Genomic DNA, 57020 nt, shown 5'->3' on the forward strand with positions numbered 1-57020 from the left:
AGACAGGCTGCGGGCTCCAACGCGGCAGTGATGGCCAGCCTTCCGCCCGGCTCCACGACCGGCATCGGCCCGGAAGGGTGGCCGGGCGGAAGGCTGGCCATCACTGCCGCGTTGGAGCCCGCAGCAGCGAACATCGCCGCGGGAAAGACCTCTTCCGCCGGTGGCGGCGGGCCGAAGTGCTCGGTGATGCCGACGTCGCCGTCGACCTCAGGGTTGATGAGTGAATCACTGGGGCTGCCCTGAGCCGGATGCGGAAATGTCACGCGAGTCCAGTCCTCGAGCGGTCCGGGCACGGGGACCGAGGCGGCGCGACTCCCGCGCGTCTCCCGCGCTGGGACACGGCCCGGCCGACCGATCCGGCGGTCCCAGCGACGGTAACTCCGCCCTTATCAAATGCAAGCCCAGTTCGGCAATAAAAGCGGAGATGCGTCCAGAACATTCGGCAACATCCCAAATGTCTGTGGGTGAAAACCGAGTCAGTACCAGCCGATCTCCACCGAGTGCGCCCACGCGGCGCACGGGGTGCCGTAGCGGCCGGAGATGTAGCCGAGACCCCACTCGATCTGCGTGGCAGGGTTCGTCAGCCAGTCGCTGCCGACGGTGGCCATCTTGGAGCCCGGGTTCGCCTGCGCGATGCCGTAGGCCTCGCTGGTGGGGTTGTCCGCGTTCCAGCGCCAGCCGCTCTCCTTCTGCCAGAGCTGGTCAAGGCAGGAGAACTCGTCGGCGCCCCAGCCGCGCTCGGCCGCCATCGCCTGGCCCAGCGCCCGGGCGGAACCCGGGTCGACGGGCGCCGTGGCCACGTCCATCGTCCCGACCACCACCACCTCGTTCACGGGTTCCCGGGTGACCTTCCGCTCCACCACGGTGCGTTCTACGACGGCGCCGCCGACGGTCTTCACCGCGTACTTCACCGTGGCCTCACCGGGCACGCCCGCCGTGCGGATCGACTCGTACCCCTTGGGCAGGCTCGAGTCCTCGACCTTCTCGGTCTCGAACGGCAGCACCTCGGTCACCGTGCGCGACGACGACGCGTCGCGGCTGACCATGATGATCATCCCGTCCACGGCCGCAGCGTCGAGCGGCACGGAGGTGACGTCGCCGTCGGCCAGCGCGATGCCCGCCTCCTTGAACAGCCCGCGCACCGTCGACTGGGTGGTGTTGAACTCGAGCACTGAGCCGTCCACGGCGATGTTCACCTTCTTGACCGTGGAGAAGCGGACCGGGTCGCGGTCCAGCCGGTCGGCACGGGAGGCCGTGGCGAGTGCGCCGTCGCCGCGCGGTCCCAGTGCGGCGAGCAGTTCCCCGACGGTGCCGGCGGTGGTGCGGAGCGTGATGGTCTGACCGTCGAGCTCGACGGTGACCTCTCGGCTGGTGCGGACCACCACGGTGCCGCCCGCGCCGACGCCGGAGCTCGCGGCCGGCTGCACGATGTCGTCCCGGCCCACCTCGATCTGCTGCGACGCGAGCGCCTCGGCGACCGTGTCGCCGTAGACACCGACCGTGCGGACGTCACCGTTGTAGTCGATGGTCAGGGTGGTCGCGTTGGCGACGTACAGGCCGCTCACGGCAACGAGAGTGCCGACGACGGCACCACGGACCACCCACCGGGCCGGTCTGCTCGCGAGCCACGGCCGTGCGTACCTCACCACGAGCACCAGACCGTAACGGAATAGACCCCGCGGGAAAAGGTATCCGGGCATGAAATGAAATGCCGTATTTCTCGCATCAAGGCGTCGTTCTTACCAATTGCCGTAGACGCGCTCCGAGTTCGCGGCGATGTCGGTGCACAGCACCGCGAGGTCCTCTTCCAGGTGAGCCGCCATGGCGCGAACGGTGTGGGCGGCGGCGAACGGGGCGTTCGGCTGCCCGCGGAAGGGGTGCGGCGTGAGGTACGGGGCGTCGGTCTCCACCAGGATCAGCTCGCGCGGCGCGACCGCCAGAGCCTCGCGCAGGTGGTGGTTGGCCCTGAACGTGACGGGCCCCGCGAACGACAGGTACCAGCCGTTCTCCGCGCAGACGCGGGCCATCTCGGCGTCGCCGCTGTAGCAGTGGAAGACAGTGAGCTCGGGGGCGCCGTCCGCCAGCAGGATTTTGATGACCTGGGCGTGCGCGTCCCGGTCGTGGATCTGCAGGGCCAGGCCCAGCTCCTTGGCCAGGGCGATGTGCGCGCGGAAGCTGCTCCGCTGGGCCTGCTCGCCGCGCGGGCCTGTGCGGAACAGGTCCATGCCGGTCTCGCCGATCGCGCGGATGCGGTCGTTGCCCTTCGCCAGGTCCGCGATCTCCGCGATCGCGTCGTCGAGGCGCACCGAATGGTGCTCCGCGAACTCGGCGGTGAGCCCGTCCGGCCCCATCTCGTCCACCCCGGCATGCAGCACGGCCTCGTTGGGATGAACGGCAAGCGCCCCCACCACCCGCCCCCCTTGTTGTGGGCGGGATCGTTGCGATGTTGTGCCCGCTGCAGGCGCAACGGTCGCGCTCACAAGCTGGGCGGTCCAGCGGGCCGAGGGGAGGTCGCAGCCCACCTGGACCACACGGTCGACGCCCGCCTGCGCCGCTCGGGCCAGGTGGTCGGCCACCGTCGGCGGCCAGGCCTGGCCCGGCGGCTCGGTCTCCGGCGCGGCGGCCGGCAGCACGGCCGCGATGTGGTCGAGGTGGGTGTGGTTGTCCACGACAGGGACGGGCAGCGGCTCCGGATCGGCCGGAAATCCGCGCTCGCGTATGCGCTTTGCCATCGTCGGGTCGCTCGGGGTCCCTCAGGCCGCCGGGTCCTCGAGGCGCGGGAACAGCGCGGCGCCCTTGGTCACCGTGGTACCCACGGGCAGGACGCCGAAGACACCCGCGCCATCGAGCGGCTGCGCGTCGAGCGCACCGAGGGACGCCTCCGCGCCGAGCAGCTCCCACAGCCCGGCCGCCGCCTTGGGCGTGACCGGGTTGAGCAGCACGGCGAGCGACCGCAGCGCCTCCGTGGCCGTGACGAGCGAGGTGGCGAGGCGTCCGCCGTCGACCCCAGCGCCCGACTCGTCGGTCTCGCCGGGCTCCTTCGCGAGCTTCCACGGCTGCGTGTCGGCGAGGTAGCCGTTCGTGGCGTCCACGAGCGTCCATACCGCCGCCACCGCGTCGTGGATGGCCAGCCGGTCGATCGCCGCCTCGGCGTCCGCCACGGCCTTGGCCGCCACCTGGGCGAGCGCGGTCTCGGCGTCCGTGAGCTCGCCCGGCGTCGGGAGGGAGCCGCCGAAGTACTTGCCGATCATCGCCGCGGTCCGGGACGCGAGGTTCCCGAACCCGTTGGCGAGCTCGCCGTTGTACCGGGCGGTGATGTCCTCCCAGGAGAACGAGCCGTCACCACCGAAGGCGATGGTCCGCATGAAGTAGTAGCGGAACGCGTCCGAGCCGAAGGTATCGATGATGTCCGACGGCGCGATGCCCGTGAGCTTCGACTTGCTCATCTTCTCGCCGCCCACCAGGAGCCAGCCGTGCGCGAAGACGGTCTTGGGCAGCGGCAGGCCCGCGGCCATGAGCATCGCCGGCCAGATCACCGCGTGGAACCGCAGGATGTCCTTGCCGATGAGGTGCACATCGGCGGGCCAGGTCCGCGCGAACTGCTCCTTGCGCTCGGGGTCGCTGCTGTCCAGGCCCACGGCCGTGGCGTAGTTGAGCAGCGCGTCGAACCACACGTAGAGCACGTGCGAGGAGTCCCACGGGATCGGGACGCCCCAGTCGAACGTGGAACGCGAGATCGACAGGTCCTGCAGGCCCTGCTTCACGAAGCCGGCGACCTCGTTGCGGGCCGACGCCGGCTGCACGAACTCGGGGTGCTCCTCGTACAGCGCGATCAGCCGGTCCGCGTACGCGCTCATCTTGAAGAAGTAGTTCTGCTCGGAGAGCATCTCGACGGGCACGCCGTGGATGGAGCAGAGCTTCAGGCCCTCGTAGTCGCCCGTCCCGTCGATGAGGTCGCCCGGGAGCTTGTACTCCTCGCAGCCCACGCAGTACGGCCCCTCGTAGGACCCCTCGTAGATCTCGCCCTTGTCGTACAGGTCCTGGAGGAACGCCTGCACCGCGGTCTCGTGCCGCTCCTGCGTGGTGCGGATGAAGTCGTCGTTGCGCACGTCGAGTGTCTCGAGCACCGGCTTCCACGCCGACTCGACCAGCCGGTCCGCCCAGACCTTCGGGGTCACGCCGTTCGCCTCGGCGGTGCGCAGCACCTTCTCGCCGTGCTCGTCCGTTCCCGTCAGGAACCAGACGTTCTCCTGGCGCTGACGGTGCCAGCGCGTCACGACGTCGGCCGCGACCGTCGTGTACGCATGCCCGATATGGGGGGCATCGTTCACGTAGTAGATCGGCGTCGTGAGGTAGAAGGTCTTCTCGGCTTCCGGCATGACGTCAATGGTAGTTGGGTCGGGGCCGAGGGCCACGCGCTTTCCACAGGCTGCCCGACGGCGCCGTCGTCGCGCCTCAGGCTCCACAAACCTAGACATCCGCCAGAATTCACCCGGCCGGCGTCAGCGTCACCCGTAGCAGCCGGTCGTCGTCCTCGGCGGGACTGCCCCTGCCGTCAGTGTTGTTCGTCAGCACGTAGAGCTCGCCGTCAGGCCCCGCATGCACCGCGCGCAGCCGGCCGAACTCCCCCTCCAGCAAAGCCTGCGGCTCACCGAACCCCGGGCTCTCGCCGGCCGCCACGGCCGAGGACTCCCCGAGCAGCGGCACGCGCCACAGCCGCTCCCCGCGCAGCGACGCCAGATAGACGGCCTCCTCGGTCACGGCCAGGCCCGAGGGCGACGCCTCCGACGTCGGCCACCACGCCACCGGGTCGGTGAACCCGGCTTCGCCCCCCGGCCCCTCGACGTCGGGCCAGCCGTAGTTGGCGCCCGGCTCGATGACGTTGAGCTCGTCGAGCTGGTCCTGCCCGAACTCGCTCGCGAACATCCGCCCGCTCGCGTCCCAGCCCAGGCCCTGCACGTTGCGGTGCCCGAGGGACCACACCGGCGAGCCGGGATCGGGGTTCCCGGGCGCCGGCTCGCCGTCCGGCGTGATGCGCAGGATCTTGCCGCCCAGCGACTCCGGGTCCTGGGCGTTGGTGGTGTCGGCGGCGTCACCCGCGGCGACGTACAGGTGCCCGTCCGGCCCGAGCGCGAGCCGTCCCCCGTTGTGGTTCGAGGCCTTCGGGATGCCGTCGAGGATCGTCGTCAGGTCCCGCAGCTCCAGGCTGTCGAGCTCCAGCTCCGCGCGCAGCACCGCGTTGTCCTGCTCGCCCGTGCGGTACAGGAAGACGGTGCGCGTCGGCCCGGTGTCCTCCGGGTCCACGGCCACGCCCAGGAGGCCGCCCTCGCCGTCGGGCGCGGTCTGGTCGGCCAGCTGCTGAGCGCCCCCGGACGGGTCCAGCGGCACGACGTCGCCCTCCGGGCTCACGACCGCCAGCCCGGCGTCGTCCCGCAACGTGACGAGGAACCGCCCGCCCGGCAGCGGGGCCATGGCCCACGGGACCGGAAGCTCCTGGGCGACCACCTCGACATCGGCTGTCGCCGGCCCGTCCCAGGGATCGTCGCCCGACGGCGCGGGAGGCGCCGACACCGTCCCGCTCGCCGAGGCGGTAGGGCTCGGCGACACGACCCCCGGGTCGGGCGAGCCGGTGCAACCGAGAAGCAGCAGGGCCAGCCCTGCCGACCCGGCGATGGCGGTACCGGAGCGCCGCGGCCCGGCGGTGATGGAGTCCACGACCCCATCCAAGCAGTGTGCGGCCGCGGTTGCTGCCATCCCCGCGGTCGCAGTGGCAGAGTGGAAGACATGAGCCTCACCGAGTCCGAACCTCTGCGCCGGGCACTCATCGTCGTCGACGTGCAGCCCACGTTCTGCGAGGGCGGCGAGCTCGCCACGGAGGGCGCAAACGAGATCGCGCACCGGGTGTCCGCCTACGCCGCCACGCACCGCGACCGGTACGCGACCGTGCTCACCACCCAGGACTGGCACATCGACCCGGGCGAGCACTTCAGCGACAACCCGGACTTCGTCGACTCGTGGCCGCCGCACGGCATCGCCGGGACCCCCAACGCCGAGCTGCACCCGGCGCTGGCCGATCTCGACCCCGACGTCCGGCTGAAGAAGGGCCAGTACTCGCACGGGTACTCCGGCTTCGACGGCGCGGACGAGCAGGGTCGCAGTCTCGCGACGATCCTGGCGGAGGCCGGCGTGACCGAGGTCGACGTCGTGGGCCTCGTGGAGTCGCACTGCGTGAAGCACACCGCGCTCGACGCGCGCCGTGCGGGCCTGGCGGCCCGGGTGCTCACCGACCTGACGATCCCCGTGTCACCGGAGCAGGGCGAGGTCGCGCACAAGGAGCTGACGGCCGCGGGCGTGGAGCTCCGCGACTCCGCGACCCTCTGACGTGTCAGAAGCACAGGTCACCCGGGTGACCTGTGTCTGACACGTGCGGTCAGATCCAGCTCGGGAACAGCATCAGCCGCTGCCAGTACTCGTACGGCACCGGCATCGCCGTCCAGATCGGGTAGTAGAGCACGCTCACGCCCACGATCAGCACCACCAGCACGGCGGCCAGCCAGCTCACGAGGCGCCGGTCCGCGCTCCTGCGCGGCGTCCGTTCGAGCCCGACCGCGAGCAGGTACACGAGCGTCAGGATCACGAACGGCGTGAACACGATCGTGTAGAAGGTGAAGATGGTCCGGTCCGCCAGGGGCCAGGAGTACAGGAACCAGGGCAGCCAGCCGGCGGCGATCCCGGTCAGGGCGGCAGCTCCGCGCCAGTCGCGGTACCGGATCGCGAGCACCAGCACCACGGGGATCGCGAGGGCGCCCAGCCACCACAGCAGCGGGTTGCCGAGCGATGTCACGGCGGTCGCGCAGTCGCCGACGGCGTCCGCGGGGCAGGGCCCCTGGCCGGGTGTGAACTTCTCCCAGAAGAACGACGTCGGCCGCCACTGCACTATCCAGCCCAGCGGGTGCGACGCGTAGCTGTGCTCCGAGTCCAGGCCGGTGTGGAAGTCCCACATCATCCGGTGGTACTCCCACAGCGACCGGCCGGCCTCCCAGCCACCCTGCGCCCAGCCCCAGTCGGGCCACCAGCCCGGTGGCGAGACGCCGTTCACGGCCGCCCAGTCCCGCAGGTACGACTTCGGGTGCGCGAACCAGGCGGACCACGAAGCGACGTACACCGCGGCGACCGTGGGCAGCATGATCAGGGCGGCCGGGACGGCGTCGACCACGAGCGCGTCCTCCCACCAGCGCTCGACGCCGGCCGTGCGGCGCGCCGTCATGTCCCATACGACGGTGAGGATGCAGAACGCCGCGACGAAGTAGAGGCCCGACCACTTGACGCCGCACGCGAGGCCCAGCGACATCGCGGCGGCGAACCGCCACCAGCGGAAGCCGAGCCGTGGCCCGTACTTGCCGATCGCCCCGCCCGCCTCGACGATCTGCGCCACCCGGTCCGCGAGCCGGCGCCTCGCCCACTCACGGTCCAGCACCAGGCAGCCGAACGCGACGAGCACCCAGAACATCAGGAACTGGTCCAGCAGGCCCGTGCGGGAGTGCACTATCGCTTCGCCGTCGACCGCGAGCAGCAGCCCGGCGACCAGGCCCAGCAGGGTGGACGAGAACAGGCGCCGGGCGATCCGCACCATGAGCAGCACGGCCAGCACGCCGATCACCGCGCTCGCGATGCGCCACGCCATCGGGTCCTGGGCCCCGCCCATGAGGCGCATGCCGATGGCGATCATCCACTTGCCGACCGGCGGGTGCACGACGTACTCGGCCTCGTCGGTCTTGTACGAGCTCACGTCGCCGGCCTCGAACGCAGGGTTGGGCTCGTCAGGCCACGCGGCCTCGAAGCCGAGGCTGGCCAGCGACCAGCCCTCCTTGACGTAGTACGTCTCGTCGAAGACCAGCTTGCCGGGGCGGCCCAGCTCCCACAGCCGCGCGCCGGCGGCCACCGCCGTCACGAGGAGCGCGCCGAACACGCCCCAGAACCGGTCCGCCACGGTCCGCCCGAGGGCGAGGCGACGCTCGCCCAGCAGGTCGCGCAGGAGGCGGTCGCGGACGGGAGGCTCGGGTCGCGGAGGCCGCCCGACGGCGGGGTACGACCCGGTGGGCGTCATCTGTCCGCCCACCGCCTCACGGCGCATGTGGGCGCCGTATGTTCCGGGCAGAGCCTGCTGCGCTCCGGTGAGATGCGCTCCTGTGGCGTCAGGCTGCTGAGACACCGGGCCAGCATAGAGCGTGGGACAGTGTGGTTCATGACCGACCCGTCCCCGGCTCCCGGGCCAGTGCCCGAGGCCGGATCCCTCGTCCTGGCCGCCACCCCGATCGGCAACACGGAGGACGCCTCACCCCGGCTGATCCGGCTGCTGGCGGAGGCCGACGTCGTGGCCGCCGAGGACACCCGGCGCCTGCACGCGCTCGCCGGGCGGCTCGGCGTCGAGGTGCGCGGCAGGGTGACCAGCTACCACGAGCACAACGAGACGGCCCGCGCGGACGAGCTGCTCGACGTCGTCGCCGGGGGCGGCACGGTCGTGGTCGTGACCGACGCCGGGATGCCGTCCGTGTCCGACCCCGGGTACCGGGTCGTCGAGCGCGCCATCGAACGCGGGCTGCGGGTCACCGTCGCCCCGGGGCCGAGCGCCGTGCTGACCGCGCTGGCGCTGTCGGGACTGCCGACCGACCGGTTCACGTTCGAGGGTTTTGTGCCGCGCAAGGCCGGCGACCGCGCGCGGACGCTCGGCGCGCTCGCCGCCGAGCCGCGCACCATGGTGTTCTTCGAGGCGCCGCACCGGATCGCGGAGACGCTGAGCGCCATGGCCGACGTCTTCGGGGAGACCCGGCCGGCCGCCGTCGCGCGGGAGCTCACGAAGACCTACGAGGAGGTGCTGCGCGGGCCCCTCGTCGATCTCGCGGAACGCGCGGCGGCCGAACAGCTGCGGGGCGAGATCTGCGTGGTCGTGAGCGGGGCGCCGGCGGTGCAGGCCAGCGTGGAGGACATCGTGGGCGAGGTCCTGGAGCGGGTGGCCCAGGGCGAGCGCCTCAAAGCAGCCGTCGCGGAGGTGGCGGAGACCGCCGGCGTCCCGAAGCGCGACCTCTACGCGGCGGCCCTGGCGGCCCGCCCCGCGAAGTAGTCACCAGTCGATCTGCGGGGTCGGGTGGTAGGTCGAACCCTCGCGGCGCCAGGTGGCCGCCTCGATCGCCACCCGGTCCCGGAACGATGCCCAGTCCTTGGCCTCCGGCCGGGACCAGGCGGTCTCCGCGACCGCGGCGAGTCGTGGCAGCAGCATCGAGAACAGATCGTCCCGGTTCAGCATCGTCTCGGTCCAGACCGCGGCCGACACGCCCTCGACGGCGGACTCGGGCAGGCCGTCGATGACCGTCGCGGGGTCCCAGTCGTAGGAGTCCCGCAGCTCGACGAAGCCGGCCCAGTGCAGGCCCAGCGGGTGCTCGGGCGTGTACTTCATGTCGAGGTAGGCCCGGTCGGCCGGCGACAGCACGAACTTGGCGCCGGCCCGCGCGGCCCGCACCAACGGCGCCGGGTCGGGCCGGGTGTCCCAGTACTGCAGCAGCGTGCCCGGCCGGACCAGGACTGGCCCTTCGCCGTCCGCCCGGTCGTCCACCGAGTCGTCCACCGAGTCGTCCACCGAGTCGTCCACCGAGTCGTCCACCGAGCCCGCCGCCTCCTGCCACGCGACCGGGGTCTTGCCTGCCTCCGCGATGAGCTCCTGGCACAGCACCACGAACCGGCCGAACTCGTCGGCCTCCATCATCAGCACCTCGTCGCCCCCGAAGTGCACCCACGGCCCCAGGGTCATGCGCGCGACGTCGGTGAACACGTCCCGCAGGAACGGCTCGGTGGCCGGCAGGTCGAAGTGCAGCTTCGAGAAGCCGACCTCGATGCCGTCGTAGGCCTCGGTGGCCTCGCCGGAGGGCATGAGCTCGCCGTAGGCGTGGGTCGCCGCGTTGACGTGCCCGGGGACGTCGATCTCGGGCACGATGACGATCTCCCGCTCGGCCGCGTACTCCTGCAGCTCGCGGTACTCGTCGGTGCTGAGGAACCCGCCCGGCGCCCCCGACACGGCGCCCTGCGACGACAGCTTCGTCAGCGCGGGCCGGGAGGGGATGTCCAGGCGCCAGCCCTGGTCGTCGGACAGGTGCAGGTGCAGGCGGTTCATCTTGTACGAACCCACGAGGTCGACGACGGCCCGCAGGTCCTCGGGCCCGAACCAGTGCCGCACGACGTCGAGCGACAACCCGCGCCACGGGTATCGCGGCGCGTCCCGCACGACGACGGCGCCGACCTCGAGCGCGCCGCCCGCCTCCCCGCGTCCCGCGTTGAGCAGCTGCCGCAGGGTCCGCACACCGTGCAGCAGGCCCGCGCGCTCGGGCGCCGCGACGGTCGCACCGTCGGCGGTCACCGTCAGCGTGTAGCGCTCAGGACTCTCGGAGCCGGCGGGGCCGGCCGCGGGGTCCTGCGTGAGGACAACGGGCACGCCGTCGCGGGGTCCCACGGCGGCTCCCGAGGCGGCGAGCAGCTCACCCGCGAGGCGCGCGGTCACGTCGTCGGGCGCGTCGATGGTGACGGCGGTGAGGTCGAGCACCCCCTCGCCCGGCTCGAGGTCGACAGGTGCGGGAATGACGGCGTCGGCGACGACGCCCGCGCCGCTGCTCACGGTGGTCACGATTGTTAGGGCCCCTTCGCTCCAATGGATGAACCGAAGTTTGGCAGGTTCAGCCGGCGGAGACCAGGCCCAGGAGCGGTTCGGTGGGCATGATGCTCGTCGGGTCCGCGGGCACCTCGCTCGGTGCGGACCAGCCGAGGAAGGTGTGCGCCGGGATGTCACCGGCGACGTCGGCCCAGACGCCGTCCGCGGTGGCCTGGCCCTCGCTGGGGGCCGCAGCCGTGAAGACCACGGCGACCTGCGGCGGGATCCGCAGGTCCGCGCGGTCCACCACGGACGCCGACGTCGACTGGTGCACCTCCAGCATCACCTGGGGCAGCCCCTGCGCGGTCGCGATCTCGGCGAGCCGGTCCACGACCGCCTGCAGCTCCGCGACGGGTACCGCACCGGTCTCCGCGCCGTTGCCGGCCATGCGGAACTCGGGATGCACCGACAGGCCAACGCCCGGCTTGGTCAGCAGGGGCTCGAGGTCGTCGAGCTGCGCGGCCAGCGGCTGGTTGCCGGGCGCGATGTCGAGCAGGACGAGCTGCCCGGCGTCGCGGATCGCGTCCACGGCCGGGGTGATCAGCTCCAGCGGCTGCTCTTCGATGTAGTCGCCGTCCTCGCCCGGCGAGCTGGACCGGACGCTCGCGACGACGGTGACCAGGGGCGCGCCGCCCAGCGTGTCGCCGTTGAGCTCGGCGGCGTCCACGGCCCGGGCGGCGTCGGCCGCCGGGTCGGCGACGCCGGCCGGCACCGCGTACGACGTCGACACGTACCGGCCGGGGAACAGCCGCAGCGTGCCGTTCGGCAGCGTCTTGCCCGACGTCGCCACCGTCACCTGCCAGCCGAGATCGTCGGCCGACCCGAAGCCGCTGCCGATCCCGACCACGCCGAGGGGATTGAGCGTGCGGATGGTGTCGACCGTCTCCGGGCTCGTGGCGATGTTGCCGCCCGGGATCTCGACCGGGACGGCCCCCGCGGCGAGCGCCGTGCCGATCGCGGCCTCGTGACCCAGCTTCGGGTCCACGACCACGAGGATCTCCTGCAGCAGCTCCGGATCGGCGACGTCGGGGATCTCCGCGCGGAGGCCGTCGACGTCGGCCTGGTCGAGGCGGTCGGCCGTGGGCATCTCGACCTTGGCCGGGTTCCGCTTCTTGTCGTCGCCGTCGCCGCGCCCGGCGGAGGCCGCGGCCTCGGCGGCGGCGCTCAGCGCTCCGGGGTCGAAGCGGACGACCTCGGCCTCGCCCGTGGCGTCGCCGACCTCCGCGACGGCCTCCTCGTCGCCGACGACGACGACGGTGTCCGCACCGAGACGTTCGAGCTCGGCGACGACGTTGGTGTCCGAGACGCCCCCGTCGGTGAGCAGCACCGGGGCGGTGACGGCGGCCCCGGTGGCCGCCGCGGTCGCGCGGGCGTCGGCGTCGTCGGCCGGAGCGAGCACGGCGACCGGGGAAGCGTGGAAGAAGGCCTGGCTCGCGGTGAGCGCGAGCTCGGCGGGGTCCGACGAGTCGAGCACCAGTGTCGGCCCGGAGGGTTCACGGACCTGGAAGTTCTCCCCCGTCCTGCCGTCGACGCCCTCGGCGGTCGGCACCGTGCAGCCGGCGAGGACGAGGGCGGTTGCCGCGAGCAGGGCCGCAGCGGACGCAGGTCGGTGGTGCGGGACGAATCGGGCGTTCCGGATGACCACGACCCACATTCTCCCCCACAGGGCGACGAAGTGGAAACCCTGAGGTGGCGACAAGCCCAACGTGGCCGGGCCGCGGGATGAACTCGCGGCCCAGGCGTTGCCGTACGCAGACGCCGTTTTCACCCGCACGATCACCCACGCCGGTCCGAGTGTCAGACACTCACGTCACCCTGGTGACCTACACACCTGACACGTCGTCCTCGTCGAGAGAGAAGCCACCCATGCCGTTCGCCGACCAGCTCATCAGTGACCAGACGGCCAGCGCGCTCACCGCCGCGGTACGCGCGGCGGCGCCGGACGCCGTCCTGCGGGCGCTGCCGGCGACCGCGGGCCGGCTCGGCGACCTCTCGCTCCGCGAGCGGGCGGACCTCTTGCGGGACGCACTCCTCGCCGACCTGCCGGGCGGGTACGAGGATCTCGCCCGCGTGGTGCGGGCCGCACGGGACGGCACGACGCCGTTCGGCGGCTGGCTGATCTGGCCCGTCACGAGCGCCGTCGCGACCAGGGCCGTCGAGGAGGACGCGGACGCCGCCTTCGACGACGCGATGTCCCTCCTGGCGGACCTCACCGGCCGCCTCACGGCGGAGTTCGCCGTCCGGACGCTCCTGCGGCACGACCTGGACCGGGCCGTCGGCGCCGTCACGGCCTGGACCCGGTCGGACGACGTCGACGTACGCCGCCTGGCCAGCGAGGGCACCCGCCCGTACCTGCCCTGGGCGGTCCGCGTGCCGGGGATCCTGGCCCGTCCCGGGGTGACGGTGCCCGTCCTCGACGCCCTGTACCGGGACGAGAGCGACTACGTGCGGCGCTCGGTCGCGAACCATCTCAACGACCTCAGCCGTGACCATCCGGAGCTCGTGGTCACCACGGCGGGGCGCTGGCTCGCCGAACCGGCCGCGACGACGCCGGGCCTCGTTCGCCACGCGCTCCGGACGCTGGTCAAGCGCGGGCACCCGGGCGCGCTGGAGCTGCTCGGCTTCGGGCCGGCGACGCTCGAGATCGACGGGCCGGTGCTCGACGCGGCCAGCGTGCCCTATGAGGGGACCGTGCGGTTCACGGCGGCGGTGCGCAACGTCGGCGCCGAGCAGGCCCGCCTGTCCATCGACTACGTGGTGCACCACGTGAAGGCCAACGGCTCGCAGACCGCCAAGACCTTCAAGCTCACGACCCGGACGCTCGCGCCGGGCGAGCAGATGGAGATCAGCCGGGAGCACTCGTTCCGGCCTATCACCACGCGGCGCTACTACCCCGGCCCCCACGCCGTCGCCCTCCAGGTCAACGGCGTGGCCACGGACCGTGCCGTCTTCGAGCTGGAGGCGCCGGCGGGTGCGGGGGCGTAGCCGGGCTCCGTGCCGGGAGGGGTCCCGGAACCCGAGATCACCACTGTTCTCCCACCTCACCCGTGCTATAGCGTCGTTCCCGCACAGCGCGCGGACGGGCGTGTCATCCAGGGGGAGAAACGACAGGTGCACACCGGGCAGATCATCGAGGGCCGCTACCGGCTCGAGGAACGTCTCGGGGCCGGGGGTCACGGCGAGGTCTGGCGTGCCGCCGACCTGAGGCTGCACGAGCGGCCCGTAGCGCTCAAGCGCACGCGGTACGACGGCGACGAGGGCGGCGCGAACCGCGTCCGCCGCGAGGCCGAGAACCTGGCGCGGATCAGCCACCCGCACGTGGTCGCCGTGCACGACGTCGTGGACGACGACGGCGAGGTCTGGGTGGTCATGGAGTTCGTGGCCGGCCGGCCACTCTCCGAGGTCGGGCGGGTGCGGGCCGAGGAGGCCGCCCGCTACGGCGCCCAGCTGGCCGGCGGCCTCGAGGCGGTGCATGCCCACCGGATCCTGCACCGGGACGTCAAGCCCGCCAACGTGCTCGTCACCGACGACGGGTTCGCGAAGCTCGCCGACTTCGGCATCTCCCGCCCCCTGCACAACGACGAGACGGTCACCGCCACCGGAGCGCTCACCGGGACCCCTGGTTATCTCGCTCCCGAGGTCGCCAAGGGCGGACGGTTCACCGAGGCCGCCGACGTGTGGTCGCTCGGCGCCACGCTGTACTACGCGCTCGAGGGCACCAGCCCGTTCGGCGACGACAACGCGCACGCCCTGCTGTGGAAGACGGTCTCCGAGGATGTCCGGCCGCCCACGAGGGCCGGCAGCGTTGCCCCGGTCATGTTGCGGATGCTCGCCAAGAAGCCCAGCGACCGGCCGCGGCTCCGGCAGGCCCGGCAGGAGCTGGCGGCCCTGGCGGGCGATCCGACGGCAGGCGTCGGGCCGGGCTCTGCCCGGCAGCGCCCGCGACCCCGCTGGGTAGTGGTCGCGGCGGCCGCGCTCGTGCTGGTGGCCGGGCTCACCACGGCCGCCTGGTCGGCCCTGGACCGCGAGGAGGCCGGCGGGACTCCGGGCACCACCGCCGATGGCGGCACGACGGACGCGCCGTTCGGGAGCGGCACCGGGACCGCGGGCATCATCGGGGTTCCCGCGACCGCCGACCCGTGCGCGCTGCTCGACGTCGAGGCGCTCGGCGCGTTCGGCCTGACGCGGCTCGACACCGACAACGGCGAGCTCAACCGCTGCGACGTCTTCGTGACGAGCGACGACGGTGCCGTGACCGAGGTCAGCATCAAGCTCTGGCACAACTCCGAGGACCCGACCGAGCCGAACCGGCGCGTCGGCCGGATCACGGTGGTGGACGACGAGAGCGACCTGCCCGACGAGTGCAGCCGCAAGCTCTTCCTGCCGGGCGGCGGCTACAACATCTCGCTGGACGCCGAGGCGGAGTCGGGCGACGTCGACGACCTGTGCGCCCTGGCCGACGCGACCCTGAACCAGGCCACCACCGTGCTCAACGACGGCCCGATCCCGCGCCGCGAGCAGGCTCCGCCGGCGGGCTCGCTCTACACGCAGAGCGCGTGCGACCTGCTCACGGGGGCGCCGCTGGAACGCCTGCCCGGCGTCGACGCCGTCCACCCCAACGTCGGCTTCGCCGAGTGGGACTGCCGGTGGGAGACCGACGACGGCAAGGACCTCCGCGTGCTGTTCCAGCACAGCGACCCGCGCAACGAGGACGACGGCGAGCGCCACGTGTTCAGCGGGCGCGAGGCGTACGACGAGGGCGACTCCTGGTCCGCGGACTCGTGTCTCGTGTCCATCGTGAACCGCGTGGCGCCCAGCGTCGACGGGGACGGGGAGACCGTCGCGGAGCTCGTCCGGCTCCAGCTCGAGGCAGGCGGTGACGAGTCGGTCGACGAGCTCTGCGGCCTGCTGCTGGATATCGCCGAGCCGGTGGCCGCGGCGCTGCCCGCCGCGTCCTGACGGGCTCGGGAGGGGTCCCCGGGCGGTCGTGCCACGCTCGCGACGGGAGTAATTGGAGGTCGCCATGACAGACATCCCGCAGATGGAGGGCACGGAACCGCTCTCCCCCAGCCACGCGAGCCTGGCGTTCGGCGTGCCGACGTCGGACCCGGGCACCATCTATGCCCTCTCCGTGTCGGGCGGCATCCGGCTCGGCGCCCGGGAGGAACGCACGGTGGTGTTCGGGCGGAACCGTCCCGAGGTGCACGTGTGCGTCGGCGAGGACGACCTGCGGATCAGCCGCAACCAGGGCACGGTGACGTTCCGGGGTGGCCAGTGGTGGCTCACCAACACCGGGCACCGGGCGCTCCAGCTGCCCCGCTCGATGACGCTCTTCCCGGAGGACGATCCGTACCCGGTCGACGCCGGGTACACGCCGGTGTTCGTCAACGGCACCGCACGGCGCCGGCACCTGCTCGAGCTGTACGTCGCCGGGGAGGACGGGCGCCTGCCCCGGCCGGCTCCCGACTCCGCGACGCTCAAGGACAAGCCCTGGAAGCTCCGCGCCGACGAACGGCTGGCCCTGGTCTCGCTCGGGCAGAAGTACCTGCTGCACGAGGCCTACCCGCAGCCCTGCACCTGGCAGCAGGTCGCCGCCGACCTCAGTGGGCTGCGGCCCGAGGAGCAGTGGAGCGGCAAGCGCGTGGAGCACCTCGTGTCCGGCGTCCGACGGCGGCTGTCGCGAGCCGGGGTGCCCGGGCTGACCCGCGAGGAGGTCGGCGAGCCGGTGGGCAACATGCTCAACCACAACCTCATCACCGAGCTGCTGCAGACTCGCACCCTGGTCCCGCCGGACGTCCTGGTCCTGGAGGACCTGGCCTGATCCTGCTGAACCGCAACCCCTGCCGAAATAGAACTCTGGCGAGGTAGAACTCTGGCGAGGTAGGACTGCAGCGAGGTAGGACTGCAGCGAGGTAGAACTCTGGCGAAGTAGAACCGTGGCCGAGCTACGGTCCTACCTCGCCAGAGTTCTACCTCGGCAGGGTCAGCTCTGGTAGACCTCGAACATTCCGCGCAGGTCGCCGGAGGTGAACGACGAGCGCTTGGTGTCCCGCGGGACGAAGATGCCCGTGTACGACTCGACCAGGATGCTCGGCGGGCAGGGCTCGCCGAACTCGTCCGAGAAGGCCGCGACCTGCCGGCCGGTCCGGACCTCGTAGAGCTTCACGTCGAACCGGCTCGCGTAGAAGTCCACGTCCGACCCGAAGGGGCCGATGTCGCTCTCGTACGCGCAGGTGTCCTGGTAGGAGCCGTCCTTGGGTCCGTCGACGCACGCGACGAGCACCATGTCCTCGAGGCTGCTCGCCCGCCAGGGGCGGGGGAAGGCGTGCGCGACCGGGTCGATCCCGTACACCCGCATCGGGTTGCCGCCGCTGCGCCGGTACGGCGCGGCGCCCCGGTACGGCTCCGGGTTGGCGCAGTACCGGTCGGCGGTCAGCAGGTCGCGCACGTGCTTGCGCTGGATCCCGGTGATCACGTCGTACAGCTCGTCGGACGCGGCGTCGGCCCTCCGGTCGTCGCGGTAGTCGTGCAGGAACGCCTCGTAGGTGTGGCGCGACGACGTCAGCTCGTCGGCGTCGGCCAGGGTTCTGGCGCACCCGAGGATCCGCCTCGGCACCTCGTCCGACGCCGCCGCGACCGGCTCGGCCAGCTCCGGCGCCTTCCAGCCCTGGCCGTCGACCCACTCGACGACGTCGCGGACCTCGCAGTGGTCCGGCTCCTCGGCGAGGTCGGTCAGGAACGCCTCCGCCACCGACTCCACCCGTCCGGACTGGCTCGGGGCCTCGTCCAGTGTCGTCTCGAGCTGCTCGAAGCCGGCCTCCAGCGCCTTCTGGTCGACGTGGCCGGAGGCGTACGTGGCCTTGAGCAGGTGCCCGGCGCGCAGGGGCCCGGCGCCATCCCACAGTGCCCTCGGGTTGTCCATGTACACCTGGAGCTCCGCGGCAGCCTCGCGCCCCTGCTCAACGGGCCCGAGCGCCTCGAGCAGGAGCCCGCAGGCCGCCAGGTCCGCCTCACCCTCCAGCGCCATCGACCCGTACACCACACGATCGGTCGGCCCGATGCGTTCCAGCAGCTCGCTCGCCCGGTCGCAGTCGCCGGCCGCGTGGGCCTCGGCGGCGGCGTCGACCGTGCGCGCCGTGTCGACCCGCAGCCCGACGACGGTGGCCGCCAGCGCCACGACGACCGTGCCCGCCACGATGCGCTGGGTGAGCGGGCGTTCCGCCGAGGCGACACGCCCTGGTCGCGCCAGCCACCACCCGTGCGCGATCATCGCCAGCCACCACACCGCGAGCACGATCAGCCAGCCGGGGACACCGGGAGCGGCCGCGAGGATGCCGACCAGCACCACCGTGCCCGCCAGAGCCGCGGCGAAGAGTCCGAACCGCCGCAGGAACGCGTAGCCGAGGCCCAGCAGGGTCGCGTTGCCCAGCAGGACCGCGAGCAGGTCGGCCGTGGGCCGTTCGGGCCAGACGATGTACGGCGAGCTCGCCTCGCCACCAGTGGGGGGCGTGCCGCTCTCGGGATCCATGGGGTGCTCCTTTTGTCGGGTCCGCGCTCAGTGAAGCGCAGCCCGCCGGGGACCCCTCCCGAGCCGACGAAGTCGGCGACGTCACAGGTCAGCTCAACGAACGGCCAGCGGTCAACTGCGCGCGAGCGACACCCTCACGACCACTACGGCGACGGTGCGGACCCGGGCTCAGCACTGCTCGTACGCGTACGCTGCGTCGTCCGGGCCCACCAGATCGCGATCGCGCAGGATCGTCAGCGGCGCGCGGTCCGGGTCGGCGCAGGCGGCGTCGAACCCGTCCGGGAGGTTGTCCGTGTACTCGATCTGCAGCACCTGCTCTCCGTATACGCCGCTGTAGGAGCCGCACTCGTCGTAGGCCGCGCACTCCTCGGTGACGGCGAAGTCGAACCCGAGCTCGCGGCCCTCCGTCGTCGCCTCCGCGGCATTCTTCTGCCCGATGGCGAGGCCTGCCTCGTGGGCGAGGTCGATGTAGGCGCCGGCGAGCGCCAGGGCGTCCGCCTGCTCGATCAGGCCCGTGCTCCGGTCGGTGAACCGCGTCCAGGTGTCGAGGTTGTCGATCTCGACACCGTCGAACCCCGCGTCGGCGCATCCCGTGAGCACCGGGCCGAGGATGGCGAGGATGCGGTCGCGCCGCGCCTGCGTCGACGGGTCCAGGACGTACTCGTCGGGCCAGTCGGAGTCGACGACGAGGTCGCCGGCTGCATCGTGGAGCAGGAGATCCTCGTTGCCGTCGAGCCACAGGTCCGCCTCGCCGGGCTGGGTCTGGAAGCCGTTGACGTAGCAGATGTTGTAGGCCCTGGCGGCGGGATCGGCGGTCGCGTCCCGCACGACGACGTCGAGCCCGCCCTCCAGCTCGTAGGCGGTGCCGAGCTGATAGTCGAACCGGCCGTTCGTCGGAGGGAGGGTCACGTCGGTGACCTCGACGGACGCGCTGTCCTGCCCGGCACCCTGCCCGGGCCCGGGCAGGGATCCCGACCCATCCTGGCAAGCCGTGAGCGTGAGAACGACGAGCGCGATGGCGACCAGCTGGGGCATGCGCTGATCGTAGGGGCGCCCTCCCGGCGGCAATACGCGAGGCAGCCAACTGCTCACCCGGAGTGATCGGGCCACCGGACCCGAGGTCACCGGAACCGCCGACCCACCAGCCTCACGGGGCAGCAGCGGCAACCGCCTCCGCGATCGGCGTCCCGCCGTTGCCGAACGGGATGGTGCGCCCAATGGTGCTGTCGTCCGCCAGGACCGCGGCGATCACACCGGCGACGTCGGCCCGCGAGACCCGGCCCCGGCCGGGGTTCGCCACCTCGATGAGCCCGGTGGGCTCGTCCAGCGTGAGCGGGCCCGGCTGGAGGATCGTGTAGTCGAGCGTCGAGGCACGCAGGTGCTCGTCGGCAGCGGTCTTGGCCTCGGCGTAGGCGAAGAACGAGTTGTCCTCGGGCACACCGTGGCCGGGCCCCGCCCCTAGGTACGACACCATGACGTAGCGCATGACGCCCTCCGCGTTCGCGGCGTCCATCGAGCGGATGGCGGCGTCGCGGTCGACGGCGTAGGTGCGCGCCGGGTTCCCGCCGCCCGCGCCCGCCGACCAAACCACGGCGTCATGTCCCTGGACGACGTCGCCGAGGCCGGCGGTGTCGAGGTGCTCGACGTCCGCGACCAGCGGGACGCCTCCCGTGGCCGCGACCTCGTCCGCGTGGTCGGGATTGCGGATCACGCTCGTCACGACGTCGCCACGCTCCACCAGCAGTGGGGCGAGCCGGAGCGCGATCTTTCCGTGGCCGCCGATGATCAGGACGCGGGGCATGGTGCTTCCTTCCGTGAGGTTCGGCTCCAGGCTATGCCGGAAGGTGGTATCGACGAGTCCTGGTTGTGTCTGCGTGCCGGAACAATACTGGCGACATGGAACGGACCGATCTCGCAGGCTTCCTCCGACGCCGACGGGCGCTGCTCCAGCCAGCAGCTGTCGGCCTTCCGGCCGGGGGACGACGTCGGACGCCCGGGCTTCGCCGCTCCGAGGTCGCCCAGCTCGCCAGCATGTCACCGGACTACTACGCCCGACTCGAACAGGGCCGCAGCCCCCAACCATCGGCCCTGATGCTCGCATCGCTGGCCCGCGCCCTGCGGCTGACGGTCGACGAACGTGACCATCTCTTCCATCTCGCCGGTCATCACGCCCCACCTCGCATCGGTGGCGACGAGCACGTCAGCCGCGGACTCTTCCGGCTGTTGGACGGGTTACGGGACATGCCCGCCCTGATCGCCTCCGACCTGAACGTCGTGCTCGCACAGAACCCGATGGCGGACGCGCTGCTGGGAGAGCAGACCTCCTTCAGCGGCCTCGCCCGCAGCTGCACCTACCGGTGGTTCACCGACTCGGAGATGCGCGGGCGCTATCCCGTCGAGGACCACGAGCACGAGAGCCGTGCGCTGGTTGACGACCTGCGGGCGGCCCTCGCAGCTCGCCCGGCGGATCCCGTGGCGGACGAGCTGGTCGGGGCGTTGCGCGCCCGGAGCGCGGAGTTTGCCGAGCTCTGGGCCCAGCACGACGTCGCAGTCCGGCGCAGCGACCGCAAGCGCATCCTGCACCCGGCGCTCGGGCTCATCGAGCTGGACTTCGACGTCCTGGCGACGGACCGGCATGACCAGCGCCTGATCGTGTACTCACCCGCGCCGGGCAGCGCCGCGGTCTCGCAGCTGGAGCTGCTGGCCGTGCTGGGCCCGGAACTCTTCACCTCGTAAGGAATACCTGTGTACTCCCACCACAGCAACGGGCTGCGGCGTTATGCCGCCGCGCTCGGCCTCGCCGTCCTGCTCACCACGGTTGCGCCGGTCACTACGGCCATCACCGCCCAGGCCCCGATGGCGGACCCGGGCACCACGTGGACGCCCCCGGACCACGCTGCCGACACCTGCCTGGGCGACGTGCGCGTCCTCGCCCACTTCGACCGGGCCGCGGGGCAGGCTGCCGAGAGCATCGCCCCGGAGCCTGGCGGTGGCGCGGTCATCGGCATGATCCCGGGCCGCCAGGTGGTGCGGGTCGCGCACGACGGCGCTGTCCAGGTACTCGCCACCATGCCGCCCCCACCAGGAGGCGGTGGCACCACCCCGGTTGTCGGGAGTCCTGTGGTCACCGGGACCGCCCGGTCGGACAGCGGTGCCGTGTACTTCCTCTACTCCTCCGGGGAAGGTGGGCTGACCGGGATCTGGCAGCTCCGCCGATCCGGCGAGCCTCGGCTCGTCGTGCCGCTGCCTGCCGACACCATGCCGAACGCCCTGGTCATCGACGACAGGCGGGACCGCTTCCTGGTCACCGACTCCAGCGGCGGACGCATCTGGCAGGCGCCGCTGCGCGGGGGCGAGGCCACCGTGTGGTCGGCGGACCCGGCGTTGGCGCCCAGTGGGTTCTTCGGTGCCAACGGCCTGAAAATCCGCGACGGAGCGGTGTGGGCGAGCAACTCCGACCACGGCACAATAGTCCGCATCCCGGTGACCGAGGACGGCGGCTCCGGCCGCGCCGAGGTCCGGGCCACGGGGCTGGAGGGCATCGACGACTTCGACTTCACCGGCCGGGGCACCGAGATCCTCTCCGCGATCAACCAGACCAGCAAGCTCGTGCGGGTGGGCCCGGACGGCTCCCACGCAACCCTGCTGGATACCGAGGACGGGATGCAGGGGACCACGGCCGTCGTCGTTCGAGGACATCGGGCCTACGTGACCAACGGCGCCAACCTGGCCGGGAACGACCCGAACCTGATGGTTGCCGAGCTGCGGCGGTGCTGACACGCCTCCGAAGGAGGCACCGCCCTCCCGCTCACGCATCCCGCCGCCGCAGGACCCAGACCGCCGCTGCGACCGCCGCTCCCGCCCACCCGAGGAGCGCGAGCCCATCGGCCCACTGCCCCTCCATCAGCCGCCATCCGATCGGGCTCGGCGTCCAGTCCCCGACGGTGTTGACCCACGGCGCCTCGATCCGCACGGACAGCATCCGCAGCAGCTCGGGAACCATGAGGAGCAGAAGGAGCACGACGGAGAGCGCCCCGGCGGTGCGGCGGACGAGCGTCGCCAACCCCAGCGAGAACACGGCGAGCAGCGCCAGGTAGACGGACGCGGCGAGCACGGTCTCTGCTTGCGCCCCGTCGAGAAGCGGGAGCTCGCCGAACCTTACAGCCGTGAGCAGGAGTCCGCCCCCGGTCACCAGGAGCGACGTAACGAGCACTACACCGCCCACGACCAGCGCCTTGGCGATCATGATCCGGGTGCGCCGCGGCGTGCACGCCATGGTGACCGTGATCGACCGGGTCGCGATCTCGCCGGTGATCGCCACGATCCCGAACGCCGCCAGGACGTATTGCACGAAGTACGACACCGCCCCCAGCACGGGAGCCACGGAGTTCGGTGTGGTGGGGTCGCCGTCGCCGGGCTCGAGGAGGCTCGTCAGCACGACGATCGCGGCGGCCCCACCGAGGTACCACCAGGTGGAGCGCAGGCTCCACAGCTTGATCCACTCCGAGCCGATCGCGTCGCCGAGCCCGGTCCGGGCGGCGGCCGTCGGCGGCTGGGCGGCGGGCGCGGTGCGCACCGCCTGCGCGGTGGTCGCACTCATGCCTCACCTCCTGCGGTGTACTCCACGGCATCCGCGGTCAGGCTCATGTATGACTCCTCCAGGGTCGGTTCGGTCGCCTCCAGCCGGTGCAGCAAGAGGCCGAGCTGGTGCGCGAGCGCGCCGACCTCTTCGGGCCGCACGCCGGGGACGGTCAGCTCGCCGTCGCCGGTCCATCGCGCGCCGTCGAGCCGCTCCGCGAGCGCCTCCAACGCGGGCCCCCGCACGCGTGAGCCGGTGGCGGTGAGCAGGTTCGCCATGGGCTCGTCGGCGATCACACGCCCTTTGCCGAGCACGACCAGCCTGTCGGCGGTCTGTTGCATCTCACTCATCAGGTGTGAGGACACGAACACGGTGCGGCCCTCGGCGGCGAGGCCGCGCAACAGGGTGCGGATCCAAGTGACCCCGTCGGGGTCCAGGCCGTTGACGGGCTCGTCGAGCATGAGCACCCGCGGGTCGCCGAGAAGGGCTCCGGCGATGCCGAGCCGCTGGCTCATGCCGAGCGAGTAAGTGCCGGTGCGACGTCGTGCGGCGGCGGTCATGCCGGTGCGTTCGAGGACCTCGTCGACGCGGCGCGCGGGGATGCGCTGGCTGCGTGCCATGGCGCGCAGATGGTCGCGTCCGGTGCGGCCGGGGTGCACCGCCTTGGCGTCGAGCAGGGCGCCGATCGTGGTCAGCGGGCGGTCCAGGTCGGCGTACCGGCGCCCGTCGACCAGCGCGGTGCCCGACGTCGGCGCGTCCAGCCCCAGGATCAGGCGCATCGTGGTGGACTTGCCGGCCCCGTTCGGACCGAGGAACCCGGTGACGGTGCCGGGTTCGAGGTGCAGGGTGAGGTCGTCGACAGCGGTCTTGTCGCCGTACCGCTTGGTCAGGTTCTTCAGCTCGATCACCCAGTGAACCTATGGCGGCCGCCCGACGTGGGGATCCCGTCGATCGGCACTCGCACTACTGTCGTTCGTCAGGTCTTCTCCACAGGCGGCCCCACGGCCGCCGGGCGCGGCCCTCGCCCGGGTACCGTCGATCCGTGAGCGAGATCCGCGTCCTCCTGGCCGACGACGAAGCCATGATCCGAGCGGGCCTGCGCACCATCCTCACGTCCGCCGACGACGTGGACGTGGTCGCCGAGGCCCCTGATGGTCTTGCCGCCGTCACACTCGCCCGCACGCACCAGCCCGACGTCGCCGTCCTCGACATTCGTATGCCGCAGCTGGACGGGCTGGCCGCCGCCGAGGAGATCCGGCGCGCGGTTCCGAAGACCAGAGTGCTGATGCTGACCACGTTCGGCGAGGACGAGTACATCGCCGCGGCGCTCGCCGCCGGCGTGAGCGGGTTCCTGCTCAAGTCGGGCGACCCGGCCGAGCTGATCGCCGCGGTCCGGGCGGTGCACGACGGTGCCGCGTACCTCTCGCCACGCGTCGCCGCACGCGTGATCCGGCTCCTGGACGACGGCGGCCGAGGCCCTGCCGGATCGGCCGCGGACCGCCGTCGGGCTCGCGCCGGAGAGCTGGTGGCCGGCCTGTCGCCGCGTGAACGCGACGTGCTGTCGCTGCTGGGCGCCGGCCTGTCGAACGCGGAGATCGGGTCCCGCCTGTTCCTCGTGGAGGGCACGGTCAAGGCGTATGTCAGCTCCGCGCTGGCCCGGCTCGGCGTACGAAATCGCGTGCAGGCCGCCGTGCTGGCCCACGAGGCCGGGCTGGTCGACGAGACGCGTGTCGATCACGAGGTCGACGGGCGAACCGGTGCGTAGCCAGTTCTCCCCAGGACCGCCGCCGGGCCGGTCCGGCCCACCTGACCGCCGGCCCTGGTCGATCCGGCTCGCCGTCGATGCCGGCCTGCTCGCGGTCCTGGTCGCGTTCGCGCTGGTCAGCGACAACGAATCAGAGGGAGCTGCCAGGTGGGGCGCCACAACCCTGCTCGTGGCCGCCGTCCCGCTGCTGGTCGTGGCCGTGGCCGTCGCCCGCCGGTGGCCCGTCGTGGCCGCTGTCCTGCCAGGCACGCTGTCCATCGTCGCGAGCGGAAATCTCTACACCGGCCAGCTCGTCGTCGCGCAGTTCGTGTTCTCGTTCCTGCTCGGCCGCCGGACCGACGGACGGCGGGCGCTGGTGGGTCTAGGCGCCGTCGTGGTCGTCCTGATCGGTGTGTTCGCGCTGGTCGTGGCAACCGGCGGGACGCCGGGGACTGCGGACGACTGGTTCGAGATGCTCACCGGGCTCGTGCTCCAGGTGCTCGTGCCGTGGGCGGCCGGGCAGTACGTGTACCAGTACGGCGAGCTCGTCCGCGCGGGCTGGGCCCTGGCGGAACGGCTGGAGCACGAGCAGGAACGCGCCGTCGGGCAGGCTCGCCTGCGCGAGCGCGCCCGCATCGCGGGCGACATGCATGACTCGCTCGGCCACGACCTCAGCCTGGTCGCCGTCCAGGCCGGAGCGCTCGAGGCGAGCACCACCGACCCTCGGCAACGGGCAACCGCCGCGCAGCTGCGCGAGTCCGCGGCCGCCGTCACCGGGCGGCTGCACGAGGTCGTGACCATGCTGCGGGACGACGCCGAGCCCGCCCCCCGCGACGCGCCACCCGGCCTCGCCGCGACCGACGGCGACGAGATAGCGGCGCTCGTGGAGCGGGCCGCCGCCTCGGGAATGCGGGTGACCCTGACTCCGTGGGATGAGCAGGGCCGCGGCCGGCCGGGCGAGATCACCCCGCCCACTGCTCGTGCCGCCTATCGGGTGGTGCAGGAGTCCCTGACGAACGCCGCCAAGCACGCACCAGGTGCCGCCGTCCGGGTCGCGCTCGCCCAAGAGGCCGCCGCGGGCCGCGACCTCCTGGTCGTCACCGTGACGAACGACGCCCCACCCCATAGACCGACGAGTGACGGCACGGGGTACGGGCTGATCGGGCTGGACGAACGAGTCCGCATCGCCGGGGGCAGCCTGTCTGCGGCGGCAACGCCCGACAGCGGCTTCGAGGTCACCGCCCGCCTCCCGCTCCGAGGCAGGGACGCCGGAGACACCGCCTCACCCAACCCCGCGCACACGATCTTTCCCGCGCGTCCGCCCGGGACGGCACATGCCGAGCTCGTCACTGCCCAGGCCCGGCTCCGCCGCGGCATGCTCGTGACGTTCTGGACGCCGACGCTCGCCGGCGTCGCGCTCCTCGCGGCGTACCTGTTGGGCGGCGGGCGGCTGTGAGGCCGCTCTGAGGTGTGGTTCGGGGTTCACTCCAACTCTCCAGTCCGTCGCCTTTCTCCCGAGCGCCGACGAGTTCCGAGACACGGCCTGGGCCGGTGTTTCAACGGCCGGTGCTTCGACGCATCAGCCTCAACTACTCGGCGGCGGCACCAACGCATCCAGGATCTCAACCCAGGGGAAATCTGCCGCAGCATCTGTCCCGGACTGCTCGATCTTCGTCGGCACGGCCTGGACGTCGAGGGCGTCGACTCCTCCGCGGACATGCTGGCGCGCTGCCGGCGTCGGGCAGACGAGGAGGGTATCGCCGTCACCCTCCACGACCAGCGGATGGAGGCGCTGGACCTGCCGCGCAGGTTCCGGGCGATCTTCCTGGCCGGGCCGACGTTCAACCTGCTTCCGGATGAGGCCCTGCCGAAGCGGCCCTCCGCGGTATCCGCAACCACCTGGCCGACGCGGTTCCGCAATGATCCCGTTGCCCGTCCCGTCCAGGACCACCGTGTCGGTCACCGACGCCGACGGGGGCGCCGCACGCGAGGACGCGACCTCCATGTCGTTCCGGCTCCAGGCCGCCCGGTAGACCACAGCTCAGGCCCGCTGCCGCTCCTCGCGCTCCCGCACGAGTTCCTCGACAGCGCTCGGCAGCGTCGTCTCGAAGTCGATCAGCTTCGCCCACGTCGGCGTCACCACGATGCGGACCATGCCGTCGTAGAGGGAGCGGACCTCCTTCTCCCACTCGACCCGTTGCTCAGCGGTCATCTCGTAGGACGTGTTCATCGACAGGTACTCCTCCGGGATCCCGTCCACGACGTCCAACTCCGCCCGCCCGCGGATCAGCAGGATCTTGGGCGGGTGCACCTCGGTGTCGATAGTCAGGGCGACCATCGGGTTCGCGCGCAGGCTCGCCAGCTTCGGGGCGTTCTTCGACGTGCACATGACGACCGTCGAGCCGTTCCAGACGAATGCGATCGGGATGGTGCGGGGCGTGCCGTCCTGGGCGACGTAGGCCAGGCGGGTGATGTCGCGGCCCAGCAGCTCCTGGCTGGACGGCCGGTTCAGGATCTCGGTGATCTCGTGCTGTTCCATCGGTCTCACTCCCTGTGTCGGACGGCCCTCGTGGCCGCTTCCGAACCTGGGACGGAGCCGCTACCAGATTCTCGACATCCCAGAACCACTGAATGCGGAATGACATCTTTCGCGCCTCCGTGGTCGGATGTCCTCTCGTCCCCGACGCCACAGCACCGCCGCCGTGAGGAAGCAGATGACCGACCGCGTCCTGCCCGACGCCGACACCGTCGCCGCCGCCCTCGCCTCCCACGAGGGCCCATGGGGAGCCGGAGCGCACGTGCTGTCGGTGCGAGACCTGTCCACGGGCCTGGGGCAGGCGGCGGTCCTCCGGGCGAGCATCGCGACGCCGTATGCCTGTCCGTCCCTGTGGATCGTCAAGATCCTGGGCTGGGGGCACCAGACCCTGCTCGACTCGCGCGATCGCCTGCTCGACCGCCGCGAGGCTCATTTCTACGGCAGCAGCGTTCCCGACCTGCTCCCCCGCGGCCTGACGACGCCGTCGGGCGCGACCGTGTTCCGCCACCACGACCGCACCTGGATCGTCATGCGTGACGTCGCCGCCGTCCTGCAGCAGAGCTGGACCCCCGACGCCGCCATGACCGCGGCCCGGCGGACCGCGCTGCTGTGCCTCCCGGCGGCCCTGCGCCCCAGCCTGCTCGACGCGCCATGGCTGGAGCAGGACGGCTACGCGGCGTACGCCCATCATGTGCCGGCCGGCCACGACAACCTCGACGCTCTGGCCGACGACCCCCGGCTCCGCACGCTGTTCACCCCCGAGCAGACCAAGGCTCTGCACGCCTGTCTGGACGCGTCCGACGAGCTGAGCGCCCGCGCCAAGGGACTGCCCGCCACCCTGGTCCACGGCGACCTCACCCCGCGCAATGCCGGGCTGGACCCGCACGGCGCCCTCGCCCTCATCGACTGGGAGCACGTCGGTGTCGGGCCCGTGGGGTACGACCTGGGCACCTTCGTCTCCCTCTACCGCGCCTTCGGCGGTCACGGGGAGCTCGACGAGCCGGCTCTGCTCGAGGTCTACGGCCGGGCCGTCAGCGAGCTGGCGGGCACCGACCTCCGCCCGGCCGCGGCCCTGGGCTTCGCCACCGCCCACCTCACCTGGGGCATCCACCTCCGCCTGGGCCCCGGCCTGACGGCGGTGCGCCAGGGCCTCAACCGCGACGCCCCGGCGGCGCTCGCCGCGCACCTCGACGACATTCGCTCTGGATGCCTGCGCGCCCTGTCCTGGGCGGCCGCGGCCTGACCTGTGGGACGCCCGTCACTCCTCGGCGTCGAACCGCGCCCGCGCCCGCTCGACGTCGGCCATGTTCTCGGCGCTCCAGTAGAACAGGGCGTCGATCAGGTCCTGGATCGACCGGCCGAGCTGCGAGATGCGGTACTCGACGGCGATCGGGCGGGAGCTGACGACCACCCGGTCGACCATCCCGTTGCGTTCGAGGCGCCGCAGCGTCGCCGTCAGCGATTTCTGCGTCACCACCGGGATCGCACGGCGCAGCTCGTTGAACCGCAGCGGCCGCTCGCACAGCTCGTCGAGCACCTGGAGCGACCACTTGTCGAGCACCTGGTCGAGCAGCTCGCGGTGGTGCGCGGAGATCTGGATCCGCTCGGCGGGTTGGGTGGTATCCGGCATGAAACCTGGTCTCGTTGAAGTTCCCTTTGGGCACCTAGTACACATTGGATACCGAGTTCGCCGCAAGGCGACCAACAGACGAAGGGACCCGTCCATGGCCGTCCAGCTCCTCACCCCCGAGGGCATGTTCCAGCCCGTTCCGTACCACCACGTCTCCGTCGGCACGGGCAGCCGTCAGGTGCACGTGGCGGGCCAGATCGCGCGCGACGCCGAGGGGAACCGCATAGCGACCGACGACCTCGCCGGCCAGGTGGCGCAAGCCCTCCGCAACACGGCGCGCGGCCTCGCCGGCGCCGGCGCGAGGTTCTCCGACGTCGTGCGCCTGAGGTTCTTCGTCACGCACTGGAGCCCCGAGAAGATGGACGACTTCACGGCGGGCTTCAACAGCGTCGTCGACGAGCTCGGGATCCCGCAGCCGATGCCGCCCGTCTCGCTGATCGGCGTCGACTACCTGTTCGAGCCCGACGTGCTGGTCGAGGTCGAGGCGTTCGCCGTCCTGGACTGACGCGGGCCCTAGCGCAGCGCGCGCTCCGCCGCGACGAGTACCTGCGCGACGTTCGGGGTGCCGCCGGCGCGGAACGTCTCGGCGCCGTCGGCATCCCGGACGATGACGGTGGGCGTCGAGCGGATGTCGAGCGACTCGGCCAAGTCTGTCTCGTGCGCGACGTCGTGCTCGACCATCGTCGCGCCGGGAATGAGCCGCACGGCCTCCGTGACGACTGCGCGCGTGTGGTGACACGGGCCGCAGAAGGCCGAGGTGAACAGCTCGAACTGCACAGTGGACATCTTTCAGCTCATCCCGTCGCTGCCGGTTCTTCCAGTCGTCTCAGTCGTTCCAGGTCATCTTGACGCACCATTCAACTTATCCTAGGGTTCTTGACCATGACGTCAAGTAACGCGATCTCGGAGCCGGCCCCAGTGGTCGACGTCCCGGCAGAACCCACCCCCGTGGCAGTCGGCGGCGGCCCGGCCACCGGGTCCAACAACTCACCGTTCGAATTTCTGCCCGCCGGCGAGGCGTTCGGCGTCTGCGACCTGGACGGAGAGTGCCGCTGATGGCCGGCGAGGCATTCGGCCAGGCCACCGACCGGCTCGTCGTGGACGTGTGGAGCGACGTCATGTGCCCGTTCTGCTACATGGGCGACACACTGCTCGACCAGGCGCTCGAGAAGTTCCCGCACGCCTCCGGCGTCGAGGTGCGGTACCACGGCTTCCTCCTGATGCCGCAGCTCTCCGAGAGCGACGCCCCCGTCGACACGGCCGAGATGCTGGCGGCCAAGTACGGCATCCCGCTCGAGCAGGCGCAGGAGATGAACGCGCAGGTCACCGAACGCGCCCGGCAGATCGGGCTGGACTACCACTTCGAGCGCGCCCAGACCGTGGGCACGCGCACCGCACACCAGCTCAGCCACTTCGCCGCCACGCAGGGCAAGCAGCACGAGATGATGCGGAGGCTGTTCAAGGCGTACTTCACCGACGGGCTCAACGTCGCCGACCACGAGGTCCTGGCGGACCTGGCCGCAGAGGTCGGGCTCGACCGCGACGCCGCCCTCGCCGCCCTGACCAGCGGCGAGTTCGCCGACGAGGTCGCGAAGGATCTCGAGCAGGCCCGGCAGTACGGCATCAGCGGCGTACCGTTCTTCGTCTTCGCCGGCAAGTACGCGATCTCCGGCGCACAGCCGGTCGACGCGTTCCTGCAGGCCCTGGACACGAGCTGGAACGAGACGGTCGGCACGCCCGACGGCACTGCGCAGGCCGCGGCGGCCGGAGCCGGTCGATGAGCTCCGACGGCCCTCGGCTACGCGCCGATGCGCGGCGCAATGTCGAGGGCATCCGCACCGCCGCCCTCGACGTTTTCCGGGCGCACGGGCTGAACAGCCCCCTGGACGAGGTGGCGCGCGCCGCGGGCGTCAGCAAGGGCACCATCTACCACCGCTTCGGGGGCCGGCAAGGGCTGATCGACGCGGTGGTCGAGGAGCTCGTGGCCGAGCGCATCCTGGGCATCATCACCGCCGTCCGCGCGATCGAGGACCCGGTCGAACGGTTCGAGAGCTACCTGCGCCAGATCTGGCTGCTCCAGTACGACGAGCCCGCGGCCAACGACGTCCTGCTGCGCGCCCTGCCGGGCTCCGAGCCGATCGCCGCCCTGTGCGAGCACGCCAGCAAGGTAGCGGGTGGTTTCCTCGGCGACGCCCAGGCCACCGGCGCGATCCGGGACGATCTCACGGAGGAGGACGTCTACCTTCTCATCTGGGAGCGCGGCATCATCGCCCGGGCCTGCGATCAGCAGCATCGCGACGGCTTCGTCCGCAGCTTCGAACACACGCTGCGCGGCCTGCGCGCCGGCTCCTGACTGGCCGCTGGGCCTGCCGCCGGGCACCCGCTGCTCCGCTCGGCGGCCCTGCCGCGCAGCGTGCTCAGCCGCGCTCGGCAGCCACGGCCTCGCGGACGGCGGGCGCGATCTCCTGACCAATCAGCTGCAGGCCGGCCGGCTCGTCGCCGTCGAGGACGAAGGTCGAGAACCCCTGCGTCAGGGCGAGCGCCGTGAGCTGATCGACCCACTGCGGCACGACCTGCGGTGTCAGCGGACCTGACACGTTGGCGATCCGCACGACGTCGGCGGGATCACGGCCCGCTGCCGCTGCGGCGTCGTCGATGCGCGCGTTCGCCGCGGACATCTCCTGCGTGCTCATCCGTCCGATGGACGGCAGCCAGCCGTCGGCGAGAGACCCGGTCAGCTCGAGCATGCGGGGTTTGTAGGCGCCGATCCAGATCCCGATGTCGTGGGCCGGGCGGGTACCAGGCTTGGAACCTCGCGCCCAGTAGAACTCGCCCTCGACCCGCGCGGGTCCGCGCCCCCACGCGGAGTGGATGACGCCGATCGCCTCGCGCGTGGCTTGGACAGCCCGCCTCGGAGCCAGGCGCTTGCCGCCCATCGCCTCGATCGCGTCCCAGAAGGCGCCGGCGCCCAGGCCCAGCTCCACGCGACCACCGGTCAGGGCGTCGAGCGAGGCGGCCGATCGGGCCAGGACGGCGGGCGGGCGCAACGGCAGGTTGGCCACGTTCGGAGCCAGGGACACCCGTTCGGTACGCGCGGCGACGTACGACAGGAGCGTCCAGGTATCGAGAAACCTTCGCTGGTACGGGTGATCCTGGAACGTCACCAGGTCGAGCCCGGCCCGCTCGGACTCGACGGCGAGCTCCACCGTGTGTTGCGGATCCTGGTTCGCCGGCGTGATGAAGGACCCGAACTTCAGCTCATTGCGGTAGTCCACGATCTCCTCCAGATTGTCCGTGTCCCCACTCTGCCTCGAACCAGGCGTCCGGGGCGCGATCCCTGACGTCGAGATCCCTTGACCTCGACACCGGTCGAGGTTGCACGCTGGCGTGATGACCACGATCAAGTGATGACCACGATCAAGATCGGCACCAGCCTGCCGATGGCCATGGAGGCGCTGGAGGCCCCCGAGACCCCGCCGGTCGCCGAGGCGGCGCGCCAGATCGAGGAGCTCGGGTTGGAATCCCTGTGGCCTTCCGACCTGGTCCTCGGGGACGGCACGCCCACTCTGGAGGCGGCGCTCACGCTGGCGACGGCGGCCGCGGTCACCACGCGGGTCAGGATCGGCTTCAGCGTTCTCGCCGTTCCCCTCCGGCCGGCCCCGTGGCTAGCCTTGCAGACCGCCACCCTCCAGCACCTGTCGAACGATCGGCTGCTGCTCGGCGTCGGCTCGGGCGGGTTCCCGGGCGCCCCGTTCTGGCAGGCGCTCGGCGTATCCGGCCGCGAACGAGGCCGCACCACCGATGCCACGCTCCGGCTGCTCCCCCGGCTGCTGTCCGGCGAACCGGTCCGGATCTCGGAGGAGGCGCCGCCGCTCACGATGGCGCCGAGCGCCACCATGCCGCCCGTGCTCGTCGCGCCCTACTGGGCTGACCCACGCTGGGTTGACCCACGCTGGGTTGACCCACGCTGGGCTGACCCACGCTGGGCTGACCCACGCTGGGCTGACCGCCGCGGAACGCCAGGCGGCGGGCTCAGCGACGCACGAGCTTGAAGAACGTGCTGCCGCCGCCTCCCGACCGCTCCGCCTGGTAGAGGAACGCGAGGCCGGCGTCGTCGAACTTCTCGAACCAGCTCTCCCAGCTGATCCGCTCGAGCTCGTCCTCACCGGCGCCTCCCGGAAAGTCGATCCGCAGGACGCCTGCCTCACCGCCGTCGTCGGTACCGCGGACGCTCGCCGGCGTCCCGCCGTTCTGCTCCACCCAGCCCCGGATCTCGTCGTGGTCGGTGGTGGTTCTGCTCTCGGACTTGTCAGCCATGTCCCCTCCCGAATGACGAAGACCTGGATTCCACGGTAGGGAGAACGCCCCCACTGGCAACCGCGGCCAAGCCCGACGGCAAGGGCACCCGGGGTTCGATTACGGTGGAAGCATGGAACCTGCGACGGAGGGGACAGCCCGGCCGACCGTCGTCTTCGACGTTCTCGGCACGCTGGTCGATCAGACCGGGAGCCTGGAGCGGCACGTGACGGCGATGGCCGGGATCGACAGCGGTGCCGCGGCGGAGGTGGCCCGCCGATGGCTGGGGCACGTCGCCGAGCAGGAACGCGCGATCGTCGAGGGCCGCCGTGCGTTCGCGCCCAGCCATGAGCTGGACCTCGAAGCCCTGACCTGGCTGGTTGGTGAGCGCTTCTTGCTGCCCGACGCCGCCGGCCGCCTCGCGGACGCATCGGAGTGGCTGCAGCCCTGGCCGGACACCGTCGCCGGCCTCGACCTGCTCACCGCCGACGTCGCGGTGCTCGGCCTCTCGAACGCGAGCCGCCGGGTGCTGGCCGGGCTGAGCGCCAACGCCGGGCTGCGGTGGCACCAGGTGCTCTCCGCCGAGGACGCGGAGATCTACAAGCCGCACCCCGCCATCTATGAGCTGGCGTTGAACAGCGTGCCCAGCGGTTCGGGGACGCCGTACCTGGTCGCTGCGCACGCCTGGGACCTGCGTGCGGCCGCAGCCGCGGGCATGCGCACGGCATACGTGCCGCGGTCCGACGGCGACCCGCCAGGCCCGGGCGACACGTTCGACCTGCACGCGACGAGCCTCCTGGACCTGCACGCCCAGCTGCTCGACCTGATGGATCAGACCCCGGACAACACGTCCCGGGACGAGGGGGCGGAGCACCCGGCGTACGAGGACGCGATCCCCGGCGAGTATCCCGAGGACAACCCCGACAAGGAGGGCGAGGAGCGGTTCGACGCGGGCTGAGGCCCGACGATCCCTCGGCCGAGGACGAAGGGGAAAGCCTCGCCGCTGGCCGCGGTGCTCGACGCCTCGACCACGTCGGCTCGCAGGTCGCCGAGCTCGTGGAGCATTCCCACGTCGCCCGACGGCGGGCCGTGATCGACGCCAGCGCCGAGCTCCAGGAACGGGAACAAACCAAGTCCCCCGCGGTCGCCGCCGCGGTCGACGAGACCCTGCGGGAGCGCGGGACCCTGCGGGAGCGCGGGACCGAGCCTCGGACCGCCACACTCGTGGCCAAGGTCGCCGCCGTGGCCTTCGGCCTGGCCTTCCATCGCTGGAGCGAGGCGGACAGCGCGAGCTTCACCGACGGCTGCACGGCCTCTTCGACACGCTGCGGACGTCGTTGGCGGACGCCGCCGGGACGCAACCGAACCGGCCTGCCCCCTAGCGCCTGGAGAAGGTCGACGTGGGTTTTTGAACTCTGCGGATCGTCGAAGGAGCGACCTCAGGCATCACGCCAGGTGAAGCCTCACCAAGTCCTGGCGCGGGCCCTCAGAAACGCCTCGAGGGTGCCTTGAAGAGTTATCCACAGATTTGAACTAGGCCATGCAGGGCGTACGAATGTTCGAGACAATGGAGGCAGCGAACAACCATGATCTAGGTGGATGACCGGGCGGGGGTGGGAACGAGTGGAGTCGACGAACGACACGCCTGGTGGCCTGCCCCCTGCCCGGTCTGTGGAGGAGGCGTTGGCGCGGATCGAGGCCGCGATCGGTGACCTGGCCGGCCTGACCGGTGCGGAGGTGTTGGACGGGTGGGGTGCGCCGAGCATCGGTCGCCTGGTCGAGGCGCACACCCGCATCCGCCGGTTGACGGGCCGCCTGGACGGGGTGCGGTACACGTTGTTGCCGCGGATCGAGGACGAGGGTTCCTGGCGTTCGGGTGGCATGGCCCGCACGTTCAAGACCTGGCTACGGCAGCGTGAGGGTGTGTCGGCGTCCACGGCGGACAAGGACCTGAGAATGGCGCACCGCCTGGACACCGCACTCCCGGTCACGCGCGAGCGCCTGGTGTCCGGCGTGCTGGGCGCGGACCACGCGAGGGTGATGGCCGAGGTCGCGCCCACGAGCGAGACTCGCACGGACGCGCTGGGGTGGTTGATCGATACCCGTACTGGGGAGACGACGACGCCGGAACGGTTCGTGCAGACGGTGCCGGTGGACTTCCCCGACCCCGCCGACGACCCGGACGGGACCCGGACGCGCGAGCTGATCACGGGGGTGCTGGAGGGTGCGGTCGCGGACGGGACCCTGGCCACCGGAGAAGGCGTGGTACTACGCGAGGCCCGGTTGTTGGACGCGGACCGGTTCCGGAGGGTGGCTAAGGCGTTCGCGTCGGTGACCGACCCGGATACCGACGATCGTGAGGACGACAAGGCCGCTCAGGGCGAGTTCCTGGATCTGGCCAAGACGTTCGGCGGCTACCACGTGGCAGGGTTCCTGACCGACGAGCACGGCCTGCTGGTGCAGACCGCGATCACCGCCGTCATGGGCGCACCCGCCGCGGACGACACCAGGGCGACCTCCCAGCGCAGGGCGCAGGGCCTGGCCGACGTCGCCCGGGTGGTGCTGGACACCAACCAGGCCTCTCCGGGGGCCGCGGTCGCGCCGCACCTGAACGTGACCGTGTCCTGGAACGAGCTGGTCACCCAGGTCACCCGGACACGGGACGGCCTGTGCCTGACCTGCGGGCAGGCCACGCCCGCACGCGGCACCCGCGGAGGCACCGCGGGCCTGGCGGGCGCGACCGGTGCAACCGGCACCGCAAGCGTGACGGGCACGGCGGCCGGCACCACGGGCATCGCTGACGGTGGCTCGGCGGGCGCACCGGGCTGGGATGCCGCCGGCTGGGGTGCGGTCGGCACCACGACGTTGTCCGGTCTGTTGTCCACGCCGGATCCGGTGTTCACCGAGACCGGCGGCCGGGTCCCGCGGGCGTTGCTGCGCCGGTTGGCGTGTGACAGCAGGATCACCCGGGTCGTGTTCGGCCCCGACGGCGCCGTCCTGGACGTCGGACGCGCCCAACGCACCGTGACCGGACAGATGCGCCGCGCCGTCATCGCCCGAGACCAGCACTGCGTCTATCCCGGGTGTGATCAGCCGCCGTCACGCTGCGAGGTCCACCACGCCGTCCGGCACTGGGCCGACGGCGGAAACACCTCCGTGACCAACAGCGCGCTGTTGTGCTGGCATCACCATGCCCTGGTCGACGCGCGTGAAATCAGCATGCACTGGACCGGCAAACCCACCGACGCCGGTGCTCCCGGAGCCCTGGTCGAGACCGGCTGGGAGTTCACTGACGCCCGCGGGCACCGCATCCGCCTACCCGACGCCATCGACACCTCACCCGCGGACCGACCACGGAGCCACCGGCCGCCGAGGCCGCCTGACCAAGAGGCCGCCTGACCAAGAGGCCGCCTGACCAAGAGGCAGGCTGGCCGGAGCGGCTGGATCACCTGACCGGCAGAGCCCTGCCCGGCCGACCGAACCGGGCCGCCGGGCCAACCCCCGCAGAGGACTACGACGCATGCCCCCTCCGACTTGGCGGACCGGGTCGTGCCGGACCGCGCCGGCGTCGCCGCGAGATGGGCCTGATCCTGGGTCACGGGCACGCCGGTGCACGCCGCCCCTCGGTGCCGTCCTCGGCTCCACGTCAGACGTACCCGGCGAGCGACTCGGGTCGTCTGCGGTGCAACCTGGGAAGGGTGTCCGCGACCAGAAGGGTGAACCGATGAGTGTGCCGACGACGATGCGCGCCGCACGAATTACCGGGCACGGCGGTCCGGAGATGCTCGAGCTGGCGGAGGTGCCCGTGCCCTCTCCGCAACCAGGAGAGGCGCTCGTGCAGGTCAGCGCGGTTGCGCTGAACAACACCGACCTGTGGACCCGAGAGGGCGCGTACGGCCGGCCGGAGGATCCCGACGCGCTGTCGGGCTGGCGCGGCACTGTCGACTTCCCGCGCGTCCAGGGCGCGGACGTCGCCGGCCGGATCGTCGCGGCCGGCTCCGCCGCGGACGCGGGTCTCGTGGGTCGCCGGGTGGTCGTCGACCCGGCGATCTACGACGCCGAAGGTCCCGACGCGAACCCGGTGGGCCTGATGGGCAGTGAACGCGACGGCGGGTACGCCGAGTACGTGACGGCGCCCACCGAGCGTGTGCACGACGTGACGGGGTCGCCGCTCACGGACGACCAGCTCGCAAGCCTGCCGACCGCCTACGGCACGGCGCTGGGGATGATCGAACGCGGCCGGCTGCGGCAGGACGAGACCGTCCTGGTCTCCGGAGCGTCCGGGGGTGTCGGCCTGGCACTGGTACAGATCGCCCGGGCGCGTGGGGCACGGGTGGTCGCCATCAGCAGCGGGTCCAAGGTCGACGCGGTGCGCGAGGCGGGCGCGCACGACGTCGTCGACCGCGCGCAGGACGTCGTGGGACAGGTTCGTGCCGCCGTGCCGGAGGGTGTCGACGTCGGGCTCGACGTCGTCGCGGGGAAGCTCGTGGGCGAGGGCTTGCCGCTGCTGCGCGAAGGTGGCCGGTGGGTGATCGCCGGCGCGCTCGGCGGATACGACGTGAGCTTCGACGTGCGGCGCCTCTACCTGCACAACGCGCAGGTGATCGGTTCGGCGATGCACACGCCCACCCATTTCGGGCTGCTCATGGACCTGGCGCGGCGGGGCGAGATCCGGCCGGTCATCGCCGCGACGTTCCCGCTGGACCAGGCCGCTCGCGCACAGGAGGAGCTCGCGCGCCGGCGGCACGTGGGCAAGATCGTCCTGCACCCCTGACCGGGTCGGGACCTCCTCAGGACGGCCCTCCTCAAGCCGGGTCCTCCTCAGCCGGGTCCGCGTAGTGAGCGACCAGCGCGGCGGCCCGACGGCGCAGGGCGTCGCGCAGCGACTGCGGAACCAGAACCTCCGCATCCGTGCCGAGCTGCCAGAGCGCCCACTCGGCATGGCGGGCGTCCTGGAAGGTCACCTCGAGCTGGAGGTCGCCGTCGCCGTCGGGTGCTTCGGAAAGGACGGCCACCGCGGTGCCCACCAGCTCCTCCCGGCGGCCCGGAGCCAGCCGGACCCGCACGGTGACCTGGTCTCCGCCGGTCCGGAACCGTGTGCTGCGTTCCTGCCAGACCTGATCCAGGTCGACGCGGTCCGGCCGCTGCGCGGGTTCGGCGAGCTCCTCGGCGGCCAGGATCCGGGACAGCCGGTAGGTCCGGTCCGCGCCGGACGTCGTGGCCAGCAGGTAGCCCTTGTCACGCACGGTGACCAGGCCTATCGGGTCCACCGTGCGCCATCTCGGAGGCTGGTCTATCGCCGAGTAGTAAATCCGCAGCCTGTGCCCAGCGAGCACCGCGCTGCGGACCGCGACCAGTGCAGCGCCTGGCACCTCGTCGGAGGTCAGCCTGCGAGAGAGCAGGTCGGCCTCCGGGTCGACGAGAAAGCGCTGGGCCGCGTCGCTCACGGTGGCCCGGTGGCCCTCGGGCATGGCGTCGACCACCTTGCGCATGGCGGCAGCGAGCGCCGAGCCGAGGCCGAACACCTGCTCGCCGCGCGCCGACGCGGCGGTCAGGAGGGCGAGGGCCTCGTCGTGGTTCAGCCCGGTGAGCTCGGTCCGGAAGCCCGGCAGCAGTGCGAACCCGCCGTGGCGGCCCCGTTCGGCGTAGACCGGGACGCCGGCGGCGGACAGCGCCTCTATGTCGCGCAGCACCGTGCGGGTGGACACCTCCAGCTCGCGAGCCAGCGTGGCCGCGGACAGCCGGCCGCGCTGCCGGAGCAGCAGCACCAGCGATACCAGCCGATCCGCGCGCACCCCAACATGCTACGAGATACCTGACACAGGGTGTCGTGATTGGTGGACAGACTCGTGCATGCGACGTCCCGGATGGCAGCCACAGCGCCGACGGACGCGCGTGGTTCCCCTGAGTCGAACGGAGAAGCGATGGAACGCACGGCAGTCAACCCGGTGGCCTGGTCGGTGGAGCTGGGATTCAACCAGGGCGAGATCGTCTCCGGGACCACCCGGACCCTGTACTGCTCGGGGCAGACCGCGATGAGCGCGGACGGCAAGCCCCTGCACGACGGCGACATGGCGGCGCAGCTCGCCCTGAGCCTCGACAACCTGGAGGACGTGCTGGGCGCGGCCGGCATGTCGCTGCCGGACCTGGTCCGGCTCAACGTCTACACCACCGACGTCGATCTGCTCCTCCAGCACTACGGAGTGCTGGCGTCGCGGCTGGGCGCGGCGCGGGTGGCGCCGGCCACCACGATGCTCGGCGTGGTGCGGCTGGCGATTCCGGGCCAGCTCGTCGAGCTCGAGGGGACCGCCGTGGCGTGACCGGGGCCCGATCGAGAGCTCTGCCCACAGCCGCTGGTGCGGCCGTGGGCAGGGCTCTCGATCTCAGGACGAACTGCGGTTCTACCTCGGCTGCGGACGTCAGCCGACGTCGCGGCCGTGACGGCGCGCGATGACGATCGCGAGCGCGCCGAGCAGGATCAGGAGTGCACCTCCCCCGGCGAGCCAGCCGATGTCGGCGCCCGTCGTCGCAAGGGGCGGCTGCGGTCCGCTCGGCGTGCCCGGGTCCCCGGGGTTGCCCGGCGTGCCGGTGTCCACGGGCTTGGTGACGTCTGCCGACGTCACCGGAGCACAGTCCGTGTCGGTCTGCGTACCGCCGGTCTCGTCGGTCAGGGTCGCGGCGTTGTTCAGGCCCTGCTCGATGAGGTTCGACCCCGCGGGCACGGTGCAGGCCGGCGAACCGGTCCCGTCCGCGCCTACGTCGTCGAAGCTCGGCGGCACGTCCGCCAGCACGGTGACCCGGTAGACGTGCGGGGTGTACCCCTTGTCGTCCAGGCCTGCGAGCGCTACGTCGGTGGCGATCCGCTGGTCGGAGTCACCGTCGAAACCCTTGTTGAGGGTCACGCCCTCGGGGCCGGTGACGGCGACCGACTCGGCGGTGATGACCGGGGCGAAGAGCAGCTCGTCGTCCAGGTCGTAGGTGGTGGCCTCGGTGCCGGCGTTGCCGACGGTCAGGTCGTAGACCACCTTCCAGGTGCCCTTGCCCACGGACTTGGCAGAGACCAGGGACTTGTCCAGGGTCGGCCTGCCCGGGCGCACGCACTCGCTGTCGGAGTCCGTGATCCCGTTCCAGGACACGCCGGCGACGTTGTTCAGCGCCCCGTCGGCGGTTCCACCGACGCCGGTGCACGTGTCGGTGTCCGGGAACACTATGCCGCTCAGGTCCGCCTCGTACCGGACGGTCACCGTGTAGGTGTGCACCACGGCTGCCGCATCGGCGCCGGCGATCGGCTGGTCCTCCACGATCAGGACGTCGTCCACGCCGTCGAAGCCGGGGTTGATCCCGACCGGTTCCGGCGCGTCGGTGCTCACGTCCTGGATGCCGACCACGGTGATGCCCTCGCCGGGTGCGAGGGTGTCGTCCAGGTCGTAGGTCCCGGCGCCGGGACCGCTGTTGGTGACCGCGATCTCGTAGACCACGTCGTAGACGCCGTCCTCGCCGTCGACCGGTGTCACGGCGCCCGAGAGGGTCTTGGTGACGTCGATCAGCGGTAGGTCGGCGCATGCGGCGTCGTCCCGGACCTCACCGTTGTGCGTGAGCTGGGTCGAGTTGGCCAGGCCGCCGCTGTCCCCCGAGCCGGGCTCCGGGCAGGCCAGGGTGTCCGACGTGGCCTCCGACCCGTCGAGGGAGACCACCACCTCGGCCTGGTAGGTGTGCTCGCCGCCCGCGTCGAGCGTGACGCCGGTGGCGATCACGTTCTCCGCGGCGCCGAGGTCCGCGCCCTGACCGGTCCACCCCTCCGGGTCGGCGACCCCGCCCGGCGTCGTGACGACGTCGGCCGACTCGACGACTACGCCCTCGCCGTACCGGAGCTGGTCGGTGAGGTCGTAGTCACCCGCGGCCGCTCCCGTGTTGGTCGCCACCAGGTCGTAGGTGATCGTCCAGGTCCCGTCGCCGTTCGGCGTCGGGCCGTCGCTGATGGACTTGTCGACGCCGATCAGCGGGAGGGTCGGGCAGACCTCGTCGGCGCCCACTATCCCGTTGTGGTCCAGGGTCGTGGAGTTCGCCAGACCCCCGTTCTCCCCGGTGCCCGGGGGCGGGCAGGTGAGCGCCGCCGGGTCGATCGTGGCCTCGTCCAGCTCGACCACCACCTCCACCTGGTAGGTGTGCGTGCCGCTCGCGGCCAGCTCGACGCCGGAGGCGACGACGTTCTCCGCGTCCCCCTCGGCGCCGAGGCCGGTCCAGTCGGCGCTCGTCCCGACGCCGTCCGGAGCCGTGCTGACCTCGGCCGAGACGATGGTGATGCCGTCACCGAAGTGCAGGCGGTCGGTCACCTCGTACTCGCCGGCTGCGCCTCCGGTGTTCTCGGCGACGATGTCATACACGACCGTCCAGGTCCCGTCGCCGTTCGGCGTCGGGCCCGAGCTCACGGTCTTGTCGACAGTGATGTAGGCGATGGTCACGCAGGCCTCGGCGTCGTCGGTCAGGTCGTTGTGCTCGATGCCCGCCGCGTTCGACAGGCCGCCGGGCCCACCCTCGCCGAGCTCGGAGCACGGGGTGACGATCGGGCTACCCCCGGCGTCGCCAAAGATCCCGATGACCACCTCGACCTGGTACGTGTGACTCTCCCCCGTGGGCAGGCTCACACCCGCGGCGATGAGGTTCTCCGGCGAGGTCCGATCGGCCCCCAGGCCGGTCCAGTCCGGTGACGCCGTGACGCCGTCGGGCGTCGTGATGACGCTGCCCGACTCGACGACGAGGTCGCCGTCCACCGTCATCGTGTCGGTGACGTCGTACTCGCCGTCCGCCGTGCCGGAGTTGGAGGCGACGATGTCGTAGGTGACCGTCCAGGTGCCGTCCCCGTTCGGGACGGGACCCGCGCTGACGGACTTGGCGATGTCGATCGAGGGGATCGGCGCGCACGCCTGGTCGTCCTCGGTCTCGCCGAGCGCGTCCGTCATCGACGAGGTGTTGTTGAACGCCGTGTCGGCGTCCGGCTCGTCGTCCGCGGAACCGCACTCGGTCGGGTCGTCGCCCGATCCAGCGCCCGGGATGTTCAGCGGCACGTCCGCGATCACCGTCAGCTCGTAGCGGTGCGCGGTGTAGCCGTCGTCGTCAGTGCCCGCCAGCGGGACGCCCGAGGCGATCAGGTCCTCCCCCTGGCCGTCCCACGCGGGGTCGGCCAGGGTGACGCCGTCGGGCGACGCCGTCACCTCGGCCGAGACGATGTCTGCCTCGTCGGTGAAGTGCAGTGTGTCCGCCAGCGAGTAGGACGTCGACGCGGTCGACGTGTTGCTCACGTCGATCCCGTACACGACCTCCCACTGACCGTTGCCGATCGGGGTGGCCGAGACCAGCTCCTTGGTGTGCGTCGGGTCGCCCTCCACCTCGAGACCGGCCGGGTCGCAGTTGATCGTCGGCGGAACCTCGGAGTCCTCGGGGACGTCCGCGGCGCCGCACGCCGTGTTCACCACCGTGTCCGGGCCGTCCTCCGCCAGGTCGATCTCGAACTCGTGCACCTCCTGCTCACCGGGGGCGAGCTCGTCCACCGTGAAGGAACCCTCGGGGAACAGGTCGTCGGTGATCACGAGGCCGGTCAGGGTGCCCTGGCCGGTGTTCTCCACGACGATCCGGTACGGGACGGTGTCACCCGGGCGGTAGGTCGGGTAGTCCTCCACCGTGTTCGCGTCGCGCCAGGCGCCGTCGGCGTCCTGCACGTACTTCTTCAGCGAGGCCGAGTAGTAGTTCGCGACCTCGATCGGCGCGGACGTGCGCATCACGAGCTCCGTGTGGCCGTCCCGCGCCTGGGCGCGGTTGACGAGCGTGTCCCCGCCCTCGACGCCGTCGGTCTCGATCTCGACCGTGAAGGCCTGCGTCGCGCCCGGCGCCAGCTCCGGACCGATCACCCGGACCGCCGTCGCGTCCGGGCTGAACGTCGTGGTCCAGCCGACCGTGTTCCCGGCGACGTCACCGGCGGCGCCGTTGGATCCGTCCCCCGGGTCGTCGCTGAGCGAGGCCGGGTCCGCCGTCGTGTAGTAGACGGTGGCGCCCGCCACAGCACCCACGCCGGTCAGCGCGTGGTCGCCGGCGAACTCCGTACCGCGCTCGTCACCGTTGAAGGGCAGGATGTCGATCGTGTCCGTGAACGACTGCGGCAGCGGGTCGAACGATCGCAGCGTCACGGTCCACGAGCCCGCGCCCACGCCGTCTCCGGCGAGGTTCGGGATGTACGGCGTGTCCGCGGACTTCCCGATCGTCGTCCAGCCGGACGACGAGACGGTCACCTGCGCGCTGGCCGAGCGGGTCTGCCCGCCGTACGACGCCGTCGCCGTGTTCGTGAGAACGGCCCCCGGGGTCACGCTCTGGTCGGCGACCGCCTGGTAGGTCTGCACGTTCTGCGTGTTGGTGGCGACTCCGTCGAGGCTCCAGGTCAGCACCTGGCGGCCCTCGCCGTCGGTGGTGACGGCCGGCTCGGGCGACGCCGAACCAGGCACGTATGTCAGACCGAGCGGCAGCGTGTCCACGAGCTCGTAGTTGTCGACCGTCGGCGGAACCTGCCCCGCGCCGTTGGCGGCGTAGGTCAGCGTAAACGTCGCCGGGACGCCCGGAGTCACGGCGCTGCGGTCGGCCGACTTCACGATCGCCGGCACGGCGTCGATGATGCGGAGCACGTCCCGGAAACCGGTCGTGCACGGGTACCGCCAGCCGGGCGTGTTCGTGATGCACCCGGCGTAGTCCGGGCCGGTCCACGAGTCGGGGACCGGGGCGTCGTGGATCCCGGAGAAGAAGGTCCACACCTCCGTGCCCGGCGGGGTCTCCGGCCGGATCCGGACGAACGCGACCGGGGTGATGCTCGGGTCGTCGGCGTGCGCCTCGGCCTGCCCCTGGGTCATGACGACGCGTACGGCCTTGACGTCGGCGAGGTTCGCCGGCGGGGTGGTGCTCCATCCGTCGTCGGGCCCGCAGTCGAACGTGTTCGGGTCGTAGCCGCCGCTCGCCGGGTCCAGGTTCGGGCTGGTGCCTGTGTAGTACTCGAAGGGAGCGCCGTCGACACCGCCCGGCGGAGTGCCCCAGACGAACGACTCGAGGGTCACGTGCCGCGTGTCGAAGGGCGCACACATGCCGACGAGGCGCTCGTCGGCGCGGTGCGACCAGCGCTGCCAGCCCGTGTCGAGGTACTGCCCCACGACGGTGCCCGCCGAGACGCGGTAGGTGTCGTCCCACGTCGTGCCGCCGCTTCCCGTGTACCCGCGGCCCCAGCCGGAGGAGTACGTGCCGAGCGGCTGCCACGACTTGGTCTCGCTGTTGTTCGACGGGTCGTCCTGCGCGGTCAGCCCGGTCGTCGAGGTGTAGGTCGGCGCGTTCGAGGTGAGCGTCGCGGATCCACCCGGCACGTTCAGTACACGCACATACACCGAGCCGGAGGCCAGCGCCACCTCGTCGGTGGGCAGCAGGTTGCCCGCCGAGTCGCGCGTGGGAACGTTCGCCGGGTCGTAGTCGATGCCGGTCAGCGTCATCTGGAACGTGTTGGCACCGGTCTGCGTGACCGTGCAGCTGTCGACGAACGACGTCATGTGGGTGGCCGGGTGGTCACCACCCGACCACGGGTGGCCGTCGGCCGCCGTGCCCAGGTCGAAGGCGGTACAGCCCTTCGGCGCGATCTGGATCGTGCCGCCCTGCGGGGACGCGATGTTCAGCTCGTAGGTGACCGTCTGCGGGCCGGCGTCGCTCGCCTTCGCCTTGCTCAGGGTCCACTCGTAGCTGACCTCGAAGTAGTCGGCGCCGCTGGAGACGTACGCGGCGCCCGTGACCCACCGGATGTCCATCCCGAACTCGTTGACGATGTCGATCGGGTCCAGGTCGGCCGTCTGCCCCGCGATCGTGCCCGACGCCGAGAGCTGGCTCCCGGTCGGCCCGTCCGCCTCGACCGGCGTCTGGATCACGACGGCGGTGCCCTGGTCCTTGGTGCCCAGGTTGCAGGTGAGGGTCGCACCGTCCGCGGAGATCGCTGAGACCGGGTCGACGCCGTCGGTGAGACACGCGTCCGGCAGCTCGCCGAACACGCCGTTCTCGAGCGTGACGCTGAAGGTCACGTTGTCCACCGGCTCGTTCGACGGCGCCGCCGCGTCGTCGTTGACGTTGACGCGCCACACGCCGGTGACGACGTCGCCGGACGTCACGACGGCGGGCGTGCCCGTCTCCCACTCGCCGGTGATCTCGTAGACGGGGTCGGCGTACGCCGGAGGCGCGGCTGCCACGACGAGCCCGGTGCAGGCCGTCACGGTGGCCATCGCGCCACCGATCCAGCGCGTCAGCAGACGGTGTCCGGCTCTCCTGGCGTCCGGCGCCCACGCACGACGCCTTCTTCCTGTCCGACCAGTTCGGCGACCCTCTGACGGACTGTGCATGGGCGGTCCTTTCTTCCTCGCACGCGCCCCTCGCGTGCCCAATGCACTTCCCATAGGACGTTGAGGTGTTGGCGCTTTATCCGCCGAGGAGGCAAAGATCATCAGCTGCGTCATCAGTTCCGGGGCAAAGTTCACCCTCCCTCCCAGCGCGTGCATATCGTTGCAAAGGCATGATCCGAGAGTGCCCATTTCACCTGCTGGACCGGACTCGCCACGCGACGCGATGATCCGTGCAGGGCTGGCATCCGGCGATCTCGACCGGATCGAGGACCTCTTCGACACCCTCTGGTACGACCTGGCGAACAGGTTCGCGCCCGAGGTCCTGCGGGCGGTCGAGGGAGTACCGGCCGCGGCGTTCGAGAGCCGCCCCCGACTGCTGCACGCGGCCCTGCTCGCGCAGGTGCGCACGAGCCACGCGGAGGGAGACCACCGGCGGCTGCACCGGGCGCACCAGTTCTACGTCGTGGCAGGCCAGCGCTACACCAAGCGGCTCGGCGCCTTCGCCCGGCCCGGCGACCTGATCACCGCCAGCGCGGCCGCCGTCGTCTCGGGCCGAGTCCGCGGCGACTACGGAAAGGCCGAGCAGGTGGGCGCGTGGACGGACGCACAGATCACGCTGGGAACGACGCAGCTGGCACTGCCGTGGACGGCGGCCCGGGCAGCGGTCCGGCCCGGCTGGCTGTCGGCGGAACGCGGCCTCACCGCGATGCTCGGGGGTTCCCTCGACCAGGCGACGCAGCTGTTCACGCGGGCGCACGCCGAAGCCGGCGAGCCGCCGCACGCCCACTACGCCGGCGCGAGCGCCGCGGCGAACCTCGCCCTCCTCGCCGCCTGGCGCGGCCACCTCGACCTCGCCCGCACGTGGCTCGAGACGTTCGAGAGCCACGACCCTCTCCCCGACTGGATCGAGCACCAGAACGGCGTGGGCGCGGCGACGGCCCGCACACTCATCGCCATCGACGAGGGCGATGCCGCCACGGCGGCCGATCTGCTGGGCAGGATCGGGCCGGCGACACGGGCCATGGAGCTCTGGCCCTTCGTGGCCTTCGCCGACGCGAGCTACGAGGAGCACTTCGGGGACCCGCACACGGGTCTGCGCGTGCTCGACTCAGCACGTCAGAGGCACGGGGCCCTCAGCCCCGACCCGACCACCATGGCCGGAGAGCTCGTCCTGCGCGCCGAGGCGAAGCTCCTCCTCCGGGTCGGGGCAGGCACGCGCGTACTCCATCTCGCCGACCAGCACGCCGAGGTCGACTCGCTGACGCTGTACGTCGCCTGGGCACACCTCCTGGCCGGGGAGCACCACGAGGCGATGCGCCTGGCCGCGGAGGCGATCCGGTACAACGAGCTGCCCCTGAACGATCAGCTGGGTCTCCACCTCGTCCAGGCCACCGCGAACCTGCGGACCGGGCATCCCGAACGCGCAGGGGCTTCGTTCCTGTCCGCGATCCGCCTGCGCTCCACTCCCGCGCACGTCTCGCCCTTCCTCGCTCTGCACGACAGGGAGCTGGACGAGCTGGCTCGGCTCGCCCGCGTGGCCAACCCGCTGCACGGCGGCAGAGTCACGGCCCGGCACAACACCCCGCCGTCGGGCCCGCTGGTCCACCTCACGCCCCGCGAGCGGGAGGTGCTGCGCGCCCTGAGCACCGGGCAGACCGCCGAGCAGACGGCTGCCCAGTTCGGGGTCTCGGTGAACACCGTGCGCACCCAGATCCGCCGGATCTACCAGAAGCTACGGGTCTCGCACCGCAAGGAGGCCCTGGCGAAGGCCGAGCACCTCGGCCTGCTCCGGGCTCCGCGATTCGCCTCGCACGACCGGGCCGGCTGAGCTCGCCACATCCCCTCTTTGCGGCGAGCCAGTTTGTGGCGGGCAGTTGGCGTCGAGCATGGACGAAAGTGGGCGTATCACACCTAAATTTCGATGAATCGTCATCCAAAGTGAAACTAGTACCAGCCGGTCACGACCGGACGATGTACGCACAGGGGGCAGGTTCGCGTGACAGCCACGGATGATCTGCGATTCGACGACTTGAGGGCGGTGTTCGACGGCGAGGACGAGGACGACATATCCATGCTTCGCTTCCTCCTGCCCGACCCGCGCGCGACGGACGCCGTAGGGGACGACGTACCGGACGGCGTGGGCGACATCGAGGGGGTCGGCGTCGTTCACGAGGTCGAGTGCCGCCTCACCCGCGCCGCCATGCACGACTACGTCAACCGGAACCTCCAGCCGCGCCGCCAGCGCCGCCTGGAGACCCATCTGTACGGCTGCGACCGCTGCATCCGGGCCTTCATCGACATCCGCGAGGTGTCCTGGAAGCGCCGCGCCGCCGGCCTCACCACACCGATCGGCAGATCGATCGGCACATCGAACGGCACGGACGACGACGCCCCACGCCTCAAGGGCACGTCGTGATCACGCGGGCTCTGTGATCATGCAGGCTCCCGGGATCCCACCTGCGCCCGGACCGCGGCGACCGACCGGCGAGAACCCTTCCCGTTGCCCCTGTTGCCCCTGATCCCCGCGACGGCGACTGCAAGCACCGAGGTCAGGATCAGCGCCACGGCGGGTGCGACCGTCGTCCAGGGGGCGCGTTCCACGTAGTCGATGCCCTCCGCGAGCAGCAGGCCCCACTCGGGCAGCGGCGGCTGCGCGCCCAGGCCGAGGAACCCGAGCGCCGCGAGCGCGAGCGCGACACCGGGCAGGCGGAGCATGCCGTGGCGCAGCAGCGGCGGGATCGTGGCGGGCAGCACGTGCCGCACCCAGATCTCGAAGCGGGAGACCCCGGCGAGCGGGAGCCATCTGATGTGCGGCATGGCGCTCGCCTCGTCGATGAGTGCGGCGGCGTGGGCCGTGAGCGGGGGCCACGTGACCCAGAGCACCGCGAGCGCCGCGCCGCCGACGGACGGGCCGAGCAGCGCCGCGATGATGACACCGGCGAGGATCGGGGGTGTCGCGTTGGCGATCTCGGCCGGGCCGCGCGCGATCTCGCCGAGCACGGCCAGGAGCAGCGCCACGACGACGGCGAGCAGGACGATCCCCACCGACGGCAGGAGCGTGCCGAGCGTTCCGTGCGCGACTCGCGCGAGGAGGTCGCGTCCGCTGGCGTCCGCCCCGAAGGGCAGCTCGCCGCTGGGCGGCGCGAGCCGTTCGTGGGCGAGCGTGTACGGGTCGCGGGGCAGGCCGAGGGCGAGGATGAGGAGCAGCAGGCTCAGCGCGATCCCGACGGTCCAGCGGGCGGCCCGGTCGTCGCCGCGCCGCTCGGGCGGGGGCGGGAGCGCCCCGGGCGGGAGCGGTCCCCCGCGCAGTGCCCGGCGGGCGAGACCGGCGACCACTCCGACGAGCACCGCCGCGAGCGCCATGAGCAGCACGCCCGCCTGGAGGGCGGGCAGGTCCTGCGCGTTGGCCGCCCCGAGCAGGTAGCGGCCGAGCCCGGGGATGGCGAAGACCTGCTCGACGGCGACGGCGCCCCCGAGCAGGCCGATCAGCACGAGCCCCAGCTGGTCGACGACGGCGGCCGCCGCGCGGCGCAGCACCCCGACGAGGAGCACGCCGTGCCGGGCGCCGGCGAGCAGCCACACGTTGACCCAGCGTTCCTCGGTGACGCCGGCGACGGCGTCGGCCAGGAGGCGGCCGAGGAGTCCGCCCGCGGGGATGCCGAGGGAGAGCGCCGGCAGGATCGCCGTGTGCAGGCCGGTCCACCCGTAGGGCGGGAGCAGCTGCAGCTGCACCGCGACCACGACGAGCAGGGTGCTCGCGAGGAGGAACTCGGGCAGCGCGGTGAGCGCGACCCCGACGGGTCCGGAGCCGCGCTGCGGGCGGTCGCGCAGCACCCGCAGCACGGCCGGCGTGACGATGGCTGCCGCGATGGCGAGCGCGACGACACCCGCGAACGCGGTGAGCGTCACGGACACACCGAGCGCGCTCCACGCGCCCGGCCCGATCTCGGCGCCGCTCACCCACGAGGTGCCGAGGTCGCCGCGGAGCACGCCGGACCACCAGCGGATGCTGGTGACCACCGGCCCGCCGTCGAGCCCGAGCTCGGCGCGGATCGCCGCGAGCGCCTCCGGGGTCGGTTCGAGCTCCGCGTACCGGGCGCGGAGCACCGAGGCGGCGGGATCGCGCTGCGAGAGCCAGGGCAGCGCCCCGGCGACGAGCAGCAGCGCGATCCCGCTGCCGAGCCGGGAGGCGATCCCGAGGACGCTACGGTGCCGCATCGAGGCGGGTGCTCGCGGTGACGAGGATGCGTTCGCGGGGGTCCCGGGCGGCGTCGGCCACGCGTGCCGACTCGCCCTGGATGACGCGCTCGTGCAGCAGCGGGATCGCGGCGTCGGTGGCGAGCACCTCGGCTTCCGCCATCATGCTGGCGCGCTGCCGGTCCTCGCCCGGCTCCGTCTGCGCCGCGCGGCTGATGGCCGCGTCGACGTCGCTGCTGCAGAGCTGGGCGATCGAGAAGCCGCCCGCGCAGGTGAAGTCGGAGGCGAAGTACGCGACCGGGTCGCCGGAGTCGAGCACGGTCGCGCGGGACAGGATGAACGCGTCGAACTTGCCGTCCAGGGCGTCCGCCTCGATGAACTGGTACTCGCGGACGTCCTGCTGCACGTCGAAGCCGACGGCCTCGAGCTGCTGCTCGATCATGACGGCGACCTCGGGCAGCTCTGCCCGGTCGGTGAAGGTACCGAGCGTGATCTTCGCGCCGTCGACGTCCGCCGGTTCGGCGCGCGTCTCGAGCATCTCCTGGTAGGCGGGCTCGTCGCGGTAGGCGGCCGCCCAGGGCAGGGCCGGGCCGAGCAGGCCCTCGGCGACGTCGGCCCGCCCTTCGTAGACCGACTCGACGATCGCGGCGCGGTCGATGGCCTCGCGCGCGGCGGCGCGCACGCCGGGATCGGCGAACGGGCCGGTCTCGGCGTTCAGGTAGAGGGTGTTCGTGCGCGGCATGGGCACCTCGACGATGAGGTCGTCGGAGATCGACGCGGCCTGCCCGGCGGGGATCGCCTCGACGATGTCCGCCTCACCCGTGCGCAACGCCGCCGCGCGGGCTGTGCCGTCGGGGACGAACTTCACGTCGATCCCGGCCGCGTGCGCGGCCTCGCCCCAGTAGCCGTCGTAACGGTCGAGCGTCGCCCCGACGACGCCGTCGACGGCGGTGAGCTCGAACGGCCCGGTGCCCGTCCCGGCGGGGTCGACCCCGCTGTCGGTGTAGGCCTCCGCGTCGAGGACGGCGAGCTGCGGGCTCGACAGGCGGTGCGGCAGCAGCGGGTCGGGCTCGGCGGTCGTGATGACGACGTCGTCGCGATCGGCCTCGACCGTCATCTCGACGCCGTCGAGAATGCGCGGGACCGGTGTCGCGTCGATCGCGTGCTGGAGCGAGTTGACCACCGAGTCGGCGGTCAGCTCGTTGCCGTTGTGGAACCGCACGTCCTGCCGGACGGCGAACCGCCAGGTGGTGTCGTCGACCTGCGCCCACTCGGTGGCGAGCGCGGGGACCGCCTCCCCCGCTTCGTCGAGGACGACGAGCGTCTCGGCCGTGGCCCAGCGGGAGAGCTTGAAGGCGTCGTCGCTCAGGGGGCTGAGACCCGACCGCGGCGGTTGCAGCATCGCAACGGAGACGCGCTCGTCGGTTCCGGTGCCGCCGGCCGGACCGGACTCCGCGAAGCACGCGGTGAGCAGAGAGAGCGAGAGGGGGATCGTCGTGAGCGCGAGGAGCCGTCTGGGGGCACGGCGCTTTCGGGTGGTCATCAGGTGGTTTCCGTTCATCGGTCGGAGGGGGTCGAGCGGGGAGGCGCCGGCGGATCGAGCCGGGCCGGGCGGGCTACCGGGGCGCGGTGATCGTGAGGGTGCGGGTGCAGCGCTCGGCGACCGACGGGTCATGGGTGACCAGGAGGAGGGAAATGTCCAGCTCCTGGGTGACGGACAGCAGCGCCGCCGAGACGGCGTCCGCCGTACCGGCGTCGAGGGCGCTCGTCGGCTCGTCGGCGACGAGTACTGCAGGGCCCGGCGCGATCGCGCGGACGATCGCCGCGCGCTGGGCCTGCCCGCCGGAGACCTCCGTGGGCCTGCGGTCGAGCAGCCCGAGGTCGAGCTGCGCCAGCTCAGCGGCCCGGCGCACGCGGGACTCGGTGTCGTGCTCGCCGGTGAGCCTGCGCACGGCCTGCTCGATCGACCGGCGGAGCGTCCACCGGGGCACGAAGGCGGCGAGCGGATCCTGCGGGACGCCCTGGACGAGGTGGCGCCTGGCCCGGGAAGGTCGGCCCGACGGCGTGCACCACTCCGTGCCGCCGACCAGGACCCGGCCCGCGGCCGGGGTCCGTAGGCCCAGGGTGATGTCGGCGAGCGTCGACTTGCCGGCACCGGACCGGCCCACCACCGCCACGGACTCCCCGGGCCGGATGTCGAGGCTCGTCGCGGCGAGCGTCGCACGGGCCTGCGCGCCACGGCCGTGCACGGCGGTCACGCCGGCGATGGTGAGGGTCGGAGAAGCGCTCATCGCCTGCCGCTCTCCCGCTCGCCTCGCGGGGAGAGCTCGGTGACGACGCCGTCGGACACCGCGAGGTGACGGGCCGCGAGCGCCCGGACGACCGCGGTGTCGTGGGTGGCGACGACGAGCGTCTGCCGCGGACCGATGACCTCCTCCAGAAGACGCAGCGTCTGGTCGCGGGACTCGTGGTCGAGCGCGCTGGTCGGCTCGTCGGCGAGCACCAGCGGCGCGTTCGTCAGCGCGGCGAGCGCGACACCCGCGCGCTGCGCCTGGCCGCCGGAGAGCTCGGCCGGACGACGCCGGTGGAGCGCCGGATCGTCGAGCCCCACCGATACGAGCACGCCGACGATCCGGTCCGGGGCCGCACCGGTGACCAGGCGCAGCTGGCGGGCGAGCGGGATGAGCGGATGCAGCGCGTCCAGGCCGCGCTGCGGGACGAACCCGATGCGGCCGACCGCCGTCGTACGCTCCCCGGTGAAGCGGAGGCCAGCGGGCCACCGCCCCGTGAGCGTGCTGAGCAGGAGCGACTTGCCACTCCCGGACGGTCCCGTGACGGCTATCCGCTGCCCGGCGAGGACATCGAGGGAGGCGACGTGGAGCAGCCGCCTGCCGTCGGCGGCGCGCACCTCGGCGTCACGCAGGGACAGGATGGGCCGGCTTCCCGAGCCCCGTACTTCGGCAGCGACCAGATGCTCGCGCGCGGGCTTGATGACGTCGCTCCTCATAATGAGAATCATTGTCGTCGGAGCGGGGCACCGTTGGCAAATAAGGCCACGTGGCAGCCCGTTCACCCCCGTGGTGCCATGGGAACCGTGGGCGGAGATCCGCTCGTCCACCCGGAGCAGAAAGAGTCAGCATGGCTAGCACCGACCTGCACGCCGAGCACACGACGACGGAGCACCTGCACGGCGCGGGCTGCGGCCACGACGAGCACTGACACCACGCGAGCACTGAGCGAGAGCCGCGCGCCGACAAATACCGGTGACGTCGCCGGTCCGTCCCCGCGATGATGGCCGGCATGGAGCTGACCGGCATCGAAGAGGTCAAGGTCGTCGTCGCTCATCAGGGGTGCGCGACCCTGCGCGTCGGTGACGTGTTCCTCAAGGTCGACGGCGACCAGGCACGTACCAACGTCGAGGTCGAGGCGATGGCGATGGCGCCGGTCCCGACCCCCGAGGTCCTGTGGCGCAAACCGCCGGTGCTCGCGCTCGCGGCTCTCCCCGGGACTGCGCTCGGCCGCCTCGGGGAGCCGTCGACCGCGTCGCCGGCGGCCTGGGCCGCGGCAGGCGCGGCCGTGCGCAAGCTGCACGACGCCCCGCTGCCGCCCTGGCCCGGACGGAGTCTCGACGAGCTCGCGTCGGAGCTCGATCGCGAGTGCGAGTGGCTCGTCACCACCGGCATGCTCCCCGCTGACCTGGTCGCGCGCAACCGTGAGGTCGCCGAGGCCGCACTCCGCCCGTGGACACCGGTGTTCACGCACGGCGACCTGCAGGTCGCTCACGTGTTCGTCGACGGCGACGAGGTCACCGGCGTGCTCGACTGGACCGAGGCGAGCCAGGGTGACGCCCTGTTCGACCTCGCCATCCTGACGCTCGGGCACGAGGAGCATCTTGGCGACGTCGCCGCCGGCTACGGCGCCGACGTCGACCTCGACGTGATCCGCGGGTGGTGGTCGTTGCGCGGTCTGCTAGCGATCCGCTGGCTGGTCGAGCACGGCTTCGACCCGGCCGCGCCGGGCTGCGAGATCGACGTGCTGCGCGCCCGCATGTGAGGGGGGCCACCGGTCCGGCGGTGGTCAACTGGCCCATGGTGCGCGGATCTCTTTCCAGTCGACCACGTTCAGCGGGACCGTCAGGACCGGCCGGTGCTGGTGGTGGGCCAGGTGCACGGCCACCGACCCCTCGAAGAACTCGCGCATCCGGGCACCGCCGCCGGGCACTCGCGTGCCGACCACGATGAGCGCGGCGTCCACCGCGCGGGCCAGGTGCGTCAACGCCCGGTCGGGGCGGCCGGCCAGGTACCGGAACTCCCACGGCACCGGCGACCCCCGCAGCGCGCGCGCCAGCTGCCCCCGCAGGACGGTCTCGGTGTCGTGCCAGGCATCATCAATGGTGTCCGGGTCGATCGGCGCATGACGCACCGAGCCGTCAGGAAGCTCCTCGACCGTGTAGCGCGCGGTGTCTGCGAAGGCGAAGAACACTCCCGAACCCGCGGCACGCGCCCAGTCCACCGCGGTCAGCGCCACCAGCTCGGGCTGACCGGGCACCACCCCGACCACGACCGGATGCCCCGCGAACGGCGTCATCCGATCGACAGCTGGCTGCGGAACAGATCGGCTGCTCATCACGCACCACCCCTTCAACGGGCAGCACATTCCTGCCCGTCGACCGACGAGTCAGGAACCATCAGCCGGCACGGCGGTTCGGACACACGTGGCGCCCCGGCGGGATCCATCGCCGATACCAGGCTACTCAACTGCTACCGGGCGGCTGCGGGCGGGCTATCTCTCGAGCTCGAAGAAGGCGTTGTCGCCGTCGTGGCGGTGCCGCGTGAAGGGCGGGCGCGGTGCCCGCCCCTCACGCAGGGTGATCAGCCGACCCGCAGGACGACCGGGTTGGACTGCCAGACCTGGGTGTACCGGACGGTCTTGCCCGGGACCGGCGCCTCGATCTGCATGCCGTCGCCCGCGTAGATCGCGATGTGGCCGGGCGACCAGAGCAGGTCACCGGGCTGCGCCTGGGACCAGGGCACCTCGGTTCCCGCGTACCGCTGCTCGGACGAGGTCCGGGGAAGGTTGATCCCCACCTGCGCGAACACGTACGACGTGAACCCGGAGCAGTCGAAGCCCGCCGGCGTCGAGCCGCCCCAGAGGTATGGCACCCCGAGGTAGCGCATCCCGACCGACACGACGGCGGAACCCGACGCCGAGGCCGGGATGTCGACCGCGGCCGCCGCAGCCGCGGCTTCGGCGGCTTCCGCCGCGGCCTCGGCCTCCGCCTCGGCGGTGAGCTGCGCCTGGTACTCCTCGTTCTCCTCGGCCGACACGACCGAGACGGCGGCCTTCTCGACCTTCAGCTCGGCGTCGGGAGCGACCGCCACGACGGGCGCCGCGGCGACCGTCTGGCGCGCCTGCGCGGTCAGGGCGTTCAGGTCGGCCGCGTTGAGCGCGCCCTGGACGGGCTTGCCGGCGAGCGACGTGACGGAAGCGGGGGCCGGTGCCGCCTGGGCAGGTGCGGCGACCAGGGACAGCAGCACGCCGGAACCGGCGGCTGCGACCACGGCGGTGCGCCCGGCAAAGGCGCTGAACTGTGTGGACGTGGCTCGGGCGACGTCGGCCAGGACAGGGCGGCGCGCCGCCCGATGACGACCACGACCGGAGGTGGCGGCGGCCGGGTTGAAGCTGGGCTCCATGAAAGCGGGGACCTTTCTGATCGGAGTAGAACCACACGCGCTGCCGGGGTTCGGGCGCGCTGGACCGGTCGGCACCCATGGGGTGGTGCCGACGGGATGTGGTGGTCTACGTCCGGGAGATCCCCAGGGCGTGCAGTGACGGCGCGGTCGCCGCGGCCAGGCCCGATGGCGTCCGCGTGCCGTGGTCCGCGACGGCGGGCACCAGCCACTGCACGGCGAGGGCCGGAACCCCGGCCAGGTCCGTGGAGGGCGACACCGTCCGGTCGGACCGGGCGGTGATCGGGCGGTCCTCGGCGCAGTCGTACGGGTCCTGGCCCGGACGCTCGGGAGCCGCATGCGCGGCCTCGTCCGGAACAGCCTCGTCCGGAACAGCCTGCGCGGCGACCGCCGCGTACTGCTGCCCGACGGCGCCGTCCGCGGACGTGCCGCTGTGGTCGGCCGCGTGCCGGTGGACGCCGCACACGGCCTGCACGGCCAGGACGGCGAACACGAGGAACATGACCGTCAGGACGCCCGCGAGGCCACGCCGAGGATCGGCGAGCGACGGGCGAGCGACACGGGTCACATTCATGGCGAGCCCAAGAGTAACGGAACGGACACGGTGCCAGGCAACACCACGCGGTGATCTGTCCGCCAGGCATCGCTCGGGTGGGAACGTAATGACCGTGCAGGTCAGGGACGACGGGATACGCTGCCCGCAGCACACCTGGAGGACCAATGGGCACCAGCCACGACGCCGCCGGACCACTCGTCGGACGACGCCGGGAGCGTCAGCTGCTCGATGGCCTGGTCGCTGACGTGCGGCGCGGCCGGTCGCGCTCCCTGCTCGTGCGGGGCCCCGCCGGCGTCGGCAAGACCGCACTCCTCGACGCCGCCGCGAGCGCGCCGGGCATGCAGGTCCTACGGGTCGACGGCGTGGAGTCGGAGCTGGAGCTCGCGTTCGCCGGGGTGCATCAGGCCTGTGCGCCGATCTTCGAGCTGATGGACCGGGTGCCGGTCCCGCAGCGGGACGCGCTGTCGATAGCACTCGGCCTCCAGCCGGGCGAGGCGCCGGACCGGTTCCTGATCGGGCTCGCCGTGCTGTCGCTGCTGCACGAGGCGTCGGCGCACCAGCCGGTACTGCTCGTGGTGGACGACCTGCAGTGGCTGGACGCCGCCTCGGCACACACGCTGGTGTTCGTCGCACGGCGGCTGCCGCCGGCGGCCGCGGTAGGCATCGTGTTCGGACGGCGGGACGACGGCGCCTCGTGGCCCGACCAGGGCGTCGTGCCCGAGCTGACCGTCGCACGGCTCACGGACACAGAGGCGCGCATCCTCTTCGACGAGCTGTTCACGGGGCCCGTCGACGACGCCGTACGGGACCGGGTCGTCGCCGAGACGGAGGGCAACCCGCTCGCGATGGTCCAGCTCGCGCGACAGGTCACGCCCGAGGAGCTGGCCGGTGGGTACGGGCTGCCCGGCACGGGGTCTCCGGCCAACAGGGTGGAGATACGCTTCGCCGCCCAGGTGGCCGCCCTGCCCGCCGCGACACAGACGTTCCTGCAGGTGGCGGCAGCCGAACCGGGGAAGGACACCGGACTGGTCCTCAAGGCCGCGGCAGCGTGCGGCGTCGGGCCGACGGACGCGGAACCCGCGGTCGCGGCAGGCCTGATGGACGTATGGGGCCCGGTGCGGTTCCGGCACCCGCTGGCGCGTTCCGCCGTCTACCGGGCGG

50 protein-coding genes, 1 pseudogene and 1 riboswitch (1 of these 52 running past the window's edge) are annotated in these 57020 nt (G+C 72.0%); of the genes and pseudogenes, 24 read left to right on the forward strand and 27 right to left on the reverse strand.

Annotated elements, in window-relative coordinates; all coding sequences use genetic code 11:
* From EW117_RS17030 to EW117_RS17050, 5 genes are all read right to left on the reverse strand, one after another.
* Positions 1 to 263: hypothetical protein (locus EW117_RS17030; protein ID WP_207211908.1), on the reverse strand; the 263-nt coding region annotated here is incomplete at its 3' end.
* 213 nt (positions 264 to 476) lie between these two features.
* On the reverse strand, positions 477 to 1646 hold the full coding sequence (locus tag EW117_RS17035) for an aggregation-promoting factor C-terminal-like domain-containing protein (RefSeq protein ID WP_242504345.1): 1170 nt from the start codon (positions 1644 to 1646) through the stop codon (positions 477 to 479).
* A 93-nt stretch (positions 1647 to 1739) separates the two neighbouring features.
* Positions 1740 to 2732 carry a TatD family hydrolase gene (locus EW117_RS17040; protein ID WP_129787913.1) on the reverse strand — a complete coding sequence of 331 codons (993 nt, stop codon included), beginning with the start codon at positions 2730 to 2732 and terminating at the stop codon, positions 1740 to 1742.
* A gap of 21 nt (positions 2733 to 2753) precedes the next feature.
* A complete protein-coding gene (gene metG / locus EW117_RS17045) occupies positions 2754 to 4379 on the reverse strand; it encodes a methionine--tRNA ligase (protein WP_129787914.1) in 1626 nt (541 codons plus the stop codon).
* A 109-nt stretch (positions 4380 to 4488) separates the two neighbouring features.
* Complete coding sequence (locus tag EW117_RS17050; protein ID WP_242504346.1) at positions 4489 to 5715, reverse strand: PQQ-dependent sugar dehydrogenase; 1227 nt, start codon at positions 5713 to 5715, stop codon at positions 4489 to 4491.
* A 69-nt stretch (positions 5716 to 5784) separates the two neighbouring features.
* On the opposite strand from EW117_RS17050, the gene EW117_RS17055 reads away from it, so the two are divergent.
* Positions 5785 to 6381 carry an isochorismatase family protein gene (locus EW117_RS17055; RefSeq protein ID WP_129787916.1) on the forward strand — a complete coding sequence of 199 codons (597 nt, stop codon included), beginning with the start codon at positions 5785 to 5787 and terminating at the stop codon, positions 6379 to 6381.
* A gap of 49 nt (positions 6382 to 6430) precedes the next feature.
* Here EW117_RS17055 and EW117_RS17060 read toward each other — a convergent pair whose 3' ends face one another.
* Positions 6431 to 8212 carry a dolichyl-phosphate-mannose--protein mannosyltransferase gene (locus tag EW117_RS17060; RefSeq protein ID WP_242504347.1) on the reverse strand — a complete coding sequence of 594 codons (1782 nt, stop codon included), beginning with the start codon at positions 8210 to 8212 and terminating at the stop codon, positions 6431 to 6433.
* Between the two features lie 33 nt (positions 8213 to 8245).
* Between EW117_RS17060 and rsmI the strand changes: the two genes are divergently transcribed.
* Complete coding sequence (rsmI, locus tag EW117_RS17065) at positions 8246 to 9121, forward strand: 16S rRNA (cytidine(1402)-2'-O)-methyltransferase (protein ID WP_129787917.1); 876 nt, start codon at positions 8246 to 8248, stop codon at positions 9119 to 9121.
* Here rsmI and EW117_RS17070 read toward each other — a convergent pair whose 3' ends face one another.
* Both EW117_RS17070 and EW117_RS17075 read right to left on the reverse strand, forming a co-directional pair.
* Complete coding sequence (locus EW117_RS17070; RefSeq protein WP_129787918.1) at positions 9122 to 10672, reverse strand: family 20 glycosylhydrolase; 1551 nt, start codon at positions 10670 to 10672, stop codon at positions 9122 to 9124.
* A 49-nt stretch (positions 10673 to 10721) separates the two neighbouring features.
* The gene (locus tag EW117_RS17075) at positions 10722 to 12341 is read right to left on the reverse strand and encodes a hypothetical protein (protein ID WP_129787919.1); all 1620 of its coding nucleotides are present in this window, start codon (positions 12339 to 12341) and stop codon (positions 10722 to 10724) included.
* Positions 12342 to 12562: 221 nt separating this feature from the next.
* Between EW117_RS17075 and EW117_RS17080 the strand changes: the two genes are divergently transcribed.
* The 3 genes from EW117_RS17080 to EW117_RS17090 all read left to right on the forward strand — a co-directional run bounded on the left by EW117_RS17080 (position 12563) and on the right by EW117_RS17090 (position 16517).
* Positions 12563 to 13681: a DNA alkylation repair protein gene (locus EW117_RS17080; RefSeq protein WP_129787920.1), complete on the forward strand. Its 1119-nt coding sequence runs from the start codon at positions 12563 to 12565 to the stop codon at positions 13679 to 13681.
* Positions 13682 to 13807: 126 nt separating this feature from the next.
* Positions 13808 to 15655, forward strand: coding sequence for a serine/threonine-protein kinase (locus EW117_RS17085; protein ID WP_165362731.1), 1848 nt, complete (start codon positions 13808 to 13810; stop codon positions 15653 to 15655).
* Positions 15656 to 15719: 64 nt separating this feature from the next.
* Complete coding sequence (locus tag EW117_RS17090; RefSeq protein WP_207211909.1) at positions 15720 to 16517, forward strand: FHA domain-containing protein; 798 nt, start codon at positions 15720 to 15722, stop codon at positions 16515 to 16517.
* A gap of 162 nt (positions 16518 to 16679) precedes the next feature.
* On the opposite strand, the gene EW117_RS17095 is transcribed toward EW117_RS17090, so the two are convergent.
* From EW117_RS17095 to EW117_RS17105, 3 genes are all read right to left on the reverse strand, one after another.
* On the reverse strand, positions 16680 to 18224 hold the full coding sequence (locus EW117_RS17095) for a hypothetical protein (protein WP_129787922.1): 1545 nt from the start codon (positions 18222 to 18224) through the stop codon (positions 16680 to 16682).
* A 168-nt stretch (positions 18225 to 18392) separates the two neighbouring features.
* On the reverse strand, positions 18393 to 19259 hold the full coding sequence (locus EW117_RS17100; protein ID WP_129787923.1) for an endo alpha-1,4 polygalactosaminidase: 867 nt from the start codon (positions 19257 to 19259) through the stop codon (positions 18393 to 18395).
* Between the two features lie 112 nt (positions 19260 to 19371).
* Positions 19372 to 20025, reverse strand: a complete 654-nt coding sequence (locus tag EW117_RS17105) for an SDR family oxidoreductase (protein WP_129787924.1) — start codon at positions 20023 to 20025, stop codon at positions 19372 to 19374.
* Between the two features lie 95 nt (positions 20026 to 20120).
* On the opposite strand from EW117_RS17105, the gene EW117_RS17110 reads away from it, so the two are divergent.
* Together EW117_RS17110 and EW117_RS17115 are read left to right on the forward strand one after the other, a co-directional pair.
* Positions 20121 to 20960, forward strand: a complete 840-nt coding sequence (locus tag EW117_RS17110; protein ID WP_129787925.1) for a helix-turn-helix transcriptional regulator — start codon at positions 20121 to 20123, stop codon at positions 20958 to 20960.
* 9 nt (positions 20961 to 20969) lie between these two features.
* Positions 20970 to 22001, forward strand: coding sequence for an SMP-30/gluconolactonase/LRE family protein (locus tag EW117_RS17115; RefSeq protein WP_129787926.1), 1032 nt, complete (start codon positions 20970 to 20972; stop codon positions 21999 to 22001).
* 31 nt (positions 22002 to 22032) lie between these two features.
* On the opposite strand, the gene EW117_RS17120 is transcribed toward EW117_RS17115, so the two are convergent.
* The gene (locus EW117_RS17120) at positions 22033 to 22824 is read right to left on the reverse strand and encodes an ABC transporter permease subunit (RefSeq protein ID WP_129787927.1); all 792 of its coding nucleotides are present in this window, start codon (positions 22822 to 22824) and stop codon (positions 22033 to 22035) included.
* Positions 22821 to 23711, reverse strand: coding sequence for an ABC transporter ATP-binding protein (locus tag EW117_RS17125; RefSeq protein ID WP_129787928.1), 891 nt, complete (start codon positions 23709 to 23711; stop codon positions 22821 to 22823). The genes EW117_RS17120 and EW117_RS17125 overlap by 4 nt, the downstream gene beginning before the upstream one ends.
* A 134-nt stretch (positions 23712 to 23845) precedes the next feature.
* Here EW117_RS17125 and EW117_RS17130 point away from each other — a divergent pair, with 134 nt between their 5' ends.
* The 3 genes and pseudogenes from EW117_RS17130 to EW117_RS30820 all read left to right on the forward strand — a co-directional run.
* On the forward strand, positions 23846 to 24568 hold the full coding sequence (locus EW117_RS17130; RefSeq protein WP_277986474.1) for a response regulator transcription factor: 723 nt from the start codon (positions 23846 to 23848) through the stop codon (positions 24566 to 24568).
* Entirely contained in the window at positions 24531 to 26003 is a 1473-nt protein-coding gene (locus EW117_RS17135; RefSeq protein WP_129787930.1) for a sensor histidine kinase, read from the forward strand. The genes EW117_RS17130 and EW117_RS17135 overlap by 38 nt, the downstream gene beginning before the upstream one ends.
* Positions 26004 to 26015: 12 nt before the next feature.
* Positions 26016 to 26405, forward strand: a pseudogene (locus EW117_RS30820) (class I SAM-dependent methyltransferase); the annotation flags it as partial.
* A 183-nt stretch (positions 26406 to 26588) separates the two neighbouring features.
* Here the strand turns inward: EW117_RS30820 and EW117_RS17145 are convergent.
* Complete coding sequence (locus EW117_RS17145) at positions 26589 to 27086, reverse strand: pyridoxamine 5'-phosphate oxidase family protein (protein ID WP_129787931.1); 498 nt, start codon at positions 27084 to 27086, stop codon at positions 26589 to 26591.
* Between the two features lie 175 nt (positions 27087 to 27261).
* Here EW117_RS17145 and EW117_RS17150 point away from each other — a divergent pair, with 175 nt between their 5' ends.
* Positions 27262 to 28326 carry a phosphotransferase family protein gene (locus tag EW117_RS17150; protein ID WP_165362732.1) on the forward strand — a complete coding sequence of 355 codons (1065 nt, stop codon included), beginning with the start codon at positions 27262 to 27264 and terminating at the stop codon, positions 28324 to 28326.
* 15 nt (positions 28327 to 28341) lie between these two features.
* On the opposite strand, the gene EW117_RS17155 is transcribed toward EW117_RS17150, so the two are convergent.
* Positions 28342 to 28713 carry a winged helix-turn-helix transcriptional regulator gene (locus tag EW117_RS17155; protein ID WP_129787933.1) on the reverse strand — a complete coding sequence of 124 codons (372 nt, stop codon included), beginning with the start codon at positions 28711 to 28713 and terminating at the stop codon, positions 28342 to 28344.
* 94 nt (positions 28714 to 28807) lie between these two features.
* Between EW117_RS17155 and EW117_RS17160 the strand changes: the two genes are divergently transcribed.
* Positions 28808 to 29218, forward strand: a complete 411-nt coding sequence (locus EW117_RS17160; protein ID WP_129787934.1) for a RidA family protein — start codon at positions 28808 to 28810, stop codon at positions 29216 to 29218.
* 8 nt (positions 29219 to 29226) lie between these two features.
* Here the strand turns inward: EW117_RS17160 and EW117_RS17165 are convergent, their stop codons facing one another.
* Positions 29227 to 29499, reverse strand: a complete 273-nt coding sequence (locus tag EW117_RS17165) for a thioredoxin family protein (protein ID WP_129787935.1) — start codon at positions 29497 to 29499, stop codon at positions 29227 to 29229.
* A gap of 96 nt (positions 29500 to 29595) precedes the next feature.
* On the opposite strand from EW117_RS17165, the gene EW117_RS29470 reads away from it, so the two are divergent.
* Genes EW117_RS29470 through EW117_RS17175 form a run of 3 tightly spaced genes read left to right on the forward strand, consistent with a single transcriptional unit; the run spans position 29596 to position 31066 of the window.
* Positions 29596 to 29769 (forward strand): hypothetical protein, encoded by a 174-nt coding sequence (locus EW117_RS29470; protein ID WP_165362733.1) that lies wholly within the window; start codon positions 29596 to 29598, stop codon positions 29767 to 29769.
* Positions 29769 to 30494: a DsbA family oxidoreductase gene (locus tag EW117_RS17170; RefSeq protein ID WP_129787936.1), complete on the forward strand. Its 726-nt coding sequence runs from the start codon at positions 29769 to 29771 to the stop codon at positions 30492 to 30494. The genes EW117_RS29470 and EW117_RS17170 overlap by 1 nt, the downstream gene beginning before the upstream one ends.
* Entirely contained in the window at positions 30491 to 31066 is a 576-nt protein-coding gene (locus EW117_RS17175; protein ID WP_129787937.1) for a TetR/AcrR family transcriptional regulator, read from the forward strand. Before EW117_RS17170 ends, EW117_RS17175 begins: the two co-directional genes overlap by 4 nt.
* 64 nt (positions 31067 to 31130) lie before the next feature.
* Here EW117_RS17175 and EW117_RS17180 read toward each other — a convergent pair whose 3' ends face one another.
* A complete protein-coding gene (locus EW117_RS17180; RefSeq protein WP_242504348.1) occupies positions 31131 to 31988 on the reverse strand; it encodes an LLM class flavin-dependent oxidoreductase in 858 nt (285 codons plus the stop codon).
* 132 nt (positions 31989 to 32120) lie between these two features.
* On the opposite strand from EW117_RS17180, the gene EW117_RS17185 reads away from it, so the two are divergent.
* On the forward strand, positions 32121 to 32765 hold the full coding sequence (locus EW117_RS17185) for an LLM class flavin-dependent oxidoreductase (RefSeq protein WP_207211910.1): 645 nt from the start codon (positions 32121 to 32123) through the stop codon (positions 32763 to 32765).
* On the opposite strand, the gene EW117_RS17190 is transcribed toward EW117_RS17185, so the two are convergent.
* Positions 32746 to 33030: a hypothetical protein gene (locus tag EW117_RS17190; RefSeq protein WP_129787938.1), complete on the reverse strand. Its 285-nt coding sequence runs from the start codon at positions 33028 to 33030 to the stop codon at positions 32746 to 32748. The genes EW117_RS17185 and EW117_RS17190 overlap by 20 nt on opposite strands.
* A gap of 112 nt (positions 33031 to 33142) precedes the next feature.
* Here EW117_RS17190 and EW117_RS17195 point away from each other — a divergent pair, with 112 nt between their 5' ends.
* From EW117_RS17195 to EW117_RS17205, 3 genes are all read left to right on the forward strand, one after another.
* On the forward strand, positions 33143 to 33967 hold the full coding sequence (locus EW117_RS17195) for a haloacid dehalogenase type II (RefSeq protein ID WP_129787939.1): 825 nt from the start codon (positions 33143 to 33145) through the stop codon (positions 33965 to 33967).
* A 665-nt stretch (positions 33968 to 34632) separates the two neighbouring features.
* Positions 34633 to 36408, forward strand: a complete 1776-nt coding sequence (locus EW117_RS17200) for an HNH endonuclease signature motif containing protein (protein WP_165362734.1) — start codon at positions 34633 to 34635, stop codon at positions 36406 to 36408.
* A gap of 325 nt (positions 36409 to 36733) precedes the next feature.
* Positions 36734 to 37783, forward strand: a complete 1050-nt coding sequence (locus EW117_RS17205) for a zinc-binding dehydrogenase (RefSeq protein WP_129787941.1) — start codon at positions 36734 to 36736, stop codon at positions 37781 to 37783.
* 31 nt (positions 37784 to 37814) lie between these two features.
* Here EW117_RS17205 and EW117_RS17210 read toward each other — a convergent pair whose 3' ends face one another.
* Positions 37815 to 38804 (reverse strand): helix-turn-helix transcriptional regulator, encoded by a 990-nt coding sequence (locus EW117_RS17210; RefSeq protein ID WP_129787942.1) that lies wholly within the window; start codon positions 38802 to 38804, stop codon positions 37815 to 37817.
* 129 nt (positions 38805 to 38933) lie between these two features.
* On the opposite strand from EW117_RS17210, the gene EW117_RS17215 reads away from it, so the two are divergent.
* Positions 38934 to 39329: a RidA family protein gene (locus tag EW117_RS17215; protein ID WP_129787943.1), complete on the forward strand. Its 396-nt coding sequence runs from the start codon at positions 38934 to 38936 to the stop codon at positions 39327 to 39329.
* A 99-nt stretch (positions 39330 to 39428) separates the two neighbouring features.
* Here the strand turns inward: EW117_RS17215 and EW117_RS30225 are convergent, their stop codons facing one another.
* Positions 39429 to 45299: a DUF11 domain-containing protein gene (locus tag EW117_RS30225; protein WP_242504349.1), complete on the reverse strand. Its 5871-nt coding sequence runs from the start codon at positions 45297 to 45299 to the stop codon at positions 39429 to 39431.
* 298 nt (positions 45300 to 45597) lie between these two features.
* Between EW117_RS30225 and EW117_RS17225 the strand changes: the two genes are divergently transcribed.
* Complete coding sequence (locus EW117_RS17225; RefSeq protein WP_129787944.1) at positions 45598 to 47244, forward strand: helix-turn-helix transcriptional regulator; 1647 nt, start codon at positions 45598 to 45600, stop codon at positions 47242 to 47244.
* Between the two features lie 168 nt (positions 47245 to 47412).
* Positions 47413 to 47832 (forward strand): zf-HC2 domain-containing protein, encoded by a 420-nt coding sequence (locus EW117_RS17230; RefSeq protein WP_129787945.1) that lies wholly within the window; start codon positions 47413 to 47415, stop codon positions 47830 to 47832.
* Between the two features lie 17 nt (positions 47833 to 47849).
* Here the strand turns inward: EW117_RS17230 and EW117_RS17235 are convergent, their stop codons facing one another.
* The 4 genes from EW117_RS17235 to EW117_RS17250 all read right to left on the reverse strand — a co-directional run bounded on the left by EW117_RS17235 (position 47850) and on the right by EW117_RS17250 (position 52620).
* Positions 47850 to 49634, reverse strand: coding sequence for an ABC transporter permease subunit (locus EW117_RS17235; RefSeq protein WP_129787946.1), 1785 nt, complete (start codon positions 49632 to 49634; stop codon positions 47850 to 47852).
* A complete protein-coding gene (locus EW117_RS17240) occupies positions 49621 to 51156 on the reverse strand; it encodes an ABC transporter substrate-binding protein (protein ID WP_129787947.1) in 1536 nt (511 codons plus the stop codon). The genes EW117_RS17235 and EW117_RS17240 overlap by 14 nt, the downstream gene beginning before the upstream one ends.
* A 73-nt stretch (positions 51157 to 51229) precedes the next feature.
* On the reverse strand, positions 51230 to 51904 hold the full coding sequence (locus tag EW117_RS17245) for an ABC transporter ATP-binding protein (protein WP_129787948.1): 675 nt from the start codon (positions 51902 to 51904) through the stop codon (positions 51230 to 51232).
* The gene (locus EW117_RS17250) at positions 51901 to 52620 is read right to left on the reverse strand and encodes an ATP-binding cassette domain-containing protein (RefSeq protein WP_129787949.1); all 720 of its coding nucleotides are present in this window, start codon (positions 52618 to 52620) and stop codon (positions 51901 to 51903) included. The genes EW117_RS17245 and EW117_RS17250 overlap by 4 nt, the downstream gene beginning before the upstream one ends.
* Positions 52621 to 52913: 293 nt before the next feature.
* Between EW117_RS17250 and EW117_RS17255 the strand changes: the two genes are divergently transcribed.
* The gene (locus tag EW117_RS17255) at positions 52914 to 53666 is read left to right on the forward strand and encodes a phosphotransferase family protein (RefSeq protein WP_242504350.1); all 753 of its coding nucleotides are present in this window, start codon (positions 52914 to 52916) and stop codon (positions 53664 to 53666) included.
* Between the two features lie 24 nt (positions 53667 to 53690).
* On the opposite strand, the gene EW117_RS17260 is transcribed toward EW117_RS17255, so the two are convergent.
* The 3 genes from EW117_RS17260 to EW117_RS17270 all read right to left on the reverse strand — a co-directional run bounded on the left by EW117_RS17260 (position 53691) and on the right by EW117_RS17270 (position 55877).
* Complete coding sequence (locus EW117_RS17260) at positions 53691 to 54239, reverse strand: universal stress protein (RefSeq protein ID WP_129787950.1); 549 nt, start codon at positions 54237 to 54239, stop codon at positions 53691 to 53693.
* Positions 54240 to 54284: 45 nt separating this feature from the next.
* Positions 54285 to 54362, reverse strand: a riboswitch (Fluoride riboswitch).
* Between the two features lie 122 nt (positions 54363 to 54484).
* Positions 54485 to 55306, reverse strand: coding sequence for a C40 family peptidase (locus EW117_RS17265; protein WP_129787951.1), 822 nt, complete (start codon positions 55304 to 55306; stop codon positions 54485 to 54487).
* Between the two features lie 106 nt (positions 55307 to 55412).
* Positions 55413 to 55877 (reverse strand): hypothetical protein, encoded by a 465-nt coding sequence (locus EW117_RS17270; RefSeq protein ID WP_129787952.1) that lies wholly within the window; start codon positions 55875 to 55877, stop codon positions 55413 to 55415.
* Between the two features lie 146 nt (positions 55878 to 56023).
* Between EW117_RS17270 and EW117_RS30530 the strand changes: the two genes are divergently transcribed.
* On the forward strand, positions 56024 to 57020 hold the 5' portion of the coding sequence (locus EW117_RS30530) for an AAA family ATPase (protein WP_207211911.1). Its footprint extends 611 nt past the window's final position; 997 of the gene's 1608 nt are visible here — the first part of the coding sequence; the start codon lies at positions 56024 to 56026; its stop codon lies beyond the right edge, outside the window.

Source organism: Promicromonospora panici (genome assembly GCF_900608595.1).
GTDB lineage: Bacteria > Actinomycetota > Actinomycetes > Actinomycetales > Cellulomonadaceae > Promicromonospora > Promicromonospora panici.

Coding starts and splice junctions, on each gene's coding strand:
- EW117_RS17145 (WP_129787931.1), bottom strand. CDS start 27,086: ATGGAACAGCACGAGATCACCGAGATCCTGAACCGGCCGTCCAGCCAG.
- EW117_RS17160 (WP_129787934.1), top strand. CDS start 28,808: ATGGCCGTCCAGCTCCTCACCCCCGAGGGCATGTTCCAGCCCGTTCCG.
- EW117_RS17040 (WP_129787913.1), bottom strand. CDS start 2,732: ATGGCAAAGCGCATACGCGAGCGCGGATTTCCGGCCGATCCGGAGCCG.
- EW117_RS17245 (WP_129787948.1), bottom strand. CDS start 51,904: ATGAGCGCTTCTCCGACCCTCACCATCGCCGGCGTGACCGCCGTGCAC.
- EW117_RS17260 (WP_129787950.1), bottom strand. CDS start 54,239: ATGAGCAGCCGATCTGTTCCGCAGCCAGCTGTCGATCGGATGACGCCG.
- EW117_RS17155 (WP_129787933.1), bottom strand. CDS start 28,713: ATGCCGGATACCACCCAACCCGCCGAGCGGATCCAGATCTCCGCGCAC.
- EW117_RS30225 (WP_242504349.1), bottom strand. CDS start 45,299: ATGGCCACCGTGACGGCCTGCACCGGGCTCGTCGTGGCAGCCGCGCCT.
- EW117_RS17165 (WP_129787935.1), bottom strand. CDS start 29,499: ATGTCCACTGTGCAGTTCGAGCTGTTCACCTCGGCCTTCTGCGGCCCG.
- EW117_RS29470 (WP_165362733.1), top strand. CDS start 29,596: ATGACGTCAAGTAACGCGATCTCGGAGCCGGCCCCAGTGGTCGACGTC.
- EW117_RS17090 (WP_207211909.1), top strand. CDS start 15,720: ATGACAGACATCCCGCAGATGGAGGGCACGGAACCGCTCTCCCCCAGC.
- EW117_RS17190 (WP_129787938.1), bottom strand. CDS start 33,030: ATGGCTGACAAGTCCGAGAGCAGAACCACCACCGACCACGACGAGATC.
- EW117_RS17175 (WP_129787937.1), top strand. CDS start 30,491: ATGAGCTCCGACGGCCCTCGGCTACGCGCCGATGCGCGGCGCAATGTC.
- EW117_RS17195 (WP_129787939.1), top strand. CDS start 33,143: ATGGAACCTGCGACGGAGGGGACAGCCCGGCCGACCGTCGTCTTCGAC.
- EW117_RS17110 (WP_129787925.1), top strand. CDS start 20,121: ATGGAACGGACCGATCTCGCAGGCTTCCTCCGACGCCGACGGGCGCTG.
- EW117_RS17080 (WP_129787920.1), top strand. CDS start 12,563: ATGCCGTTCGCCGACCAGCTCATCAGTGACCAGACGGCCAGCGCGCTC.
- EW117_RS17250 (WP_129787949.1), bottom strand. CDS start 52,620: ATGAGGAGCGACGTCATCAAGCCCGCGCGCGAGCATCTGGTCGCTGCC.
- EW117_RS17185 (WP_207211910.1), top strand. CDS start 32,121: ATGACCACGATCAAGATCGGCACCAGCCTGCCGATGGCCATGGAGGCG.
- EW117_RS17255 (WP_242504350.1), top strand. CDS start 52,914: ATGGAGCTGACCGGCATCGAAGAGGTCAAGGTCGTCGTCGCTCATCAG.
- EW117_RS17100 (WP_129787923.1), bottom strand. CDS start 19,259: ATGCCCCAGCTGGTCGCCATCGCGCTCGTCGTTCTCACGCTCACGGCT.
- EW117_RS17205 (WP_129787941.1), top strand. CDS start 36,734: ATGAGTGTGCCGACGACGATGCGCGCCGCACGAATTACCGGGCACGGC.
- EW117_RS17055 (WP_129787916.1), top strand. CDS start 5,785: ATGAGCCTCACCGAGTCCGAACCTCTGCGCCGGGCACTCATCGTCGTC.
- EW117_RS17095 (WP_129787922.1), bottom strand. CDS start 18,224: ATGGATCCCGAGAGCGGCACGCCCCCCACTGGTGGCGAGGCGAGCTCG.
- EW117_RS17235 (WP_129787946.1), bottom strand. CDS start 49,634: ATGCGGCACCGTAGCGTCCTCGGGATCGCCTCCCGGCTCGGCAGCGGG.
- EW117_RS17270 (WP_129787952.1), bottom strand. CDS start 55,877: ATGAATGTGACCCGTGTCGCTCGCCCGTCGCTCGCCGATCCTCGGCGT.
- EW117_RS17240 (WP_129787947.1), bottom strand. CDS start 51,156: ATGACCACCCGAAAGCGCCGTGCCCCCAGACGGCTCCTCGCGCTCACG.
- EW117_RS17150 (WP_165362732.1), top strand. CDS start 27,262: ATGACCGACCGCGTCCTGCCCGACGCCGACACCGTCGCCGCCGCCCTC.
- EW117_RS17105 (WP_129787924.1), bottom strand. CDS start 20,025: ATGCCCCGCGTCCTGATCATCGGCGGCCACGGAAAGATCGCGCTCCGG.
- EW117_RS17170 (WP_129787936.1), top strand. CDS start 29,769: ATGGCCGGCGAGGCATTCGGCCAGGCCACCGACCGGCTCGTCGTGGAC.
- metG (WP_129787914.1), bottom strand. CDS start 4,379: ATGCCGGAAGCCGAGAAGACCTTCTACCTCACGACGCCGATCTACTAC.
- EW117_RS17215 (WP_129787943.1), top strand. CDS start 38,934: ATGGAACGCACGGCAGTCAACCCGGTGGCCTGGTCGGTGGAGCTGGGA.
- EW117_RS17120 (WP_129787927.1), bottom strand. CDS start 22,824: ATGAGTGCGACCACCGCGCAGGCGGTGCGCACCGCGCCCGCCGCCCAG.
- rsmI (WP_129787917.1), top strand. CDS start 8,246: ATGACCGACCCGTCCCCGGCTCCCGGGCCAGTGCCCGAGGCCGGATCC.
- EW117_RS17265 (WP_129787951.1), bottom strand. CDS start 55,306: ATGGAGCCCAGCTTCAACCCGGCCGCCGCCACCTCCGGTCGTGGTCGT.